The 56,499-nt window shown below is 33.0% G+C and carries 66 protein-coding genes (2 of these 66 running past the window's edge); 44 read left to right on the top strand and 22 right to left on the bottom strand.

Annotation, left to right across the window (positions count from 1 at the left end; genetic code table 11):
* The 33 genes from fusA to eno all read left to right on the top strand — a co-directional run.
* Positions 1-761 carry the 3' portion of an elongation factor G gene (gene fusA, locus QMA06_RS08050; protein ID WP_290206353.1) on the top strand. The gene continues 1,366 nt to the left of window position 1, outside the view, so the window shows 761 of its 2,127 coding nt (coding positions 1,367-2,127); its start codon lies off the left edge, out of view; the stop codon is at positions 759-761.
* A gap of 11 nt (positions 762-772) precedes the next feature.
* Positions 773-1,078, top strand: coding sequence for a 30S ribosomal protein S10 (rpsJ, locus tag QMA06_RS08045; protein ID WP_007650482.1), 306 nt, complete (start codon positions 773-775; stop codon positions 1,076-1,078).
* 188 nt (positions 1,079-1,266) lie between these two features.
* Positions 1,267-1,884: a 50S ribosomal protein L3 gene (gene rplC / locus QMA06_RS08040; RefSeq protein WP_290206352.1), complete on the top strand. Its 618-nt coding sequence runs from the start codon at positions 1,267-1,269 to the stop codon at positions 1,882-1,884.
* Positions 1,884-2,513 (top strand): 50S ribosomal protein L4, encoded by a 630-nt coding sequence (gene rplD, locus QMA06_RS08035; RefSeq protein WP_290206351.1) that lies wholly within the window; start codon positions 1,884-1,886, stop codon positions 2,511-2,513. The genes rplC and rplD overlap by 1 nt, the downstream gene beginning before the upstream one ends.
* A 5-nt stretch (positions 2,514-2,518) precedes the next feature.
* Positions 2,519-2,809, top strand: coding sequence for a 50S ribosomal protein L23 (rplW, locus tag QMA06_RS08030; RefSeq protein WP_157364596.1), 291 nt, complete (start codon positions 2,519-2,521; stop codon positions 2,807-2,809).
* Between the two features lie 9 nt (positions 2,810-2,818).
* The gene (gene rplB, locus QMA06_RS08025; protein WP_290206350.1) at positions 2,819-3,646 is read left to right on the top strand and encodes a 50S ribosomal protein L2; all 828 of its coding nucleotides are present in this window, start codon (positions 2,819-2,821) and stop codon (positions 3,644-3,646) included.
* Between the two features lie 10 nt (positions 3,647-3,656).
* The gene (rpsS, locus tag QMA06_RS08020; protein WP_114310878.1) at positions 3,657-3,935 is read left to right on the top strand and encodes a 30S ribosomal protein S19; all 279 of its coding nucleotides are present in this window, start codon (positions 3,657-3,659) and stop codon (positions 3,933-3,935) included.
* 5 nt (positions 3,936-3,940) lie between these two features.
* Positions 3,941-4,348, top strand: a complete 408-nt coding sequence (gene rplV, locus QMA06_RS08015; RefSeq protein WP_290206349.1) for a 50S ribosomal protein L22 — start codon at positions 3,941-3,943, stop codon at positions 4,346-4,348.
* Between the two features lie 9 nt (positions 4,349-4,357).
* Positions 4,358-5,074: a 30S ribosomal protein S3 gene (gene rpsC, locus QMA06_RS08010; RefSeq protein WP_290206348.1), complete on the top strand. Its 717-nt coding sequence runs from the start codon at positions 4,358-4,360 to the stop codon at positions 5,072-5,074.
* A gap of 20 nt (positions 5,075-5,094) precedes the next feature.
* Positions 5,095-5,514, top strand: a complete 420-nt coding sequence (rplP, locus tag QMA06_RS08005; protein ID WP_178987603.1) for a 50S ribosomal protein L16 — start codon at positions 5,095-5,097, stop codon at positions 5,512-5,514.
* Positions 5,515-5,526: 12 nt separating this feature from the next.
* Positions 5,527-5,718 carry a 50S ribosomal protein L29 gene (rpmC, locus tag QMA06_RS08000; RefSeq protein ID WP_290206347.1) on the top strand — a complete coding sequence of 64 codons (192 nt, stop codon included), beginning with the start codon at positions 5,527-5,529 and terminating at the stop codon, positions 5,716-5,718.
* Positions 5,719-5,735: 17 nt separating this feature from the next.
* Positions 5,736-5,993 (top strand): 30S ribosomal protein S17, encoded by a 258-nt coding sequence (gene rpsQ, locus QMA06_RS07995; protein WP_092469501.1) that lies wholly within the window; start codon positions 5,736-5,738, stop codon positions 5,991-5,993.
* A 2-nt stretch (positions 5,994-5,995) separates the two neighbouring features.
* The gene (gene rplN / locus QMA06_RS07990; protein ID WP_092446808.1) at positions 5,996-6,364 is read left to right on the top strand and encodes a 50S ribosomal protein L14; all 369 of its coding nucleotides are present in this window, start codon (positions 5,996-5,998) and stop codon (positions 6,362-6,364) included.
* A gap of 12 nt (positions 6,365-6,376) precedes the next feature.
* Positions 6,377-6,688, top strand: coding sequence for a 50S ribosomal protein L24 (gene rplX, locus QMA06_RS07985; RefSeq protein WP_290206346.1), 312 nt, complete (start codon positions 6,377-6,379; stop codon positions 6,686-6,688).
* Between the two features lie 2 nt (positions 6,689-6,690).
* Positions 6,691-7,242 (top strand): 50S ribosomal protein L5, encoded by a 552-nt coding sequence (rplE, locus tag QMA06_RS07980; RefSeq protein ID WP_290206345.1) that lies wholly within the window; start codon positions 6,691-6,693, stop codon positions 7,240-7,242.
* Positions 7,243-7,244: 2 nt separating this feature from the next.
* A complete protein-coding gene (gene rpsN, locus QMA06_RS07975) occupies positions 7,245-7,514 on the top strand; it encodes a 30S ribosomal protein S14 (RefSeq protein ID WP_178987607.1) in 270 nt (89 codons plus the stop codon).
* Between the two features lie 102 nt (positions 7,515-7,616).
* Complete coding sequence (gene rpsH, locus QMA06_RS07970) at positions 7,617-8,015, top strand: 30S ribosomal protein S8 (RefSeq protein ID WP_290206344.1); 399 nt, start codon at positions 7,617-7,619, stop codon at positions 8,013-8,015.
* Positions 8,016-8,027: 12 nt separating this feature from the next.
* Positions 8,028-8,570: a 50S ribosomal protein L6 gene (gene rplF / locus QMA06_RS07965; protein WP_290206343.1), complete on the top strand. Its 543-nt coding sequence runs from the start codon at positions 8,028-8,030 to the stop codon at positions 8,568-8,570.
* 10 nt (positions 8,571-8,580) lie between these two features.
* A complete protein-coding gene (gene rplR / locus QMA06_RS07960; protein WP_290206342.1) occupies positions 8,581-8,937 on the top strand; it encodes a 50S ribosomal protein L18 in 357 nt (118 codons plus the stop codon).
* A 6-nt stretch (positions 8,938-8,943) separates the two neighbouring features.
* Positions 8,944-9,468 carry a 30S ribosomal protein S5 gene (rpsE, locus tag QMA06_RS07955; RefSeq protein WP_290206341.1) on the top strand — a complete coding sequence of 175 codons (525 nt, stop codon included), beginning with the start codon at positions 8,944-8,946 and terminating at the stop codon, positions 9,466-9,468.
* Positions 9,469-9,479: 11 nt separating this feature from the next.
* Positions 9,480-9,659 carry a 50S ribosomal protein L30 gene (gene rpmD / locus QMA06_RS07950; RefSeq protein ID WP_092446815.1) on the top strand — a complete coding sequence of 60 codons (180 nt, stop codon included), beginning with the start codon at positions 9,480-9,482 and terminating at the stop codon, positions 9,657-9,659.
* Positions 9,660-9,674: 15 nt separating this feature from the next.
* Positions 9,675-10,127, top strand: a complete 453-nt coding sequence (gene rplO / locus QMA06_RS07945; RefSeq protein WP_290206340.1) for a 50S ribosomal protein L15 — start codon at positions 9,675-9,677, stop codon at positions 10,125-10,127.
* A gap of 9 nt (positions 10,128-10,136) precedes the next feature.
* Entirely contained in the window at positions 10,137-11,501 is a 1,365-nt protein-coding gene (secY, locus tag QMA06_RS07940; RefSeq protein ID WP_290206339.1) for a preprotein translocase subunit SecY, read from the top strand.
* A gap of 79 nt (positions 11,502-11,580) precedes the next feature.
* Positions 11,581-11,796 (top strand): translation initiation factor IF-1, encoded by a 216-nt coding sequence (gene infA, locus QMA06_RS07935; RefSeq protein ID WP_007094967.1) that lies wholly within the window; start codon positions 11,581-11,583, stop codon positions 11,794-11,796.
* A 69-nt stretch (positions 11,797-11,865) separates the two neighbouring features.
* Entirely contained in the window at positions 11,866-11,982 is a 117-nt protein-coding gene (ykgO, locus tag QMA06_RS07930; protein WP_008269159.1) for a type B 50S ribosomal protein L36, read from the top strand.
* A 3-nt stretch (positions 11,983-11,985) separates the two neighbouring features.
* The gene (rpsM, locus tag QMA06_RS07925) at positions 11,986-12,360 is read left to right on the top strand and encodes a 30S ribosomal protein S13 (RefSeq protein WP_290206338.1); all 375 of its coding nucleotides are present in this window, start codon (positions 11,986-11,988) and stop codon (positions 12,358-12,360) included.
* A gap of 102 nt (positions 12,361-12,462) precedes the next feature.
* Positions 12,463-12,846, top strand: a complete 384-nt coding sequence (gene rpsK / locus QMA06_RS07920) for a 30S ribosomal protein S11 (RefSeq protein WP_290206337.1) — start codon at positions 12,463-12,465, stop codon at positions 12,844-12,846.
* Positions 12,847-13,088: 242 nt separating this feature from the next.
* A complete protein-coding gene (rpsD, locus tag QMA06_RS07915; RefSeq protein ID WP_290206336.1) occupies positions 13,089-13,694 on the top strand; it encodes a 30S ribosomal protein S4 in 606 nt (201 codons plus the stop codon).
* A gap of 94 nt (positions 13,695-13,788) precedes the next feature.
* On the top strand, positions 13,789-14,781 hold the full coding sequence (locus tag QMA06_RS07910) for a DNA-directed RNA polymerase subunit alpha (protein ID WP_290206335.1): 993 nt from the start codon (positions 13,789-13,791) through the stop codon (positions 14,779-14,781).
* 116 nt (positions 14,782-14,897) lie between these two features.
* Positions 14,898-15,374 carry a 50S ribosomal protein L17 gene (gene rplQ, locus QMA06_RS07905; protein ID WP_290206334.1) on the top strand — a complete coding sequence of 159 codons (477 nt, stop codon included), beginning with the start codon at positions 14,898-14,900 and terminating at the stop codon, positions 15,372-15,374.
* A 147-nt stretch (positions 15,375-15,521) separates the two neighbouring features.
* Positions 15,522-16,175 carry a hypothetical protein gene (locus QMA06_RS07900; RefSeq protein WP_290206333.1) on the top strand — a complete coding sequence of 218 codons (654 nt, stop codon included), beginning with the start codon at positions 15,522-15,524 and terminating at the stop codon, positions 16,173-16,175.
* 121 nt (positions 16,176-16,296) lie between these two features.
* Positions 16,297-17,400, top strand: coding sequence for a glutamine-hydrolyzing carbamoyl-phosphate synthase small subunit (gene carA / locus QMA06_RS07895; protein WP_290206332.1), 1,104 nt, complete (start codon positions 16,297-16,299; stop codon positions 17,398-17,400).
* Between the two features lie 216 nt (positions 17,401-17,616).
* Complete coding sequence (gene eno / locus QMA06_RS07890) at positions 17,617-18,909, top strand: phosphopyruvate hydratase (RefSeq protein ID WP_290206331.1); 1,293 nt, start codon at positions 17,617-17,619, stop codon at positions 18,907-18,909.
* Positions 18,910-18,970: 61 nt separating this feature from the next.
* Here the strand turns inward: eno and QMA06_RS07885 are convergent, their stop codons facing one another.
* Positions 18,971-19,726 (bottom strand): DUF481 domain-containing protein, encoded by a 756-nt coding sequence (locus QMA06_RS07885; RefSeq protein WP_290206330.1) that lies wholly within the window; start codon positions 19,724-19,726, stop codon positions 18,971-18,973.
* A 170-nt stretch (positions 19,727-19,896) separates the two neighbouring features.
* Between QMA06_RS07885 and QMA06_RS07880 the strand changes: the two genes are divergently transcribed.
* Together QMA06_RS07880 and QMA06_RS07875 are read left to right on the top strand one after the other, a co-directional pair.
* Positions 19,897-21,183 (top strand): citrate synthase, encoded by a 1,287-nt coding sequence (locus QMA06_RS07880; RefSeq protein WP_290206329.1) that lies wholly within the window; start codon positions 19,897-19,899, stop codon positions 21,181-21,183.
* A 178-nt stretch (positions 21,184-21,361) separates the two neighbouring features.
* Positions 21,362-22,273: a dimethylarginine dimethylaminohydrolase family protein gene (locus tag QMA06_RS07875; RefSeq protein ID WP_290206328.1), complete on the top strand. Its 912-nt coding sequence runs from the start codon at positions 21,362-21,364 to the stop codon at positions 22,271-22,273.
* A gap of 192 nt (positions 22,274-22,465) precedes the next feature.
* Here QMA06_RS07875 and QMA06_RS07870 read toward each other — a convergent pair whose 3' ends face one another.
* The 6 genes from QMA06_RS07870 to rsfS all read right to left on the bottom strand — a co-directional run bounded on the left by QMA06_RS07870 (position 22,466) and on the right by rsfS (position 27,239).
* Positions 22,466-22,732 (bottom strand): acyl-CoA-binding protein, encoded by a 267-nt coding sequence (locus tag QMA06_RS07870; RefSeq protein ID WP_290206327.1) that lies wholly within the window; start codon positions 22,730-22,732, stop codon positions 22,466-22,468.
* The gene (locus QMA06_RS07865; protein WP_290206326.1) at positions 22,729-23,382 is read right to left on the bottom strand and encodes a phosphatidylserine decarboxylase family protein; all 654 of its coding nucleotides are present in this window, start codon (positions 23,380-23,382) and stop codon (positions 22,729-22,731) included. Before QMA06_RS07865 ends, QMA06_RS07870 begins: the two co-directional genes overlap by 4 nt.
* On the bottom strand, positions 23,372-24,193 hold the full coding sequence (locus QMA06_RS07860; RefSeq protein ID WP_290206325.1) for a phosphatidate cytidylyltransferase: 822 nt from the start codon (positions 24,191-24,193) through the stop codon (positions 23,372-23,374). The genes QMA06_RS07865 and QMA06_RS07860 overlap by 11 nt, the downstream gene beginning before the upstream one ends.
* Positions 24,193-24,801, bottom strand: coding sequence for an LUD domain-containing protein (locus QMA06_RS07855; RefSeq protein WP_290206324.1), 609 nt, complete (start codon positions 24,799-24,801; stop codon positions 24,193-24,195). Before QMA06_RS07855 ends, QMA06_RS07860 begins: the two co-directional genes overlap by 1 nt.
* A 104-nt stretch (positions 24,802-24,905) precedes the next feature.
* Positions 24,906-26,849 (bottom strand): ATP-dependent zinc metalloprotease FtsH, encoded by a 1,944-nt coding sequence (gene ftsH, locus QMA06_RS07850; RefSeq protein WP_290206323.1) that lies wholly within the window; start codon positions 26,847-26,849, stop codon positions 24,906-24,908.
* An 18-nt stretch (positions 26,850-26,867) separates the two neighbouring features.
* Positions 26,868-27,239, bottom strand: a complete 372-nt coding sequence (gene rsfS / locus QMA06_RS07845) for a ribosome silencing factor (RefSeq protein ID WP_290206322.1) — start codon at positions 27,237-27,239, stop codon at positions 26,868-26,870.
* 107 nt (positions 27,240-27,346) lie between these two features.
* Here rsfS and QMA06_RS07840 point away from each other — a divergent pair, with 107 nt between their 5' ends.
* Entirely contained in the window at positions 27,347-28,078 is a 732-nt protein-coding gene (locus tag QMA06_RS07840) for a biotin--[acetyl-CoA-carboxylase] ligase (RefSeq protein ID WP_290206321.1), read from the top strand.
* Here the strand turns inward: QMA06_RS07840 and QMA06_RS07835 are convergent.
* Together QMA06_RS07835 and pyrE are read right to left on the bottom strand one after the other, a co-directional pair.
* The gene (locus QMA06_RS07835) at positions 28,075-28,470 is read right to left on the bottom strand and encodes an SRPBCC family protein (RefSeq protein ID WP_290206320.1); all 396 of its coding nucleotides are present in this window, start codon (positions 28,468-28,470) and stop codon (positions 28,075-28,077) included. The genes QMA06_RS07840 and QMA06_RS07835 overlap by 4 nt on opposite strands.
* A gap of 103 nt (positions 28,471-28,573) precedes the next feature.
* On the bottom strand, positions 28,574-29,218 hold the full coding sequence (gene pyrE / locus QMA06_RS07830; RefSeq protein WP_290206319.1) for an orotate phosphoribosyltransferase: 645 nt from the start codon (positions 29,216-29,218) through the stop codon (positions 28,574-28,576).
* Positions 29,219-29,495: 277 nt separating this feature from the next.
* Between pyrE and QMA06_RS07825 the strand changes: the two genes are divergently transcribed.
* On the top strand, positions 29,496-30,077 hold the full coding sequence (locus QMA06_RS07825; protein ID WP_290206318.1) for an NUDIX hydrolase: 582 nt from the start codon (positions 29,496-29,498) through the stop codon (positions 30,075-30,077).
* Positions 30,078-30,215: 138 nt separating this feature from the next.
* Here the strand turns inward: QMA06_RS07825 and QMA06_RS07820 are convergent, their stop codons facing one another.
* The 4 genes from QMA06_RS07820 to QMA06_RS07805 form a co-directional block, all read right to left on the bottom strand.
* Entirely contained in the window at positions 30,216-30,920 is a 705-nt protein-coding gene (locus tag QMA06_RS07820; protein WP_290206317.1) for an N-formylglutamate amidohydrolase, read from the bottom strand.
* Between the two features lie 92 nt (positions 30,921-31,012).
* Positions 31,013-32,254: a glutamate-cysteine ligase family protein gene (locus QMA06_RS07815; protein WP_290206316.1), complete on the bottom strand. Its 1,242-nt coding sequence runs from the start codon at positions 32,252-32,254 to the stop codon at positions 31,013-31,015.
* Positions 32,255-32,257: 3 nt separating this feature from the next.
* On the bottom strand, positions 32,258-33,703 hold the full coding sequence (locus QMA06_RS07810) for a RimK family protein (protein ID WP_290206315.1): 1,446 nt from the start codon (positions 33,701-33,703) through the stop codon (positions 32,258-32,260).
* Between the two features lie 176 nt (positions 33,704-33,879).
* Positions 33,880-35,637, bottom strand: a complete 1,758-nt coding sequence (locus tag QMA06_RS07805; protein ID WP_290206313.1) for a M14 family metallopeptidase — start codon at positions 35,635-35,637, stop codon at positions 33,880-33,882.
* A 122-nt stretch (positions 35,638-35,759) separates the two neighbouring features.
* Between QMA06_RS07805 and ctlX the strand changes: the two genes are divergently transcribed.
* Positions 35,760-36,692, top strand: coding sequence for a citrulline utilization hydrolase CtlX (gene ctlX, locus QMA06_RS07800; protein ID WP_290206312.1), 933 nt, complete (start codon positions 35,760-35,762; stop codon positions 36,690-36,692).
* Positions 36,693-36,853: 161 nt separating this feature from the next.
* On the opposite strand, the gene QMA06_RS07795 is transcribed toward ctlX, so the two are convergent.
* Together QMA06_RS07795 and QMA06_RS07790 are read right to left on the bottom strand one after the other, a co-directional pair.
* Positions 36,854-38,908, bottom strand: coding sequence for a tetratricopeptide repeat-containing sensor histidine kinase (locus tag QMA06_RS07795; protein WP_290206311.1), 2,055 nt, complete (start codon positions 38,906-38,908; stop codon positions 36,854-36,856).
* Between the two features lie 365 nt (positions 38,909-39,273).
* Positions 39,274-40,377, bottom strand: coding sequence for a glycoside hydrolase family 53 protein (locus QMA06_RS07790; protein WP_290206310.1), 1,104 nt, complete (start codon positions 40,375-40,377; stop codon positions 39,274-39,276).
* 166 nt (positions 40,378-40,543) lie between these two features.
* Here QMA06_RS07790 and argS point away from each other — a divergent pair, with 166 nt between their 5' ends.
* A complete protein-coding gene (gene argS / locus QMA06_RS07785; RefSeq protein ID WP_290206309.1) occupies positions 40,544-42,325 on the top strand; it encodes an arginine--tRNA ligase in 1,782 nt (593 codons plus the stop codon).
* A 114-nt stretch (positions 42,326-42,439) separates the two neighbouring features.
* The gene (locus QMA06_RS07780; RefSeq protein WP_290206308.1) at positions 42,440-43,750 is read left to right on the top strand and encodes a carboxypeptidase-like regulatory domain-containing protein; all 1,311 of its coding nucleotides are present in this window, start codon (positions 42,440-42,442) and stop codon (positions 43,748-43,750) included.
* Positions 43,751-44,036: 286 nt separating this feature from the next.
* Here QMA06_RS07780 and QMA06_RS07775 read toward each other — a convergent pair whose 3' ends face one another.
* From QMA06_RS07775 to QMA06_RS07750, 6 genes are all read right to left on the bottom strand, one after another.
* Positions 44,037-46,349, bottom strand: a complete 2,313-nt coding sequence (locus tag QMA06_RS07775) for a FecR domain-containing protein (RefSeq protein WP_290206307.1) — start codon at positions 46,347-46,349, stop codon at positions 44,037-44,039.
* Positions 46,342-47,244, bottom strand: coding sequence for a FecR family protein (locus tag QMA06_RS07770; RefSeq protein ID WP_290206306.1), 903 nt, complete (start codon positions 47,242-47,244; stop codon positions 46,342-46,344). Before QMA06_RS07770 ends, QMA06_RS07775 begins: the two co-directional genes overlap by 8 nt.
* A 161-nt stretch (positions 47,245-47,405) precedes the next feature.
* The gene (locus tag QMA06_RS07765; protein WP_290206305.1) at positions 47,406-47,921 is read right to left on the bottom strand and encodes an RNA polymerase sigma factor; all 516 of its coding nucleotides are present in this window, start codon (positions 47,919-47,921) and stop codon (positions 47,406-47,408) included.
* Between the two features lie 389 nt (positions 47,922-48,310).
* Positions 48,311-48,784 (bottom strand): GNAT family N-acetyltransferase, encoded by a 474-nt coding sequence (locus QMA06_RS07760; protein WP_290206304.1) that lies wholly within the window; start codon positions 48,782-48,784, stop codon positions 48,311-48,313.
* A 16-nt stretch (positions 48,785-48,800) separates the two neighbouring features.
* Positions 48,801-49,619: a 3-deoxy-8-phosphooctulonate synthase gene (gene kdsA / locus QMA06_RS07755; protein WP_290206303.1), complete on the bottom strand. Its 819-nt coding sequence runs from the start codon at positions 49,617-49,619 to the stop codon at positions 48,801-48,803.
* Between the two features lie 359 nt (positions 49,620-49,978).
* The gene (locus QMA06_RS07750) at positions 49,979-50,338 is read right to left on the bottom strand and encodes a hypothetical protein (protein ID WP_290206302.1); all 360 of its coding nucleotides are present in this window, start codon (positions 50,336-50,338) and stop codon (positions 49,979-49,981) included.
* A 209-nt stretch (positions 50,339-50,547) separates the two neighbouring features.
* Here QMA06_RS07750 and typA point away from each other — a divergent pair, with 209 nt between their 5' ends.
* Positions 50,548-52,347 (top strand): translational GTPase TypA, encoded by a 1,800-nt coding sequence (gene typA / locus QMA06_RS07745; protein ID WP_290206301.1) that lies wholly within the window; start codon positions 50,548-50,550, stop codon positions 52,345-52,347.
* Between the two features lie 82 nt (positions 52,348-52,429).
* Here the strand turns inward: typA and QMA06_RS07740 are convergent, their stop codons facing one another.
* The gene (locus QMA06_RS07740) at positions 52,430-53,047 is read right to left on the bottom strand and encodes a class I SAM-dependent methyltransferase (RefSeq protein ID WP_290206300.1); all 618 of its coding nucleotides are present in this window, start codon (positions 53,045-53,047) and stop codon (positions 52,430-52,432) included.
* A 110-nt stretch (positions 53,048-53,157) separates the two neighbouring features.
* On the opposite strand from QMA06_RS07740, the gene QMA06_RS07735 reads away from it, so the two are divergent.
* The 3 genes from QMA06_RS07735 to QMA06_RS07725 all read left to right on the top strand — a co-directional run.
* Positions 53,158-54,933, top strand: coding sequence for a hypothetical protein (locus QMA06_RS07735; protein ID WP_290206299.1), 1,776 nt, complete (start codon positions 53,158-53,160; stop codon positions 54,931-54,933).
* A gap of 35 nt (positions 54,934-54,968) precedes the next feature.
* Positions 54,969-55,922 (top strand): glycosyltransferase family 2 protein, encoded by a 954-nt coding sequence (locus QMA06_RS07730; protein ID WP_290206298.1) that lies wholly within the window; start codon positions 54,969-54,971, stop codon positions 55,920-55,922.
* Positions 55,923-55,986: 64 nt separating this feature from the next.
* Positions 55,987-56,499, top strand: the 5' portion of a protein-coding gene (locus QMA06_RS07725) for a GNAT family N-acetyltransferase (protein ID WP_290206297.1). The gene runs 465 nt beyond the window's last position; the window shows 513 of its 978 coding nt (coding positions 1-513); the start codon lies at positions 55,987-55,989; its stop codon lies off the right edge, out of view.

The following is a 56,499-nucleotide window of genomic DNA, read 5'->3' as shown; positions in this document are numbered from 1 at the left end:
CTTCAGGACAGACAATTATATCTGGTATGGGTGAGCTTCACTTAGATATTATTGTAGACCGTTTAAAAAGAGAATTTAAAGTTGAGGTTAACCAAGGTCAACCACAAGTTGAATATAAAGAAGCTATTACCCAAGCTGCAGATCACAGAGAAGTTTATAAGAAACAATCTGGTGGTCGTGGTAAATTTGCTGATATCGTATTTACGATTGAGCCAGCAGATGAAGGTGTTGTAGGATTACAATTTGAATCTGTAATTAAAGGTGGTAACGTTCCTAAAGAATTTATTCCTTCAATTGAAAAAGGATTTAAAATGGCAATGGTCAATGGACCTTTAGCAGGATTCGAAGTAGATTCTATGAAAGTAACATTGAAAGATGGATCTTATCACGATGTCGATTCTGATCAATTATCTTTCGAATTAGCAGCTAAACTTGGGTTTAAGAATTCAGCAAAAGCAGCTAAAGCGGTTATAATGGAGCCTATTATGAAACTTGAGGTAATTACACCTGAAGAAAATATGGGTGACATAGTTGGTGATTTAAATAGAAGAAGAGGACAAATGAGTAGCATGGGAGATAGAGCTGGTGCAAAAACTGTAAAAGCTACTGTGCCATTATCAGAAATGTTTGGTTATGTAACTACTCTAAGAACCTTATCTTCTGGTAGAGCAACATCAACAATGGAATTTTCTCACTATGAGCAAACACCTCAGAATGTATCAGAAGAAGTAATCAAAGCAGCTAAAGGCGTTGAATCGTAAATCTTAAGAAAATGAGTCAAAAAATCAGAATAAAATTAAAATCTTACGATCACAACTTAGTAGACAAGTCTGCTGATAAGATTGTAAAAACAGTTAAAAGTACAGGTGCAGTAGTAACAGGTCCAATTCCGTTACCAACGCACAAGAAAATTTTCACTGTATTACGTTCACCTCACGTAAATAAGAAGTCTAGAGAACAATTTCAATTAAGCTCTTATAAGCGTTTATTAGATATTTATTCTTCATCTTCTAAAACAATTGATGCTTTAATGAAACTTGAATTGCCAAGTGGAGTTGAAGTTGAGATTAAGGTGTAACAACTGATTTGCGATTAATTGCAAATCAACATGTCCTAAGCTGCGAGCGAAGGAAAAACGGTAAAAATACAATTCAAGGCTGAAACGTATTTTTCAGCCTTGAATATTTATAAGGACAAATCGCGAGTTGTCCACCAAAAATAAACAATCGGTTAAGTCGCGACTTAATCATATAAAAAAATAAAAACATGTCTGGGTTAATTGGAAAAAAAATCGGTATGACCAGCATTTTCGACGAAAACGGGAAGAATATTCCCTGTACAGTAATTGAAGCTGGACCATGTATCGTTACCCAAGTCAGAACTGAAGAAGTGGATGGTTATTCAGCCCTTCAATTAGGTTTCGATGACGCGACAGAAAAGAGCGCTACTAAAGCAGACTTAGGTCATGCTAAAAAAGCGGGTACTTCTGTAAAACGCAAAGTTGTTGAATTCAAAGGTTTTGATGCGGAGTACAAATTAGGTGATGCAATCACTGTAGAGCAATTTACTGAAGGAGAATTTGTGGATATCGCAGGTACTTCTAAAGGTAAAGGTTTTCAAGGTGTTGTAAAACGTCACGGATTTGGTGGTGTAGGTCAAGCTACGCATGGTCAACATAACCGTTTAAGAGCTCCAGGTTCTATTGGTGCAGCTTCTTATCCTGCGAGAGTATTTAAAGGAATGAAGATGGCCGGAAGAATGGGCGGTGAAACAGTAAAAGTTCAAAATTTAAGAGTTTATAAAGTAGTTCCAGAAAAGAACTTACTTGTTGTAAAGGGATGTGTTCCTGGCCACAAAAATTCTTATGTAATCATTGAGAAGTAATGAAGGTAGCAGTTTTAGATATAAACGGAAAAGATACGGGTAGACAAGCTGAGCTTTCTAAAGACGTATTCGCTATAGAGCCTAATAATCACGCTGTCTATTTAGATGTTAAGCAATACTTAGCAAACCAAAGACAGGGAACACATAAGGCGAAAGAAAGAGCAGAAATTGCTGGTAGTACACGTAAGATTAAGAAGCAAAAAGGAACAGGTACAGCACGTGCTGGTTCTATTAAGTCTGGTGTATTTAAAGGTGGTGGTCGTATGTTTGGTCCTAGACCAAGAAACTATGGTTTTAAATTAAATAAAAGCCTAAAACGATTAGCACGTAAATCTGCATTAAGTATTAAAGCAAATGACAAATCAATTTTAGTTATGGAAGACTTCAATTTTGAAGCTCCAAAGACTAAGAATTTTGTCGATGTTTTAAAGGCTTTAGAGGTTGAAAACAAAAAATCTCTTATTGTGTTGGGTGGGACAAATAATAATGTATATTTGTCATCACGCAATTTTAAAGGTTCAGAAGTTATAACAGCTTCAGAATTAAGTACTTATAAAATTATGAATGCTAATAAAGTTATTCTAATTGAGAGTGCGTTAGAAGGAATTGAATCGAATTTAAGTAAATAGAACAGATGAGTATCTTAATAAAACCTATAATCACAGAAAAAGCAACCATGCAAAGTGAGTTGTTGAATGCTTATGCATTTGAAGTGAATACAAAGGCGAACAAGGTAGAAATCAAAAAAGCGGTTGAAGCTGCTTATGGAGTTTCTGTAGAAAAAGTTCGTACAATTAATGTCCGTCCAGATAGAAGAACACGTCATACAAAGACGGGTATTCAACATGGTAAAACAAATGCTGTTAAAAAAGCAATTGTACAACTGGCGGAAGGTGAAGTAATAGATTTATACACTAACATGTAATTTTAAACAATGTCAGTAAGAAAATTAAAACCGATCACATCAGGTCAGCGATTTAGAGTAGTTAATGGTTTTGACGCTATTACTACTGATAAGCCGGAGAAAAGCTTGCTTGCTCCGAAAAAACGATCAGGTGGTAGAAACAGTCAAGGAAAAATGACGATACGCCAAGTAGGTGGAGGTCATAAGAAACGTTATCGTATTATCGATTTCAAACGTAACAAAGCAGGTATTCCAGCGGAAGTTAAGTCAATTGAGTACGATCCAAACAGAACAGCATTTATTGCGCTATTAAATTACCAAGATGGTGAGAAACGTTATGTTATCGCTCAAAATGGTTTGCAAGTAGGGCAAAAAATAGTGTCAGGAGAAACAGGAATTGCTCCAGAAATTGGAAATGCAATGCCTTTAAGTGAAATACCTTTAGGTACAATTATTTCATGTATTGAGTTACGTCCAGGTCAAGGTGCTGTTATGGCGCGTAGTGCTGGTGCATTTGCTCAGTTAATGGCAAGAGGAGATAAATTTGCTTCAATAAAATTACCATCTGGTGAAACAAGATTGATTTTAATCACTTGTATGGCTACAATAGGAGCGGTTTCAAATTCAGATCATCAATTGTTAGTATCTGGTAAAGCAGGTAGAAGTCGATGGTTAGGAAGACGTCCAAGAGTAAGACCAGTTGTTATGAACCCTGTTGATCATCCAATGGGTGGTGGTGAAGGTAAATCTGCTGGTGGACATCCAAGAAACAGAAACGGTGTTCCAGCTAAAGGATTTAGAACACGTTCTAAGACAAAAGCGAGTAATAAGTATATTGTAGAACGTAGAAAGAAATAATTAAGATAGTATGGCACGTTCATTAAAAAAAGGACCTTATATCCACTATAAATTGGAAAAGAAAGTTGCAGAAAATGTAGCTTCAAATAAGAAGACGGTTATTAAAACTTGGTCTAGAGCATCAATGATATCTCCGGATTTCGTTGGGCAAACTATAGCAGTTCATAACGGTCGTCAGTTTGTTCCAGTATTTGTTACTGAAAACATGGTAGGACATAAGTTAGGAGAATTTTCACCAACACGATCTTTTAGAGGTCATGCAGGTGCTAAGAATAAAGGTAAAAAATAAGAATCATGGGAAGTCGTAAAAAACAAATGGCGGAAGCTATTAAGGCTGAGAAAAAGCAGGTTGCTTTTGCAAAGCTAAATAACTGTCCTACATCACCACGAAAAATGCGTTTAGTTGCGGATTTAGTAAGAGGTGAAAAGGCAGAGAAAGCTCTTCAGATTCTTAGATTTAGTCAGAAAGAGGCCTCACGTCGTTTAGAAAAGTTAGTCATGTCTGCAATTGCAAACTGGCAAGCAAAAAACGAAGATGCTGATGTTGAAGAAGCTAAATTGTTTATCAAAGAAATTAGAGTAGATGGTGGAACAATGTTAAAGCGTTTGCGTCCAGCACCTCAAGGTAGAGCACATAGAATAAGAAAGCGTTCTAATCACGTAACCGTGGTAGTAGACGCAATAAATAAAACACAAAGCTAAGATAGAGATATGGGACAAAAGACAAATCCAATCGGAAATCGCTTAGGAATTATCAGAGGATGGGAATCTAACTGGTACGGAGGAAACGATTATGGTGATAAACTTGCCGAAGACGATAAGATTAGAAAGTATATTCATGCTCGTCTATCTAAAGCTAGTGTAAGTAGAGTAATTATTGAGCGTACGCTTAAACTTGTAACCGTTACTATCACTACTGCTAGACCTGGTATTATTATCGGAAAAGGTGGCCAAGAGGTAGATAAGTTAAAAGAAGAGCTTAAGAAAATTACTGGCAAAGAAGTTCAATTGAACATCTTTGAAATTAAAAGACCTGAACTAGATGCATTTTTAGTAGCAGCAAGTGTGGCTCGTCAAATTGAAAGTAGAATTTCTTACAGACGTGCTATAAAAATGGCAATCGCAGCTGCTATGCGTATGAATGCAGAAGGAATTAAGATTCAGATTAGTGGTCGTTTAAATGGTGCTGAAATGGCACGATCAGAACACTATAAAGAAGGTCGTATTCCTTTATCTACATTTAGAGCTGATATTGATTATGCTCTAGTAGAAGCACATACTACTTATGGTAGATTGGGCATCAAAGTTTGGATAATGAAAGGCGAAGTATATGGAAAAAGAGAGTTGTCTCCATTAGTTGGCTTATCTAAACAAAAAGGTAAAGGTGGACGTGGTGGAAACAAGAACCAATCTCGTCGTAGAAAGTAATTTTTTAAAGAAAAGAAAAAATGTTACAGCCTAAAAGAACAAAATTTCGTAAGCAGCAAAAAGGACGTATGAAAGGAAATGCGGGAAGAGGTCATTTGTTATCAAATGGTACTTTCGGTATTAAATCATTAGAGTCTACTTTTATAACTGCACGTCAAATAGAAGCAGCACGTATTGCCGCTACTCGTTACATGAAAAGAGAAGGATCGTTATGGATTAAAATATTTCCAGACAAGCCTATTACAAAGAAACCTCTTGAAGTACGTATGGGTAAAGGTAAAGGTGGCGTAGAATATTGGGCAGCTGTTGTAAAGCCAGGACGTATGTTATTTGAAATAAGTGGTGTGCCATTAGAAACAGCTCAAGAAGCACTTCGATTAGCCGCACAAAAACTTCCTGTAAAAACTAAGTTTATCATAGCTAGAGATTACGAAGCTTAATAGAAAGATATTATGAAGCAATCAGAAATTAAACAGCTTTCAACAGCTGAGTTACAAGAGAAACTTAGTGAATCTAAAAAGAGTTATACGGACCTAAAAATGGCTCATACTATTTCTCCTTTAGATAACCCAATTCAGTTACGAGATGCACGTCGCACAGTAGCTAGAGTGGCAACAGAATTAACTAAAAGAGACGTACAATAATTGTATTCTGCTGAAAGATGGAAAAAAGAAACTTAAGAAAAGAACGTATAGGGATCGTAACAAGTAACAAAATGGAGAAATCTATTGTAGTTGCTGAAGTAAAAAAGGTAAAACACCCTATGTATGGAAAATTCGTGTTAAAGACAAAGAAATATGTCGCGCACGATGAGACAAATGACTGCAACGAAGGAGATACAGTAAAGATCATGGAAACACGACCTTTAAGTAAATCTAAATGTTGGAGATTAGTAGAAATAATTGAAAGAGCGAAGTAATTATGTTACAACAAGAATCAAGATTAAAAGTAGCTGATAATACTGGTGCAAAGGAAGTTTTAACTATCCGTGTACTAGGAGGAACTAAAAGAAGATATGCTTCTGTAGGAGATAAAATTGTAGTATCTGTTAAAGATGCCACTCCAAACGGACAAATCAAAAAAGGTGCTGTATCTACAGCAGTTGTGGTTCGTACAGCTAAAGAAGTAAGACGTCCAGATGGCTCTTATATTAGATTTGACGATAACGCTTGTGTACTTTTAAATCCTCAAGGGGAAATGAGAGGAACTCGTGTTTTTGGACCTGTAGCTAGAGAACTTCGTGATAAACAATTCATGAAAATTGTATCATTGGCACCAGAGGTGCTTTAATTGATAAATAAGATGACAAAGCTTAAAATAAAATCAGGAGATACGGTAAAAGTAATTGCTGGAGACCACAAAGGTTCGGAAGGTAAAGTACTTAAAGTATTAATAGATAAGAACAAGGCCATCGTAGAAGGCGTAAACATGGTGAAGAAACATACTAAGCCAAGTGCACAAAGTCCTCAAGGTGGTATTGTAGAGAAAGAAGCCTCTATTCATATTTCAAACTTATCGTTGTTAACTTCTAAAGGAGAAACAACGAGAGCGGGTTATAAAATGGATGGCGATAATAAAGTAAGATTTTCAAAAAAATCTAATGAAGTAATTTAATTATGGCTTACGTTGCAAGATTAAAACAAGAGTATAAGGACAAAGTAGTTCCAGCTCTTACGGAAGAATTTGGATATAAAAATGTAATGCAAGTACCTAAACTTAAAAAGATAGTTATATCTAAAGGTGTTGGTGCTGCTGTTGCGGATAAGAAATTAATCGATCACGCAGTAGATGAACTTACAAAGATATCTGGACAGAAAGCTATACACACAATGTCTAAGAAAGATGTTGCTTCATTTAAGTTACGTAAAGGTATGCCAATTGGTGCCAAAGTAACTTTAAGAGGAGAGCAAATGTATGAATTCTTAGATCGTTTGGTAACTTCAGCTTTACCACGAGTTAGAGATTTTAACGGTATCAAAGCTACTGGTTTTGATGGTCGTGGGAATTATAATTTAGGTGTTGTAGAACAAATCATATTTCCAGAAATTGATATTGATAAAATCAATAAGATTTCAGGAATGGATATTACATTTGTGACTTCTGCTGATACAGATAAAGAAGCGAAGTCTTTATTAACAGAATTAGGATTACCATTTAAAAAGAATTAATTATGGCTAAAGAATCAATGAAAGCTCGTGAGGTGAAGCGTGCTAAAACGGTGGCTAAATATGCTGAAAAAAGGAAAGCTTTGAAAGAAGCTGGAGATTACGAAGCATTACAAAAGTTACCAAAAAATGCATCACCTATACGTCAGCACAACCGTTGTAAACTTACTGGAAGGCCTAAAGGTTATATGAGACAATTCGGAATTTCTCGTGTAATGTTTAGACAAATGGCTAACCAAGGTTTAATACCAGGTGTTAAGAAGGCAAGTTGGTAAAACATGATAATTGTAATGTATTTTATTACGTTATAAAAGAGATTATAAATTGGTTTTAGGTTTGGCAATAGTGCCGAAAACCACTACCGCAAATTAATAACTATGTATACAGATCCAATAGCGGATTATTTAACGCGAGTTAGAAATGCAGTTAAGGCAAATCACAGAGTGGTTGAAATCCCTGCATCTAACTTAAAAAAAGAAATAACTAAGATCTTATTCGACCAAGGATATATCTTAAGTTATAAGTTCGACGATTCTTCGGTACAAGGTACTATCAAAATTGCTTTGAAGTACAGCAAAGAGACTAAAGAGTCAGTCATCAAAAAAATTCAAAGAATCAGTAAACCAGGTTTACGTAAGTATGCTTCTTCTAACGAAATGCCAAGAATCCTAAATGGATTGGGTATTGCAATTGTTTCTACATCTCATGGAGTAATGACAGGAAAACAAGCGCAAAGAGAAAATGTTGGTGGTGAAGTTTTATGTTACGTATACTAAAAACAGGAAATTATGTCAAGAATAGGTAAAAACCCAATAACAGTTCCTGAAGGTGTTACAGTTGAGATTAAAGATAACGTAATTACCGCTAAAGGTAAATTAGGTGAATTAACTCAAGAGTATTCAGAAGTTGAAATTAAACAAGAAGACGGTATTATTACATTGGAGCGTGCTTCTGACAAGAAAAATTTAAGAGCAAAACATGGTCTTTATAGAGCATTAATTGCTAATATGATAGAAGGTGTTTCTCAAGGTTGGACCAAACAACTAGAATTAGTTGGTGTAGGTTATAGAGCATCAAATCAAGGACAAAAATTAGATTTAGCCGTTGGATTTTCTCATAACATTGTTTTGGATATTGCTCCAGAAGTAACAGTAGAGACTATTTCAGAAAAAGGTAAAAATCCAATAGTGAAATTAACGTCTTATGACAAACAATTGGTAGGACAAGTTGCTGCAAAAATCCGTGGCTTCAGAAGACCAGAACCTTACAAAGGAAAAGGTATTAAGTTTGTTGGTGAAGAAATTAGAAGAAAAGCAGGTAAATCAGCTTAATAATTAAGTTATGGCATTGACAAAGAACGAAAGAAGATTAAGAATTAAAAACAGAATCCGTAAGGTAGTATCTGGTACAGAAACAAAACCGAGATTGGCTGTTTTTAGAAGTAATAAAGAGATTTATGCTCAACTCGTAGATGATGTAACTGGTAAAACTTTAGTTGCTGCATCTTCAAGAGATAAAGAGATTACAAAGTCTAAAGGAAACAAAACAGAAATTGCTGCTTTAGTAGGAAAATCTGTAGCAGAAAAAGCTGTGAAAGCTGGTGTTGAAACTATTTCTTTTGATAGAGGTGGTTACTTGTATCATGGAAGAGTAAAATCATTAGCAGAAGGTGCTAGAGAAGCAGGACTTAAATTTTAAGACATTATGTATCAAAAATATAAAAACGCAGAGCTTGTTAAACCAGGCGGATTAGAATTAAAAGATCGCTTAGTTGGCGTTCAGCGTGTAACTAAAGTAACAAAAGGTGGTAGAGCATTCGGTTTTTCTGCAATTGTTGTTGTAGGTGACGAAACAAATGTAGTAGGACAAGGTTTAGGTAAGTCTAAAGATGTTGCTACTGCAATTGCTAAAGGTGTTGAAGATGCTAAGAAAAACTTAGTAAGAATTCCTATTCTAAAAGGTACTATTCCACACGAGCAAAAAGGTAAGTATGGAGGAGCTAGAGTTAACATTATTCCAGCTGCACCTGGTACAGGAGTAATTGCAGGTGGTGCGGTAAGAATTGTTCTTGAAGCAGTGGGTGTACACGATGTATTATCTAAGTCTCAAGGATCTTCTAACCCTCATAATGTAGTAAAAGCAACTTTTGATGCTTTATTACAATTAAGAGATGCTAAATCTGTAGCTAAGGAGCGTGGAATATCACTTGAAAAAGTATTTAACGGATAATCAAGGACAAGATGGCAAAGATTAAAGTAACTAAAGTAAAAAGTGCAATCAATCGTACTAAAAGACAAAAGCAGACATTAGAAGCTTTAGGTCTTAACAAGATTGGGCAAGTAAAGGAGCACGAAGCTACATCAAGTATTCTTGGTATGGTTAAGAAAGTTGAACATTTAGTTTCTGTAGAAGAAGCTTAAAAATATAACTTAACAATGGATTTAAGTAATTTAAAACCTGCAGAAGGTTCAGTAAAAAATCAAGGAAAGCGTATTGGTCGTGGACAAGGATCTGGTAAAGGTGGTACCGCAACTCGTGGACACAAAGGAGCTAAGTCGCGTTCAGGTTATTCTAAGAAATTAGGATTTGAAGGTGGTCAAATGCCATTACAAAGACGTGTGCCTAAATTTGGATTTACAAATATTAACAGAGTGGAGTACCAAGGTGTAAACTTAGATACTTTACAGCAGTTAGTAGATGAAAAGAAAATAAACGATAGTGTTGATTTCGAATCTTTAGTATCTATGGGACTAGCTGGCAAAAATGAGCTGGTAAAAATCTTAGGTAGAGGTGAGTTAAAAACAAAATTAACCGTAACTGCTCATAAATTTACTGCTACGGCAAAGGCTGCTATTGAAGCTGCTGGTGGTGAAGCTGTAACTTTATAAGATTATAGGATGAAAATAATAGAAACATTAAAAAACGTTTGGAAAATCACAGAACTTAAGGATAGAATTATTCTAACCTTAGGTTTGCTTTTGGTTTATCGTTTTGGTGCTCAGGTTGTTTTACCTGGTATTAATATCGATGCCTTAGGTGGTTTACAAGCTGGTATGGATGGTGGAATCCTAGGATTATTAAATGCTTTTACAGGGGGAGCGTTTGCTAATGCCTCAGTGTTTGCCTTAGGTATTATGCCATATATTTCTGCTTCAATTGTGGTTCAGTTAATGGGGATAGCTATTCCTTATTTACAGAAACTTCAAAAAGAAGGTGCTAGTGGCCAAAAGAAAATCACGCAGATTACGCGTTGGTTAACAATAGGTATTTGTTTGGTGCAAGCACCAGGTTATTTAGCAAGCATTCCAGCATTATCTGGAGCCTCTTCAATGGGGTCTTTGTTAGTGCCAGGCTTTAGTGAAAACGTTTTCTACTTCTCATCAGTAATTATTCTTGTAACAGGTTGTGTATTTGCAATGTGGTTAGGTGAAAAAATTACAGATAAAGGAATTGGTAATGGTATTTCATTATTAATTATGGTTGGTATTATTGCTACATTACCTCAATCATTTTTACAAAATGCGGCTTCGAGATTAGAAGGTGGTAATGGTGGTTTTATGATGATATTAATTGAGATGGTTATTTGGTTCTTAATCATATTGGCTTCTGTATTCTTAGTTATGGCGGTTAGAAAGATAGCTGTACAATATGCAAGAAGAACAGCATCTGGTGGATATGAAAAGAATGCCTTTGGATCTCGTCAATTTTTACCATTAAAATTAAATGCTTCTGGTGTAATGCCTATTATCTTTGCTCAAGCTATTATGTTTGTGCCTGGTTTAATTGGCGGCTCATCATGGTTAAAAGATACTAGCGCAGGGGTTTGGATGCAATCTAATTTTTCAGACATGTTTGGTTTTTGGTATAATCTAGTATTTGCTTTATTGATTATAATATTCACATATTTCTATACGGCTATAACTGTACCAACGAATAAAATGGCTGACGATTTAAAACGTAGTGGTGGTTTTATTCCAGGTATCCGTCCAGGTTCAGAAACTTCTGAGTATTTAGATAAAATAATGTCTCAGATTACATTGCCAGGATCTATATTTTTAGCTTTAGTAGCTATTTTTCCAGCATTTGTTATGAAATTAATGAATGTGCAAGCAGGTTGGGCGTTATTCTTTGGAGGTACATCACTATTAATTATGGTTGGTGTAGCTATTGATACTATGCAACAGATTAATTCTTATTTATTGAATAAGCATTATGATGGATTGATGAAAACGGGTAAGAATAGAAAAGCGGTTGCGCAATAGGTAAAACGTGTTTAGATGTCAGTCTAAAAATTTTAGGCAAGGTATTTGCAATTTGAAGACTGAAAACTAAAAATATATTATGGCAAAACAAGCAGCAATAGAACAAGACGGGACAATAATAGAAGCATTATCAAATGCTATGTTTCGTGTTGAATTAGAAAATGGTCATATTGTGACCGCACATATCTCTGGTAAAATGCGTATGCATTATATAAAATTGTTACCTGGAGACAAGGTAAAATTAGAAATGAGTCCTTACGATTTAACGAAGGCTCGTATAACTTATAGATACTAAAAAAGTTCAAAGTTCAAAGTTTAAAGTTTAATTGAACCTTGAATTAAGAATCTTGAATATTGAATTATTATGAAAGTAAGAGCATCAGTAAAGAAAAGAAGCGCAGACTGTAAATTAGTGCGCAGAAAAGGTAGACTTTACGTCATTAACAAAAAGAATCCTAGATTCAAACAAAGACAAGGGTAAATTATGGCAAGAATTGCAGGTGTAGACATACCAAAAAACAAAAGAGGAGTGATCTCTTTAACTTATATCTACGGAGTAGGTAGAAGTAGAGCGAAAGAAATTTTAGCTGAAGCTAAAGTTGACGAAAGCACTAAAGTACAAGATTGGTCTGACGACGAAATCGGAGCAATCCGTGAAGCTGTTGGAACATTTACTATCGAAGGTGAGTTACGTTCTGAAACTAAAAATAACATTAAGCGATTAATGGATATTGGATGTTACAGAGGTATTCGTCATAGATCAGGTCTTCCATTAAGAGGGCAACGTACAAAGAATAACTCTCGTACTAGAAAAGGTAGAAGAAAAACGGTTGCTAACAAGAAGAAAGTAACTAAATAATAAAATAGTCTTTGGTCTTTAGACGTTGGAAAGAATCTGTTTGAAATTTAACGGTTTAGGATTCTAGCGACTTTATACTAATACTAAAAACTAAAAGTAAACATGGCAAAGGCAAGTACTAAAAAACGTAAAGTTATAGTTGATGCAGTAGGTGAAGCGCATATCACAGCGTCTTTTAACAACATCATTATTTCTTTAACAAACAAAAAAGGTGACGTTATTTCTTGGTCATCAGCAGGTAAAATGGGTTTTAGAGGTTCTAAAAAGAACACACCATACGCTGCACAATTAGCGGCGGAAGATGCTGCAGGTGTAGCAAAGGAAGCTGGATTAAAGAAAGTAAAAGCTTACGTAAAAGGACCTGGTAACGGTAGAGAATCTGCTATCAGATCTATACATAATGCAGGTATTGAAGTTTCAGAAATTATTGATGTAACTCCAATGCCACATAACGGTTGTCGTCCTCCTAAAAGACGTAGAGTTTAATCTGAATTTATTTCAGTTTCTACTTAATTAGAGGTTAGAAACCCTTCCTAAAAATTATAAGTAAACTAATATCATTCATTTATGTTTGATATTAGTTTATTTTGCATAAATTTGCAAACTGAAAAAAATGAATTTATATAAAGTATATAAGTTCTTAAACAAGTATCAATCGAGAGATTAACGGTTTTAGAAGGATAAGATTAAGACCTTAATTCTATAATCACTCTCAAAACAAATTTAAAATGGCAAGATATACTGGTCCTAAAACTAAAATCGCCCGTAAATTCGGACAAGCGATCTTCGGAGATGACAAAGCCTTCGAAAAAAGAAATTACCCTCCAGGGCAACACGGAAATAACCGTCGTCGTGGAAAGAAATCTGAATATGCAATCCAATTAATGGAAAAGCAAAAAGCAAAATATACTTACGGTATATTAGAGAAGCAATTCAGGAACATGTTTAAAAGAGCAACTGCTGCTAAAGGAATTACAGGTGAAGTTTTACTTCAATTATGTGAATCACGTTTAGATAATGTTGTTTACAGAATGGGTATCTCACCTTCTAGAAGTGGAGCTAGACAATTAGTATCTCACAGACATATCACAGTAAATGGTGAAAAGGTAAACATACCTTCATACCAATTAAAAGCTGGTGATGTTGTTGGTGTTAGAGAAAAATCAAAATCTTTAGAAGCAATTCAAAACTCATTAGCTAACTCTAGCAATGTGTTTGAGTGGATTACATGGAATACAGGTTCTATGGAAGGAACTTATGTGTCTGTTCCAGAAAGAATCCAGATACCAGAACAAATCAACGAACAATTTATCGTTGAACTTTACTCTAAATAATAACTAATTATATTGGTATTTGGCCAAAGGATTTATTAGTCTTCTTCATACTTTTAAATCGCGCAACCAAATAACAATTAAAACGAAGAACAATATGGCAATATTAAATTTTCAGAAACCAGACAAAGTAATCATGATTGATTCTACTGATTTCGAAGGTAAATTCGAATTCAGACCGTTAGAACCAGGATATGGATTAACAGTTGGTAATGCTTTACGACGTGTATTATTATCTTCTTTAGAGGGTTTTGCAATCACTTCGGTAAGAATAGAAAGTGTAGATCACGAATTTTCTACAATTTCTGGTGTTGTTGAAGATGTTACTGAAATGATTTTGAACTTGAAGCAAGTAAACTTTAAGCGTCAAATTGATGAAATAGATAATGAAACAGTTACTATTTCTATCTCAGGACAAAATCAGATTACGGCTGGTGATTTTCAGAAGTTTATTTCTGGCTTCCAAGTTTTAAATACAGATTTAGTAATCTGTAACTTAGATCCGAAAGTGAATATCAATATGGAATTGACTATTGAAAAGGGAAGAGGTTACGTACCTGCTGAAGAAAACAAAAAAGCTTCAGCACCAATCGGAACTATATTTACTGATTCTATTTTTACACCTATAAAAAATGTAAAATATAGTATAGAAAACTTCCGTGTAGAGCAAAAAACGGATTACGAAAAATTAGTTTTTGAAATTCAAACTGACGGATCTATCAATCCAAAAGATGCTTTAACTGAAGCGGCTAAAATATTAATTCACCACTTCATGTTATTCTCAGATGAGCGTATCACTTTAGAAGCGGATGAAATTGCACAGACTGAAACTTATGATGAAGAATCGCTTCACATGAGACAACTATTGAAAACTAAATTAGTTGATATGGATCTTTCTGTACGTGCACTTAACTGTTTAAAAGCCGCAGAAGTAGATACATTAGGTGACTTAGTATCATTCAATAAAAATGACTTAATGAAATTCAGGAATTTTGGTAAAAAATCTTTAACTGAGCTAGAAGAATTAGTGAATGTAAAAGGTCTAAATTTCGGAATGGATTTAAGCAAATATAAATTAGATAAAGACTAAATAGAGTTTGCCATTTCGGTTTCTACTGAAATGGCATTCATATTTAAAACAATTAATAATAATCATATTTTGCTCCTCAAAAAAGAGTTTGGTAGCAAGATGATAAACCAAAAGTCATGAGACACGGAAAAAAATTCAACCATTTAGGAAGACAAACAGCACATAGAAAAGCCATGTTGGCTAATATGGCATGTTCTTTAATTGAACACAAACGTATTAACACAACAGTAGCTAAGGCTAAAGCTTTAAAGCAGTTTGTAGAACCGATGATTACAAAATCTAAAGCAGATACTACACACAATAGACGTATCGTTATGTCTAAATTAAGACAAAAAGATGCTGTTGCAGAATTATTTAGAGATGTAGCACCAAAAATTGGTGATCGTCCAGGTGGATATACACGTATTATCAAATTAGGAAACCGATTAGGTGATAATGCTGATATGGCAATGATTGAGTTGGTTGATTATAACGAACTTTACTCTGCTGCTAAGCCAGAAAAGAAAACTCGTAGAAGTAGAAGAGGAGGAAGCAAAGCTAAAGAGACTGCACCTGCAGCTACTGAAACAAAAGCTTCTAACGAAGAAGAATAGATGATATAGAATTTGTCTCCTAAATAGGAGGGTATTCTATTATATTTTTTACTAGACAATAAATTATCATCTGATAATTAGAAATAAAAGGATAAACTGTACAGTTTATCCTTTTTTTGTATCTTAACGCTTTAACAATTTTATATAATGAGAGTTTCAATCATTTTTAGTTTTATGTCTGTGTTTTGTTTTCTTGCTCAAGCGCAAACAAATGTGAGTTATTCACCAGCTTCAGGCTTAACAGGTACATCTACTTTAAACACCACAATTATGAGTGACAACTCAGTTAGTGGTAGTGTTTATTTGTTTAAAAATTGGGAGAATCTAGCTAGACTATATACAGATAATGATAAAGTCTTCAGCGTAAAGAATATTAATTTTAATATGGATATTGCTGAGTTCTCCGTAGAATTATCAAAAGATTCAATTTTTACATTTCAGAATATTGATAAAGTGGAGGTAAATGGCAAACGTTTTAAGAAAGTACAGAATAAATTTTATGAAGTGTTATACACTTTTAAAGATAACAAGATGTTTTTAAAAGAATATATAGTCAAAATAGAACCGGAATTACATTTAATAACAAATACGGTTATTGGCCCTGGTAAATATGTTACAGAAGAACATTTATATCTTTATAAAAACGATGCAATAGAAAAATTTTGGCCAAATAAAAAAAATGTACTGAATGTCTTAAATTCAGAAAAATCAGCTGTTGTTAAGTATAAGAAAAATCGAAAACTATCTTATACTAAAGAAGAAGATCTTGTTCAAATGTTTCAATATTACGATACATTATAAAAATAGAAATTATAAAAAAGGATAAACACTTTAGTTTATCCTTTTTTTTATGCAATTTTGCAAAACTTTTAGGCAACCTGCGAGGTTTTCATATCCTTACAGATCTGAATAACAAGAAGTAATGAAATACACTAAAAGACAAAAAGCCATTGTATTACTCTCAGATGGTACTATTTTCCACGGGAAATCAATAGGTAAAGAAGGTTCCGCTTTTGGAGAAGTTTGTTTTAATACCGGTACTACCGGCTATCAAGAGATATTTACAGACCCTTCATATTATGGCCAACTCATGGTTACTACCAATGCACATATCGGAAATTATGGCACAAAGGAAGATGAAGTAGAATCCGATAATGTTAAAATTGCAGGATTAATTTGTAAGAATTTTAGCTTCAATCATTCTAGGCCAGCAGCAGATGCATCATTAGAAGAATTTTTCGAAAAACACAATTCTTTAGCTATTTCAGATGTTGATACGAGAGCGTTGGTGAGCTACATAAGAGATAATGGAGCGATGAATGCTGTAATTACAACTGAAGTTCATAAAATAGATGAGCTTAAAAAGCAATTAGCAGAATTTCCTTCTATGAAGGGATTAGAGTTAGCCTCTAAAGTGTCAACTAAAGTGCCTTATTTTGTTGGTGATGAAAATGCAACCTACAAAATTGCAGCCTTAGATATTGGAATTAAAAAGAATATATTAAGTAACTTAGCTAAGCGCGATGTTTATATAAAAGTCTTTCCTTACAATGCTAAGTTTGAAGACCTCGAGGCATTTAATCCAGATGGTTATTTCTTATCTAATGGTCCTGGTGATCCGGAACCGTTATCAGAGGCAATAGCTTTAACTAAAGAAATTCTTTCGAAAAATAAACCACTATTTGGAATTTGTTTGGGACATCAAGTCATCGCATTAGCAAATGGAATTTCAACCTACAAAATGCATAATGGACACAGAGGAATAAATCATCCTGTGAAAAATTTGGTGACAGGTAAAGGTGAAATTACATCCCAAAATCATGGTTTCGCTATAAACAGAGAAGAAACTGAGGCGAATGCTAATGTTGAAATCACACACGTGCATTTAAACGACAATACTGTTGCTGGCATTAAGATAAAAGATAAGAACTGTTTTTCGGTTCAATATCATCCGGAAGCGAGTCCGGGGCCAAATGATTCCTTATATCTGTTCGATCAGTTTTTAGAAAACATTAAAGATAGTTAAGTTTATAAATACGAAAAACGCAATAAAACTCAAATTTTATTGCGTTTTTTTAGTTACGAAAACATTATAGTAAATACTATTCATAAATATAAATAATGATCTGTTTTAAGCTTTAGATTTTCGTAAATTTGAGTAACCTGAAAGGGAATGAACGCTAAGTTCAGACATCCTTTTAGATTGTTAAATGAAAATAAAGTAAAATAAAATCCAACAATAATGAGCATTATTATAAATGTACACGCAAGACAAATTTTAGATTCCAGAGGAAATCCAACCGTAGAAGTAGATGTTATTACAGAAAACGGCATTATGGGTAGAGCAGCAGTGCCTTCTGGAGCTTCAACAGGTGAACATGAAGCTGTTGAATTAAGAGATGGTGGCGACACCTATATGGGTAAAGGGGTGTTGAAAGCCGTTGATAATGTAAATTCTGCTATTGCTCAAGAACTTTTGGGCGTTTCAGTTTTCGAACAAAATGCAATCGATCAGATGATGATTGATCTCGATGGGACAAAAAACAAATCAAAATTAGGTGCTAATGCAATTTTAGGTGTTTCTTTAGCGGTTGCTAAAGCGGCAGCTAATGAATTGGGAATGCCATTATACAGATATGTTGGTGGAGTTTCTGCAAATACGTTACCGTTACCAATGATGAATATTATAAATGGTGGTTCTCATAGTGATGCGCCAATCGCATTTCAAGAGTTTATGGTAATGCCAGTGAAAGCTAAAAACTTTACACATGCCATGCAAATGGGAACAGAGATTTTCCATAATCTTAAAAAAGTATTGCACGATAGAGATTTAAGTACGGCCGTTGGAGATGAAGGTGGTTTTGCACCGAATTTACCAGGAGGTACAGAAGATGCATTAGATACCATTGCAAAAGCAGTAGAAATCGCTGGATACAAATTCGGGGATGAAGTAAAAATCGCATTAGATTGTGCAGCAGCAGAATTTTTTGTAGATGGAAAGTACGATTACCAAAAATTTGAAGGCGATTCTGGTGTGATCAGAACAAGTAAAGAGCAAGCTGAATATTTAGCTGAGTTAGCCGGCAAATATCCTATTATTTCTATTGAAGATGGTATGGACGAAAACGATTGGGACGGCTTTAAATATTTAACTGAATTAATCGGAGACAAAGTACAATTAGTCGGCGATGATTTATTTGTAACTAATGTAGAGCGTTTAGAAAGAGGTATTAATGAAGGAATTGCCAACTCTATTTTAATTAAAGTGAATCAAATTGGTACCCTAACAGAAACGATTGCAGCGGTGAACATGGCACACAATGCAGGTTACACTTCGGTGATGTCTCACCGATCTGGTGAAACAGAAGATAATACCATTGCAGATTTAGCAGTAGCATTAAACACAGGACAGATTAAAACGGGTTCTGCTTCTCGTAGTGACCGTATGGCAAAATACAACCAGTTATTACGTATTGAAGAGGAATTAGGTGATGTGGCTTATTTTCCAGGTGAAAATGCTTTTAAGCTGAAGTAAAACTTTCTATACATAAATAAAAGCCATTTAAAAATTTATTTTAAGTGGCTTTTTTATGCGTTTAATTAAACGAATAAACAATTCCGTTTGTTAATTCGTACTGTGTATTTGGAATACCTATAACAGGATTAGCATCATAATTATATGTAAATGAAATTTTAAACAATAAATTCTCTAATATCTTAATTCCGAGAGATGTTTCGTTAGAAATTCTGTAGTCCGAAAATTGTTTTAATAGCGGCTGGTAATAGGTGGTGCTCACTATCGATATATTTGTTAAGGGATATAAACTGCAAGAAACGTAGGCACTCCCTCTAAAATCTCGTAATATGGGTATGGTTTCATCTGAGGATTCCTCATGCTCAAACATAAACAGGGTACCCAAATAAAAGCGATAATCTTTGCTCTTAGATAATTTGTAACGAGGTCCAGCACCTAACAAGCCTCTAAATTTAATATCAGAAACGGCATCATACTGACTTTGCGCAAATATTTCAAACTTTAAGCGTTCGGCGAGTTTTCTGTTATATCTTAAATGCTGAATACCTTTGTTTACAAAAGAATTATCTTCAATTTGTTCGAGCTTTAAATCATTAATAAAAAGATATAGATTCTTGTCCGTATTATATTGAAGTCTAATTTTATTAGTAATCTTAAAAATGGATTGTGTATTTTTTATTAATCCAATATCGAGGTTTGCCGCACCAGACCATTTAGAGGTATCTGAAATACGTCTCAATGATTCTACATTAATAATTTGGGCAAAGCTGAAACTAAATGCGAAAATTGAAATAATAAGGATGATTAATTTTTTCATAAGGGCATAAAAGGCAAAAATAATTGGATTTTTTTGAGTTTAAGTTGTAAATTAAAAACCATAAAATTGTTCTATTCCGAAATGTTAAAAGCATTGTAAATCTCCTTTCGAAATCGTTTGATATTTCGTAAATTTACGATTCTAATAATTATAAAATCCGAAGAGAAGCTATGTCAGATAAAGCAACCCTAGAAATTAATGATCAAAAGTATGAATTTCCTATTAAAAGAGGGACCGAAAATGAAGTCGCTATAGATATTAAAAAGTTGAGAGGTGCGACCGATGGAGTAATTACCATAGATCCAGGTTATAAAAATACAGGTAGTTGTGAAAGTGCTATTACGTTTTTAGATGGTGAGAAAGGAATTTTGAGATATAGAGGTTATTCAATAGAAGAACTAGCAGAAAAAGCTGATTTTTTAGAAGTTGCATATTTATTAATCTTTGGGGAATTACCAACACAACAACAATTAGATAAATTTGATCAAGATATAAAGTCGCATTCTGTTGTAGATGATGATATTAAAAAGATTTTAGATGCTTTTCCAAAGTCTGCGCATCCAATGGGTGTTTTATCTTCTTTAACTAGCGCTCTTACCGCGTTTTATCCGTCTTCTGTAGATGTGAGCTCAGAAGAAGAAATGTATAAAGCAATTGTTAGAATTTTAGCTAAATTTCCTGTTTTAGTGGCATGGACATTACGTAAAAAGAATGGGTTGCCTCTAGATTACGGAGATAACAAATTGGGTTATGTTGAGAATTTGTTAAAGATGATGTTTAAAAACCCAAGTGGAGATTATGAACAGAATCCAATTTTAGTAAATGCCTTAGATAAGCTTCTTATTTTACATGCTGATCACGAACAAAATTGTTCTACGTCGACTGTTAGAATTGCAGGCTCATCTCATGCTGGTTTATTTGTGTCACTAGCCTCTGGTATCTCTGCACTTTGGGGACCACTTCATGGTGGTGCCAATCAAGCGGTTTTAGAAATGCTTGAAGCTATAAAAGAAGATGGTGGTGATACTAAGAAATACATGGCAAAAGCTAAAGATAAAAATGATCCATTCCGTTTAATGGGCTTTGGTCATCGAGTGTATAAGAATTTTGACCCAAGAGCAAAGATTATAAAGATTGCTGCAGATGAAGTATTGGCAGATTTAGGTGTGGACGATCCTATTTTAGATATTGCTAAAGCATTAGAAAAAGAAGCTTTGGAAGACCCTTATTTTGTTGAACGTAAATTATATCCGAATGTAGATTTCTACTCCGGGATTATATACAGAGCCATGGGAATACCATTAGAAATGTTTACGGTAATGTTTGCTATGGGACGTCTACCAGGTTGGATTTCTCAATGGAGAGAAATGCGTATGCGAAATGAGCCTATTGGTCGTCCAAGACAGTTGTATATTGGTGAAACACACAGACCTTTTAAGGCCATCGACAAAAGATAATTTATAATAAAATTTTTATATAAGCTTCATATTTTGTTATGAAGCTTTTTTTATTTTCAACATTAAGATGTGTTAACATCCTGAATTTTAAGTTGACAACCAATGGAATTTCTTTAATTCAAGTCCTCTTAAGAGCGATTGAGTAATGATTGATTAAAAAGATAAATAGTTAAATAGTATGAATTTAAATATTCAAAATGAAACCTCAAGGCTCAAGGCCGTAATTCTAGGGACAACTAAAAGTATTGGTGCAATTCCATCTATTGCAGAAGCTTATGATCCTAAATCTATACAGCATATAAAGGCGGGTACTTATCCAAACGAGGAAGATATGGAAAAGGAAATAGAAGCAGTGGCAGCAATTTTTAATAAGTATGATGTTACGGTTTATAGGCCGAAAGTCATTCTAGATTATAATCAAATATTTTCAAGAGATATTGCGTTTGTTATAGAGGATAAACTAATTAAAGCAAACATTTTACCAGACCGCGAGCGGGAATATGAAGCTATTCAACATATTTTGGATAAAATAGAAAAGGCAAATATTATCGAACTGCCCGAAGAATGTCATGTAGAAGGTGGTGATGTTATGCCATGGAATGATTTTATATTTATTGGCACTTATTCAGGGGAGGATTATAAAGATTATATTACGGCACGTACTAATATGGATGCGGTAATCGCCATACAAGAATTGTTTCCTCATAAAACTGTAAAGGCCTTCGAATTGCGTAAGTCTAACACAGATCCTAAAGAGAATGCTTTGCATTTAGACTGTTGTTTTCAACCTATAGGAAAGGATAAAGCTATTCTACATAAAAACGGTTTTTTAATTGAAAAAGAATATCAGTGGTTATTAGATTTCTTTGGGAAAGACAATGTTTTCGAAATTACAAAAGAAGAAATGTATAACATGAATAGTAATGTCTTTTCAATCTCTGAAGAGGTTATTATTTCTGAGAAAAATTTCACAAGATTAAATAATTGGCTACGAGAAAAAGGTTTTATAGTTGAAGAAGTTCCGTATGCAGAAATTGCAAAACAAGAGGGGTTATTACGCTGTTCTACTCTGCCATTAATAAGAGATTAAAGTATTATTTACTTACGGTAAGAAACAAGAAGTAGAAAGCGGGACTGATGGAATATACTTAGTTCTAAACGACATGTGGAGTCCTATATAAGTAGCTTAAATTATTATATTCAGGTATCAAAATTAAGCCACTCCTTTCAGTTCAATTTAGTTATAATTTCAAATCTAACAATGGACTGACTTACATCTGTTTTATTTTCTGTATAGAAAATAATTGGTCACGAGATTGATATATTCTTGTTTAGCCTCATCCTCGGTAATATCTTTTATTTGAAATAAAGCATTGGTTTTAAACGCGTTGATTATAGGTTTACGACTACTAGGACGACTGTAATTATTTGTTGCTTTTTTATAATACGCATAAAGACGCAATAAAAAATCAGCAGGAAAGGGTTCTGTATGCTCGTTTACACGATCAACAGCCGCAATAAATTCTATATCTAGTTCTTTAGAGGTCATTTCATCTCAGCAATGACACTTTCGCCACCACGAACTTTTTGATTAAGTTCTACTTTAATATCTGCATCTAATGGTAAGAATAAATCGACGCGTGAGCCAAACTTTATAAATCCAGAATCAGTACCTTGATTTACTTTGGTATCCACTATAGCGTAGTTAACGATACGTTTCGCTAGTGCTCCTGCAATCTGTCGATGTAGAACCTTACCAAAACTCTCATTTTCTACAACTACTGTTGTGCGTTCGTTTTCTAAACTAGCTTTCGGGTGCCATGCAACTAAATATTTGCCTGGGTGATATTTGCTATAAGTAACATTGCCTGAAATCGGATAACGAGTAACATGTACATTTACTGGAGACATAAAGACAGAAACCTGTATGCGTTTATCTTTAAACACTTCATTCTCTTCTACTTCTTCGATAACGACTACTTTACCATCTACAGGCGATAATGCTTGCTTATCATTAGAGAGCGTACTTCGTTTCGGGTTTCTAAAAAATTGTAAAATTAAAAGAAAAACAACTAGAATTGTTAGCATTAAACCTTTTCTAATCCACTCGTTTGTGATATAACCGTCGATTAAAAAAAATGAACCTACAACAATAACAAGTGTTGTAAAAATAATTTTATGACCTTCTTTATGAAACATGACCTGAAATTCTTAAAAATAAATAAATAAATGGTGCAGCAAATATAAGACTATCTAATCGATCGAGCAGTCCACCATGCCCTGGCATTATAACTCCACTATCTTTTACACCCGCTTGGCGTTTAAATTTCGATTCAATCAAGTCTCCTAGCGTACCAAAAACACTGATAACGATTGCTAATATTAACCATGAATTAAAATTTAGAGTATCCGTATATTCAGCAATGAAATAACTAGACACACAGGCAAAAAATAGGCCGCCTAAGAAACCTTCAACTGTTTTTTTAGGAGATATACTCGGAAATAATTTTTGCTTTCCAAAATTCTTACCTACTAAATATGCCGCACTATCGTTGATCCACATTAAAATTAAAGCGCCTAATAGTAACAATGGAGTAAATGAATTGTGATAATTAGCAACAAGTAAAATAAAAACAAAACCACTAGTTAAATAAAAGGTGGAAACGATATAGCGTTTAGATTCAAAAAGTGGAATTCGTTTCGAAGTAAATAAATCCTTAATTAAAATTAAATTTACGAATATAGTTATGACCGTTAAAATTTGAATCGCCTTATCACTTTCTATTACATCTAAATTCTGTAAACAGAAATACCAAAATCCACCATAAATAAGAATAAAAACAGCATAATGAATGTATCCTTTTAACTTTATTAGATTGCTAAGTTCTGATAAAGAAATAATACCAAATATTCCAATTAAAATAATTGAGGCGTCTTGTAAAAAGAGGGAGCCAATTAATAGTGAGGCATAAATAGCACCGGAAAAGGCTCTTATAGCTAATTCTTTCATTATAAGTCTTCTAGTAGAAGTAAATATAGGTTTTTAGAACTACTTCCGTACGTTAAAAAGTCTTTATCATCGGCCGTCTTAAAATGCTTTATGGTAGTAATGTTTGTAGGTATCGCAGATTTACTTTTTGCTTTAATACCCTTAAGACCTTCTCCTATGGTCTCTACAAATTGACTAGTAGTGGCGTAAATAATAAAATGATCTGGTAATTCTATTAATTTTTTTTCTGCAATTTGATTTGATGATATTAATAACGAACCATCATCAGAGATTAAATATTCACAAGTCGATAAAAAATAAGCACTATCCGTTAATTGCTTTGTCGTTTTGAGATTAAAATCATTGAATACTTCCGATAAACGTTTGTCTATTAGAAAAACGTTTTCGTTATGCCAATTGTTTTCGTGTAAAATAGCATTAAAACTATCTTTTACCTCTTCAATATTTTCACAATATAAAAATTTTCCGCCATTAGCCTTAAAGTTAATGGTAAAACGTTCATCTACAGGTAGCTTAACTTCAGGCATATATTTGCCACGCTCTTGATTTGGTATGTTTTCTTCAGTCTGTTCAGACTTTTTGCCGAAGAATTTACGAAATAAGCTCATTCAATTGTTGCTATTAATCCTGATATATCTGTGATTCCCAAATATAAAAAAACTTAAATTAACAATAGGTCAATTTAAGTTTTTTATAAGAATGTCTAAAAGATTTACGCTTCCTCTTCTTTATGGATAACCGGTTTTTCAAACGCACGCTTTCCAAATATTTTTTCGAGATTATCTTTAAAAATTACTTCTTTATCTAATAATACTTCCGCTAATTCTGTGAGCTTATCTTTATTGTTTTTCAATAATTCAATAGCACGTTGATACTGCTCTTCGATAATATTCGAAATTTCTTTATCAATAAGTTCTGCTGTCTTTTCACTATAAGGTTTTGTAAAACCATATTCAGACTGTCCAGAAGAATCATAATACGTTAAGTTACCAACTTTATCACTTAAGCCATAAACAGTAACCATAGCTCTTGCTTGTTTAGTTACCTTTTCTAAATCACTCAAAGCTCCTGTAGAAATTTTATCAAAAATCACTTTCTCTGCAGCTCTACCTCCTAAAGCAGCACACATTTCATCTAGCATTTGCTCAGGATGAACGATTAAGCGTTCTTCAGGTAAATACCAAGCCGCACCCAAAGATCGACCTCTTGGTACAATAGTTACTTTTACTAATGGTGCAGCATGTTCAAGCATCCAGCTTACTGTAGCATGACCGGCTTCGTGGAAAGCAACTGCGCGTTTTTCCTCTGGAGTGATTATTTTATTTTTCTTTTCTAAACCACCAATGATTCTATCAACAGCATCTAAGAAATCTTGTTTGTTAACAGCTTTCTTACCTTTTCTAGCAGCGATTAATGCAGCTTCATTACAAACATTGGCGATATCAGCACCAGAAAACCCAGGAGTTTGCTTGGCTAAGAAATCAATATCTAAAGTTTCTTCTTTCTTAAGCGGACGTAAATGCACTTCAAAAATTTCCTTACGCTCTCTCACATCAGGCAAATCAACATAAATCTGACGATCAAAACGACCAGCTCTCATTAATGCGCTGTCTAAAACATCAGCTCTGTTGGTTGCTGCCAATACAATAACATTTGTATTGGTCCCAAATCCATCCATCTCAGTTAACAGTTGGTTCAAGGTGTTTTCTCGTTCGTCATTAGAACCCGACATGTTATTTTTTCCTCTCGCTCTACCAATGGCATCAATTTCATCAATGAAAATAATTGACGGGGATTTTTCCTTAGCTTGCTTAAACAAATCTCTAACTCTTGAAGCTCCGACACCCACAAACATTTCAACAAAATCCGATCCGGATAGAGAGAAAAATGGTACCTGTGCTTCACCTGCAACAGCTTTAGCTAGTAACGTTTTACCTGTTCCCGGAGGGCCAACTAATAAGGCTCCTTTAGGAATTTTACCACCTAAAGCGGTATATTTTTCAGGGAATTTCAAGAAATCTACAATCTCTTGAACTTCTTCTTTCGCGCCTTCTAAACCAGCAACATCTTTGAAAGACGTTTTTGTGTCGATTTTTTCATCGAAAAGTTTGGCTTTAGATTTTCCGATATTGAAAATCTGTCCGCCAGCTCCGCCGCCACCGCCTCCAGACATACGTCGCATAATGAAAATCCAAACACCAATAATTAAAATAAATGGCAATAATGTCAGTAGGAAATCTCCCCAAACATTTTGTTCAGTTTCGTAGACTAATTCGGTATCAAGATTATTCGTTTTAATTACTTCATTAACTTCCTTTTCAAAATTTTGAAGATCTCCAAATTCAAATTTATAATTTGGAGTAGGTGTTACAGAAGGAATTATAGAATTAGGTTTTGTTTTTTTGTGTGGAGCTTGCTCTTTGGCTTCTGTAGTTAAATAAACTCTCGCCTCTCTTTTATTAACAATTTCAATCTTTGCAACATCCCCTTTATTTAAATATTCTAAAAATTGTGCTGGAGTGGTTTGTGTACCAGTTGAACCTCCAAATCCTCCAGAAAATATCTGGATAGATAGAAATACCGCGATGATAATTCCGTAAATCCAATATGGACTTAGTTTTGGTTTTTTGTTTGAATTTTTATTGTCTTTAGCCATTAGTAGCGTTTCTCGTTGTTAGTAACTTGTTTCTATTTGGGTTGTTTTAGCATCTCCCCAAAGACTTTCAATATCGTAGTATTCTCTTATATGTTTTTGAAAAACATGTACTACCACATTCACATAGTCCATCAATACCCATTCAGCATTGTCGGTACCTTCAACATGCCAAGGTTTGTCTTTAAGTGTTTTACTAACTTGTTTTTGTATGGAATTGACGATTGCGTTTACTTGCGTGTTGGAAGAACCTTCGCAAACAATAAAATAATCACAAACTGTATTTTCTATTTCTCTTAAATCTAAAATTGTAATTTCTTTTCCTTTTACTTCTTCTATACCACCAATTATGGTTGTAATGAGTTGGTCTGCATTAGTATTTTCTTTCGTCATTAAATTGAATTAATTTTGTGCAAAGTTATTATTTTTTTAGTTCTTGTAACTCTTAAATTGTCATAAGAAAACTATAAAATATATTTGCTTATAAAATTGTTTATTAAATGTATATAATCAAACTTGATGCCATTGACTCAACAAATACCTACCTAAAGGATATGGTAAACGTTGCTTTGCCTAAAGATTATACCGTAATAGTTGCAGAAACCCAAAATGAAGGAAGGGGACAGATGGGAGCAATATGGCAAGCTGAAAATGGTAAAAACCTTACAGTAAGTGTGTTTAAGCGACTAAAGCATTTTGATATTAATAGACAGTTTTATATTAGTATGGCCGTCTCTTTGGCAATTTTTAAAGCATTAAGTACTTTTAAAATACCTCAATTACGGATAAAATGGCCTAACGACATTTTGTCAGCAGACACAAAATTGTGTGGTATTTTAATTGAAAATGTCATAAAGAACAGCAATTTGTTAGGTTCCATAATTGGTTTTGGAATAAATGTGAATCAGAAATTTTACAACAACTTGCCACATGCAACTTCTATGAGTTTGTTAACCGGTGTTATTTATAATAAAGATGAAGTGCTTTCTGAAGTTTTAAAACAGTTAAAAATTTATTTGGGTATTTTAGATTCCAAGAAGTTTACGACCATTAAATCGGAATACGAAAATCTACTATTCCGAAAAGATAAACCTTCTACTTTCAGAAATTCAAACAATGAACATTTTGTTGGAATTATAAAAGGTGTCACTGAAAACGGACAATTACAAATCTGGACAGAAGATGAAATTATTAAATCCTTCGATTTAAAAGAAGTAAAGTTATTATATTAAACCTCTGTTTTCATATTGGTAGCTAAAGTCTCAATAAATTTCTTGATTGGATTTTTAATCATCATTGCTATCATGGTATTAAATTCTCCTTCAAAATTTAATTTAACCTCAGATGTATTGTCATTAATTTCTGTGATATGGGCAATTAAAGCAAAGTCTAATTTTCCACCTGCAGCTCCTAAAACAATTTTATTATTTGGTATAGCTTCTTTTTTCTTCAAGACAATTTCTGGCATACCTTTTAATGCAAACAGAAATTTGTCATTATCTAAAACTTCAAATTTGCTAATGTTTTCAGGCATTAATTTTTCAAAATTTTTAATGTCAGAAAGAAAATTAAACGTTTCTGCTGCAGATTTATCTAAAGTGACTTTAGGTGATTCTAATTTCATGTGTGTTATATTAAGTAGTTTATAGTTTAGTCGTTAAGAAATAGTTTTTAAAAAAATGATTTTTATAATCTAAATTAACCACTAATAGTATTTTATAAATATATCAATCTGTATTCCAATTACTAGGATTAGCATTCCATTGTGCTAAAATATTTTGTTCATCTTTAGTAATGTAATAATTTTCAACAGCTTGTTCTAATAAATTTTGATAATTACCTAAGGTATGTAACTCTATCTCTGCTTCTTCAAAATTCTTTTTAGCCACATCAAAACCATAAGAAAAAATCGCCACCATTCCTTTTACATTAACATCAGCGTCTTTAAGAGCTCTTACAGCATTTAAGCTACTCATTCCTGTACTAATTAAATCTTCAACAACCACCACAGTTTGTCCTTTTTCAATATAACCTTCAATTTGGTTTTGACGGCCGTGTTTTTTTGCTTCTGGTCTTACATAAATAAACGGAAGGTTTAAGTAGTCTGCTACCAAAGCTCCTATGCCAATAGCACCTGTTGCTACACCTGCAATAACATCTGGCTTTCCATAAAGATCTTCAATGTTTTTAGCAATGGTTTCTCTTATATAATTTCTAATTAGTGGAAATGAAAGTACTATTCTATTGTCACAATATATTGGAGATTTCCAACCAGAAGCCCAAGTAAAAGGGGAGTTAGGTTGTAGTTTTATAGCATTAATTTGCAGTAAAACCTCGGCGGTCTGTTTAGCGGTTTCTTTATTAAAAATCATGATACAAAAATAATGATTTTTACAAGTTGGTAAATTTTAATTCAATATAAATTTTATTTCAAACGTATTATTCAATAGTAAAAATCTTTTAGATGTTAGTATAACATAATTTTATTCTTAGCCTTAAAATTAAAGCCATGGTTTCGATTATATTACAAAATATGACGGCATAGAATATGAAATTTATAAGCTTAATTTTATCAAAAATTTATTTCCTTAAGAAAATGTCATAAAAAATAATAAATTTACAAAAGGAAAGTCGAAACAAACCTCAAGGATGTACACTATTTATGTAGGTGATAAACCTATAATTTTAACTACGGAAATAAAAAAAGAAACTGATTTTAAATCATTTCTCTTAAAATCGGTGAATATTGGTAAAGTTATAAAGACCTTAAATAATACAGATTTACAGGCTGTATATTTAATTCATAAAAACGAAGATAAGCTCCTTAAAAAATTTCTAAAACTCTTACCTAACGTTATTGCGGGCGGAGGAAAAGCCTATAATTCAAAAAAAGAAATTTTGTTTATTTATCGTAATGATAAATGGGATTTACCAAAAGGAAAGGCGGAAAAAAAAGAATCTATTGAAGAAACTGCCATTAGAGAAGTTGAAGAGGAAACAGGTGTACGAGGTTTAAAAATCACAAAGCCATTACCAACGACCTATCATATATTTAAGCGTAATGGTAAACATAAAATTAAAGTAACGTATTGGTTTGAAATGAAAACTGATTTTGATGGTAAACTTTCGCCTGAAGAAAATGAAGGTATTACCAAAGTAGAATGGTTAGATGATCAAGCATCTAAAGACGCTTTAGAGAACAGTTATGCTAACATCCGGGTATTGGTTTAGATTGGGGAATTTATGAGATCTGCATTAAACTTCAAACAATTTCGCATGTAAATGCTTTAACGGCTTTTGTTTATACTGTTACGACTGAGAATGTTCGATGCGAATATTTAACAGAAAGTTTTTGGAAGAATCATCAATTTAATGTTTTAGAAAAGAAGAGCTCATAGTGGTTAGTCGTTCCATTGTTTTGAAGAACGTCTGTTTCATCGAAAGGTTTAAAACACCATTCACTACAAATTTCTGATTAACCTCTATCTCAATACCTAAATAATTATTCGGAAATTGTTTTCGCAAATACGTTGTAAAACCATCTGCTTTTCCTAAATAGGGAAAATTAAATCTTACATTGAGGTCTGAATCTTGTTTTAAAAGTTCAGTCTTAAACAATTTACAAAATTGCTTTTCTTTCTTTTTAGTAGAATCATAAAGTAGTCCAATATCACAGTTTCTAATTTTTCCTTGTAATTTCGGAGTGAAACTATGCATGGATAAATGAAGAACCGCTTCGCCATTTTCAATATGATTACGGATTTTATGTTCTACCTGAGTTCTATAAGGTAAATAGTGATGCTTTATAATTTCACTTCTATCCTCTTTGGGCAGATGCTTTGTAAATTCAGAAAACAGTTGTTTGTGGTACAAAGAACGATTTAGCTCTATTAATAAACGGCTTGTAGTACTAAAATAGGCGTCATCTGATAATGATTTTACGTACTGAAACAAATTTAAAGCACCCAAATCATAACCTCGATGTGTTTTTAAAACCGTCTGATTTTTAAAATGTTTTTCGTAAGCGTCAGGAATAGTATTACCACCATGTTCACAAGTTAAAATAAGTTTCATATATTTTATCTATCGAATTTCAAACTTCAAACCTTAACTGCGCTCAGCACGAGTGCGGCGCAGTTATATGAGTATCTCTTAGATTTCGAATTTTAGTTATCGTCGTTTTTTACTTGAAACAGCGTATTAGTCTTTAAACAATCCTGAAGTTGACGATATACTGAAACGATATGTTTTTCTGAAGTGTCATTGCCTACGGCTTTCAATAACCGTGTAGCGAGGGTACCTTCTTTTAGGATTAATTCAATCGGTTGATGATGAGATTTGTGCAATTTCGATTTTACAGCTTCGTACATTTGTTTCCAAATATGATTGATTGTTGCAGATATATTCAAACCGAATAATTTTAAAAACTCTATATTTTCTATCATAGAGTTTTCACCATGTCTAATAGCGTCATCTAAAATAATGAACAAATCTTCTTTGGTCCATTGTTTTTGAACTTGAAGCGTACAGAACTCTTTATTGACCAATGCTTTTAAAACTTCGATGACCAAAGCACAAATAGCAATGTCCGCTTTAGGACATTCTTGAATATCCATTAAACGAATTTCTATAGCATTACGGTCAAAACGGGCAATTGCACCGCGAGAATTTAGAAAATGTTGGTCCAAAATCTTGTTTTTATCGTAAGGTTTAATTGCGTGTTTTATAGGTTCGAAAACGGTTGCATAATAGTCTAACTTGGAGAATGTGCGCTCAGGAATTACCAATCCGGTTAATTCAGGAATTTCTTTTTGGTTCGTCTTATAAAACTCTAAACGCGTATCTTTAAAGCCTGTGATTTGCCCTTCTAAAATTGGGGAGCTAGCACATAGGCCAGGTAATAATGGTAAGATAATACGAATGGCCGCATGTAGTTTTTCAAATTCCTTATCGTTATAAAATGGTAAGTTGATATGCGTACTTTGCACATTGCTCCATCCATGACCTTTACAATTAAAAATAGTGTTGTAAAGCGCATAGACTTCACTATAGCTATGTTTCCAAAGTTGTGTGTCAGTGTTAGGATTCATTAACGGATGCGATGCTGTACCTAAAAGTCCTATTCTTAACGGTTGCAATAGAGTGTTAATCTCCAAAATATTGGCATGAAATTTATCAGAGAGATTGTCTATGCTTTCGGCTGGGCCATTTGTTTTTAGTTCAAGAACATGCGCCACTAATTCGTTACTCCAGGCTATGTCACCATTTTCTATATCGGCTTTTAAATGTCCCGCTTTTCGAGTTAGTAATTCATCTACTTGTGGTGCAACTTTAAGCGTATCGTTTTTAACGAGCATATATTCAAGTTCAATCCCGTAAACTTCGAATAAGTGATATTTTTTAGCCATGTTTTAATCTAATCGTTTTTTTAAAGCGGAAAGAATTTCCATATATACCAAATCCCCATAATGTGCATCTTCCACGCCAAAATCAATATTTGGGTTATCGTTGATTTCTATAACCATAAGTTTGTCGTCCACCACTTTTATGTCAATACCATAAAGTCCCAACCCCATTAGTTTGGCAGATTTTAAAGCGATATCAATAACATTTTTTGGAACATCTTCCATTGGTAAACAATCTGCATTACCATCTTGATCGTTCTTATCTTTAGCCTTCCAATTATATATCTGCCAATGGCCTTTGGCCATATAATATTTACAAGCATAAAACGGTTTGTTGTCAATTATGCCAATGCGCCAATCGTAATCTGAAGGACAAAATTCTTGGGCAATGATTAAATCTGATTCTTTTAGCATCTCAGTAACCAATGCATCATATTCTTCTTTATTTTTTGCTTTTTTAACACCAAAAGAAAAGGTAGAATCGGGTGCTTTTAAAACACAAGGTAACCCTGTTTGATCTAGTACCGAATTTCTATTATTGCTATGTACAATAACAGTTTTTGGTGTACTTATATTAGCGTTATTCATCGCTTCTGCCATATACACCTTATTGCAACATCTTAAAATCGCATTTGGATAATCAATAATGGCAATCCCTTCTTGTTGTGCTTTTCTAGCGAACATGTAAGCTTCGTTATTCACTTCTGTGCTTTGTCTTAAAAAAAGCGCATCAAAAGAAGATAGCCGAGTTAAATCTTTGGGTTCAATAATTTCGGTGTAAATATTCATCTTCTCTGCAATTTCCACAAACTTTTTTAAGGCTTTGGAATTGCTCGGAGGTGCTGGGTCGTTAGGGTTGACCAAAATAGCCAAATCAAAATCGTAATTTGCCACCTTCGCCGTATCGTAACGTTTTTTTGAAAAGTACTGATTAGCAAATAAGTGTACACTAGATATATGTTCTTCTGGAATTTCAGATTCTGAAATCGCTTTTATACTTTGAATGTTCCATTTTGTGGTATGATTAAAATTAACCCGTAAAAATGGCACTTGAAAATGCTTGTAAAACAACGCACTCAAGTTTTTATATTTCTGAGCGACGTTTTGACCAAAATAAATACTTAAAGTAAAATCTTGCGATTTTATATTTTTTAAGCTTTGCTGAATGACATCATCAAACTCATCTGATACGATTCTAACGAGTTTTAAAGTTTTAAGGTCCACTATATTTTTTGTGGTCGGTATTGGTAAATGACCTCTGGCCTCTGCCAAAAGTGACACGTAATATCCTTTTGATTGGTATGAGTAATCCTTGCACAAATTGAAAATTCGTGCATTTTTTAATAAGGAATACTTTGGGTTAGTAAGATAATCTTGTGAGGAAATTACGGTGATGTTATCAATTGAAAAATTCCATTTTTCAGGCTGATTTACAACAATGTATTTGTTCATTTAGAGCGCGTTACGCTATTTATATTTTATACAAATGTATATTATTTTTTGATTGGTTTTACAAGCATTAAAAAATGTTTATATAAATTTTGAACCACTGTTTTATTAGTAGTTTTATGATTTCTACGAAAAAATGATAAGCTTATGTTTACTAAAATGCTGTTAACTATAATTGTCTATTTTAATCTATAAACAGGATATTGCATATGAGCAGTTTCATAATATTCACTTTGTTTATGCAACCAATCTAACTGCGCATACCAGTTATTAGCAAAATCTTCGTCGTAGCTAATTTTTACGTTAAATTCCATTTGAAGTTTTGGGTTGTTCTTTAACAATTGTTCAGCTTTATCTTCCCAAACATACGGTGAAAATCCTTCTTTTTGTTGAAGAATAGTATCGAAAAAATTCCAGTTAAAAAACGAATCTGTCGCGCTCGGTTCTAAAGTTTCTAATAAGTAGCGAATAGCGTTTTGGTTGGTATAGATTAAATAATCTCCGCTTCTAAATTTCATATTCTTACTCGAAGAATTTACAGTAGTGTTATAATGTGCATAATGACCTTCATATGGAGATGTTCGGGTTTGAAAAGCTCCAATTTTATAGGCTTCAACTGTTAATGTCGTATCCGTTTTAAATTGTTTGAATTCCACATTATTCAACTTCAATAAATTAATAACCTCGTGCCAACCTTGAGGAATGATATAGGCTTTTGGGATGCTAATAGAATCCGTTGCCCTAAAATAATTGTTATAAATAATGTCTCTTGTAAAAGGTTTTGTTCGGTCGTATTTTAAACGTTTTGCACCGGTGAATTCACTAGGTGTCATTTCACCTTCGTAACCTTTAAATAGTAATGTTGAGGTTTTAGTAGTATCAACAGACCAAGCAATTGGATATGATTTTCCATAGGACCAAAGTTGACTTTGATTATTTCTAAGTTCCGAAATTTCAGCTCCGTGCTCATCTGTAATTTCAATCATACTTTTCATTAATTCGTAAGTGCCTTCTACACGTTGTTTGTAAGGTTTAAGCATGTGCGTTTCTATCATCATACCTAAAGTATTAAACAGGGTGGTGTACCCTGTTGAATACCGTGGAGAATCCATAAATTGCGTAAATCCAGAATCTGGTGTGCGATTGAATACGTTAACATAAGGTGTAATATCCCATGATTTGGCTTTTAATTTTTGTTCTAATGTTGGCATCATTTCAGAATGTATAAAGTGGCCAAGTGGCCCGCCCAATTTGTTGTGTTGTGTAAACAAATGAGTTAGGGTATACTGATAGTCTGCCCCGTTACTAACATGATTATCGATAAAAACATCAGGTTGTACCAAATGAAAAATTTGAGCAAAAGTTCTAGCGTTTTTGGTATCCGATTTTATAAAATCGCGATTGAGATCATAATTTTTAGCATTACCTCTAAACCCGTATGATTTCGGACCGTTTTGATTTGTTCTTGTGGTAGAATTTCGGTTTAAACTTCCACCAACATTGTATATCGGAATCGTAACAATAACCGTGTTTTTCGGCGGAATGATTTTACCATTAACCATATCTCTAAACAGCATCATGGTCGCATCTATGCCATCAGATTCTCCAGGATGTATGCCGTTATTTATTAATAAAATGCGGTTGTTCTCTCTTAATTCTTCAAAATTATCACCAGAACCATTCATGTTTAAAGTTACTATATGTAATGGTTTACCAGAATCAGTCTCCCCAATGGTTTGAATTGAAATTTCAGCATAGGACTCTGCTAAATTGTAAAAATAATCGATGGTTTCTTGGTAGGTAGCTGTTTCGAGTCCTTGTGATTTTTCGAATGTGGTTGTAAAATCAACAGTATCGTTTTTAGAAGCTTCATCTTGTTTCTCTGGTTTGTCAGTACAAGAACAAATCATTAAGACTAGAAATAAGAGTTTTTTCATATTAAAATATTGATTTATAGTAGCTTTCAAACTTAATAAATTATAGTTGTTAAAAGGTGTGTTTTATCTGTTTTTCCAACTATAAAAAACGTTAATTTTGCAGCACTTTTAATTTTCTATAAATGCAACAAATAACAAATACTATTCTAATGATTCGTCCTGTAAATTTTAGGATGAACGAGCAAACGGCTGTCAATAATTATTTTCAAGAAGATTTGGATATAAAAAATACTAAAATTAATGCACAAGCGCAAAACGAATTTGATGCATTTGTTGAAAAATTGCGTGCAGTAGGTGTTGATGTGGTCGTGGAAGAAGATGATAAATTAAACGATACTCCAGATTCAATTTTCCCTAATAATTGGGTGAGTTTTCACAGTAATGGGGATGTGGCAAAGTATCCAATGTTTGCAGAAAATAGAAGACGGGAGCGTAGAGATGAGGTTTTTATTAGATTAGAGAAAGAGGGGTTTAAGATTGAAAATATCATCGATTATACATCCGCCGAGCTTGAAGGTGTTTTTTTAGAGGGAACAGGAAGTGTAATCTTAGATCGCATAAATAGAAAAGCCTATTGTGCATTGTCTCCTAGAGCAGATGAAGATTTATTTATAGAGTTTTGCGAAGATTTTGAATATTCCCCTATAATATTTACAGCAAAGCAAAACGTTGAAGGAAATCGTTTACCTATCTATCACACCAACGTAATGATGTGTTTGGCAGAAAAATTTGCTGTGATTTGTTTAGATTCAATCGACGATAAAAAAGAGCGTAAAAATGTTGTAAAACATTTAAAACAAGATGGCAGGGAAATCATTTCTATTTCTGAAGCTCAGATGCACCAGTTTGCAGGAAACATGTTACAGTTACGAGGTGAAAACGAACAGCGCTATTTAGTTATGAGCGAAGCTGCACATAAGAGCCTAACTGACAATCAAATTAAAGCTATTGAAAAGTATTGTCCAATTCTTTCGAGTTCTTTAGACACTATCGAAACTTGTGGTGGTGGAAGTGCACGTTGCATGATGGCAGAGGTGTTCTTGCCTAAAAAATAAAATTAAAACTATAAGTTTTTAGAATTAAGATTGCGCCATGCTTAATCTCAATCTAATTTGTGAACTAAAATAATTCTTAAGTTTAGATCGTTGATTTTTGAAAATTTAATTTTAAATCACACATTAGAAAGCCCAACTTAAATCATTTGAGATAAGATAAATTAAGCTTGAGATTCTGCTTTAGGTATTTCAATATAGAATTTACTACCCACATTTTGTGTGCTTTCTACCCAAATTCTACCATTGTTTAATTCTACTAAATCTTTGGCAATAGATAAGCCAAGACCTGTTCCTTTTTCATTTTTAGTTCCAGCGGTCGTAAAGTTTTTATGTGCAGCAAATAGTTTATCAATATTCTCTTGGGCAATGCCGACACCGGTATCTTCAACACATATCAAAGCTTTACCATTGACATCACTATTAGAAATGGTAATTACGTCTCCAGTTCTGCTAAATTTAACAGCATTAGTGATTAAATTCTGAATTACAATTTCTACCATACTTCGATCTGCAAATACAAAATCGCGCTGAGATTCGTCAATTAATACAATACGCTTGTCTTCTACTTTTTGCTCAACTAAGGCAATTTTAGCATGAAAAACATCTTGAATATTAAACATCTCAGGTTTCGGTTCTAAGTTCTGCATTTGCGATTTAGACCAATTTAGTAAATTGAATAGCAATGATGATGCATTATTAGCATTTTCACTGAGTTCTGGAATTAGTTCAAAGAACTCATCTTTAGAAATGTTATCTTCATTTAACAAATCTAAAAAGGCCTTTATTGAAGAAATTGAATCTTTTAAATCGTGCGATACAATTGAAAAGAGTTTATCCTTTACTTGGTTAACTTCTTCTAAATGATGAGTTTGCTCTAAAATAGCATCGGTTCTAACTTTTTCTTCCGCTAATATGGTTTTTTGTGTTATTAATTCTTGTTTGTGTGATTTCGTTTTTAGTAAACTAATTACTAGGATTGAGAATAAAATTGCGAATGCTGCAAAAGTACTATAACGAAACCCCGGATTGTTAAACCAAGATGAGGTCATGGTTTGATCTTGTGGCACACTAATCGAATTATTTTCGGCCTTTGTATTATCGTCAATTAAATTTAAAGGCTGAATACTTGTTGGAAAAATAGGTTGCTCTATACTGAGCAAAGAATCTTTTAAATTGTAGAATTTTGTTTGCCAGAAAAAAGCATTCTGATAATACCCACGAGTAGAATCTAAGGCAATATGAAGTTTATAGTTTTTTAACAGTTCTGCTTTGTTGTTAGTTTTCTGAGCGATAGCATAAGCTTCATTAAGTTGTCTTTCAGCTAGTTTTATTTTTTTCTTTTGAAGATTTAAATTTCCAATGGCATTTAAAGCTTGTAAAAGTCCTTCTTTATTGTCTTGTTTTCTGTTGTACTTTAAACCTTCTACTAAATATTCAGAAGCCTTATCATACTCTTTAAAACGTAAATATTCACTTCCCAGTTTAGGTAAAATTTCTCCACGCAACACTTGGTCTGTTTTAGGGTCTAAAATACTAAGTGCTTTTTCGTAGTATTCAATAGCTTTTCTGTGTTCTTTTAAGATAGAATAGAGTTCTGCAATATTTTTAGTGGACAATTTTATGCCATCGTTGTCATTAATTTGTGTTCTAACGTCCAAAGCTTTAAAATTAAATTCAATCGCTTTGTCAATCTGATTGGTTTTATAATAAGCTTCGGCCAAATTATTATAAGCCGCACTCAATTCGTCTTTTAAATACTGCTTCTCAAAAATAGAGATTGCGGATAAGGAATTTTGTAAACCTACAGTATAATTTCCGCGTTGAATTTCAATGAGACCAATACTATTACTCACTTTAGCTACACCGAGTGTATCACTTATTTTTAAGTAGAAATCTCGAGATTTGTTATAATTATCAATAGCGTTTAGATAATCGTTTTGTGTGGTGTAAATTAAGGCTCTATAGTAACTGCTTTCTGCTAGGCCTTTGGTGTAATTTAATTCTTTAGAAAGTTTTGAGGTTTGGTTAACATATAGCAAAGCCATTTCATAATCTGCAATATTATACAGCTCGTTTATGAGAACAAGCGACATGTCCACTTTTGTGGAATCTGCGTTTTGATAGGCCAATTGTACCGAAAGTTCATCTATTTTTTCTGATTGTGAAAAAATAGCAAACGATACAAGACAAACAGCTAATGTTAATAACTGTTTCATCTTAAAATAGCGTTAAAACGAATTGCGCTGTTTTGGTGCGAAAAACTTTTAGAGAGGGATGTAAAAAGTAAGTTAACACAAAACAATAACAATGTGGTTAATGTTTGATTATTAAGCCTCATTAATGTTTTGGGACATTGATTAATAGCCTTTCAAAAGTGCTATTATGTAAACGATTAAACTAATTATTTGGTCTTAATACCAATAAATTAGTTGAAACGACAAATAATTTTTTTTTAAAAATGGCCGTTTCGACTAACTGCAAAAATCATGGAAGTACTACTGTCTTCTCGATGAAATACGCGTTTAGAACAGTCAATTGTTTTTTTAGTTCAGATTAAATGCTTCTAAAATAGGTAAAGCTTTTAAGTCGAAATCGAATACGCATTGATTCTCCCAAGATGTACCGTTGGTGGTTGTACTTTCGTTGCCGTTAAAAGCGACCCAGTCTGGGGCCAATAACAAAACCCTATGCCTTTATCATTTGGAATATTCCTTATAGTTGTGATGAGCCACTCCATATAGGCTTTTTGTCCTTGAGGTGTAGGTGCAAATTCTAAAATTGTTTGGTTTGTACTGCCAATATAGTTAGTGAGATTATCATTCCATTCTAATGTAAAAGGGTATGCCACTTCAACCATTAAAATATCTTTGTTAAATCTATTTGCTAAATTATTTAACTTTGAAGCTACTAAATTCAAATCTTTAGTTTGAAACTGTGGATAATAGGATAAACCTATTATATCAAAATCGAGATTGAAGGTTTGAAGATTATAGAAGAAGTAAATGGAATTTTCAACATTACTGTGATGCAGCATAATTTTTATCTCATTTTCAGTATCCATTTCTCTAACGGCTCTAATGGCTTCAGAAACTAAACTAGTATAGTTAACCCAATTACCGTCGAACGCATTCCAAACTTTACCATAGTCCCAAAGAAAACCATTATCAATTTCATTACCAATTTGAATTATATCTGGAAGCGTATGCTGTGATTTTAATTGCCCGATTACGTTTTTAGTATAATTATAAACGGCCACTTTTAAATCTGTTAAAGATAGGTTCTGCCAGGCACTAGGTGGGGTTTGGGTACCAGGATCTGCCCAATAGTCGCTATAATGAAAATTGAGCAAAAAATTCATGTTCTTAGATTTAACGCGTTGCGCATAAGCTTTTATGTCTTCTAAACCATTTTCACCATTTTGTGGGGAGTGCCAAAGTTTCAATCGAACTAAGTTGGTGCCTTTAGACTTCACAAAATCGAGAAGTTCTATAGAATTCCCTTCAGCATCTTTATAATCTATATTGTAATTTTCTAATTCGCTCTGAAAAGATAAATCCATGCCAGCATAGAACGTTTTTTGCTCTTGATCATCATCAACGTCATTATTATGGTCTGAATTATCATTTTTAGAACAAGAGGTTAGCGCTATTAGGGCAATTATAAATATATATTGTAATAATTTCATATAAGTCGTTTGGCTTCTATTGTTTTTTAGAACTATTGGCATTCCTATATTTTTCAAACTTATTAACCTTTATCGAAGTTACGTAATTATGTCTGTACAGAATCCTATTAAAACATTAAAACTACTATCTTTGCAAACGTTTAAAATATTACAATAAAGCAGGACTATGAACCTTCAAGAGACCCTAGAATTACATGTAAAAACCGCTATAAAAGCGTTGTTTCAATCGGAATTAGAATCGGTAGAATTTCAAGCCACTCGTAAGGAGTTTGCAGGTGATATTACGGTGGTGGTGTTTCCTATGTTGCGTGTGGTAAAGGGCAATCCTGTAGTTATTGGCAATCAAATAGGTCAATATTTGGTAGATAATGTGGAAGTAGTGACTGGCTTTAATGTGGTTAAAGGTTTTTTGAATATTGAAATTAGTGATTCTTATTATCTCAATTTTTTTCAAGCTATAAAAGATAAAACTAATTATGGTTTTATAGACCAAAAGGATGACGAAGCTATTATGGTAGAATATTCATCTCCAAACACCAATAAACCATTACACTTAGGGCATGTAAGAAATGTACTTTTAGGCTACAGCGTGTCTGAAATTTTGAAAGCCTCAGGGAAGAAAGTATATAAGACACAAATTATTAACGATAGAGGTATTCATATATGTAAAAGTATGTTAGCTTATCAGAAATTTGGACAAGGTGAAACACCGTCAGAAAATCTAAAAGGCGATAAGTTGGTTGGAAATTACTATGTTAAGTTCGACCAAGAGTATAAGGCTGAAATAGCGGATTTAATTGAAAAGGGCAACACCGAAGAAGAAGCAAAGAAAAATGCTCCGTTGTTATTAGAAGCTCAAGAAATGCTTATTAAATGGGAGGCTGGTGATGAAGAAGTTGTTTCACTTTGGAACGAAATGAACCAATGGGTTTATAAAGGTTTTGAAGAAACCTATAAAAATATCGGAGTCGATTTTGATGCTTATTATTACGAAAGCGATACGTATTTATTAGGAAAAGAATTTATTGCTGAAGGCTTAAAAACTGGTGTCTTTTTCAAAAAAGACGATGGTTCAGTTTGGTGCGATTTAACCGAAGATGGTTTGGATGAAAAAATAGTGCTTCGTAGCGATGGTACAGCGGTTTACATGACTCAAGATATCGGTACCGCAATTCAACGAATTAAAGATTATCCAGATGTAGGCGGTATGGTTTATACCGTTGGAAATGAACAAGATTATCATTTCAAAGTTCTATTTTTAATTTTAAAGAAATTAGGATTCGATTGGGCGAAAAATCTATTTCATTTAAGTTACGGTATGGTTGATTTGCCTAGCGGGAAAATGAAGAGTAGGGAAGGAACGGTTGTAGATGCTGATGATTTAGTTCAGGAAATGGCAGATACAGCTGAAGAGATTTCTAATGAATTAGGTAAACTTGAAGATTATGATGAAAACGAAAAGAAAGCACTCTACAAAACCATAGGATTGGGAGCTTTAAAATATTACATTTTAAAGGTAGACCCTAAAAAGCGAATCTTGTTTGATCCAAAAGAATCTATCGACTTTCAAGGTAATACTGGGCCATTTATTCAGTATACTTATGCGCGGATTCAGTCAATTTTAAGAAAAGCTGATTCTGATAATGTGGCTTCTATATCTACCAATGATGCGGTTGTTATGCACGATAAGGAAAAGGAATTAATCAAGCAATTAGAGTTGTTTCCCGAAGTAATCCAAAATGCGGCAGAGCAACATAGTCCGGCATTGATTGCGAATTATACTTATGATTTGGTTAAAATGTATAATTCATTTTTTCAGAATGTATCTATATTCGGTGCTGATTTAGAGGCGGAAAAATGCTTCAGAATCGATTTATCTAGATTAGTAGGCTATACGGTGAAAAATGCGTTTCAGGTATTAGGGATTGCGGTTCCTGATCGTATGTAGAAATCTAAATTCATAATTTCAGGGTTAAAATGTTTTAACATATTGGTATAGAGGTGTTTTTTTAGTTTTTTTGTATCTTAGGGAAAGCTAAGTCGTTCATTAAAATATACTGTTATGGAAAAATCTCTCAATTTAAAGCGTTTCACAGGTACCATTATTGCCGCATTATTTTTGGCATTTTCGCTTCATGCCCAAACAGATTTTAATGTCTACAACGGCACTATTGTTGATGGCCAAACTAACAAAGCTTTAGAAGCCGTAAGTTTAAATATTAATGGCACTAATATTAGTACAATTACAAACTCTGAAGGGGAATTTACACTTAAAGTTCCTAGTAGTTATACAGATTCAAAAGTAGCCGTTTCACTTCTAGATTACAATACGTATGTTATATCTTTAACAGAACTGCTCAACGAGGATAATACAATAAAGTTATACAGAGCCGTTACAAAATTATCTGCTGTGAGTATTTCGGCTTTTAAAAATGCTGAGCGTTTAGTAAAAAAAGTCTTTAGTGATAAGAATAAAAATTTAGAAGAACAATCCGTGTTTATGACGGCATTTTATAGGGAAACCATAAAACGACGTAATAGAAATGTATCATTAACGGAGGCGGTTGTTAATATTTTAAAACAACCGACAACATCGCAACTCCATGACGCCATTCAATTAGGGAAAGCCCGTAAAAGTACAGACTATAAACGTTTGGATACCGTATCTGTAAAATTGCAAGGTGGCCCATTTTCTACAGTTTATTTGGATGTTATGAAGTATCCTGAATATATTTTTAATGAAGAAAGTATAATGTCGTATAATTTTACTTTTGATAAACCTACTACCATAAATAATAGAACCGTTTATGTTGTTGATTTTAGACCCAAGGATAACGCTTTTAAAATAAATTATTTCGGTAAACTTTTTATCGATGTAGAATCACTAGCGTTGGTAAGTGCAAACTATGCGTTGGACTTAAGTAATAGGAGTAAAACGAAAAACCTTTTGGTAAAAAAGAAACCTACTAATATTGTAGTTTATCCATTGGAGGCTAACTATAAAGTAGATTATAAAGCCAAAGACGGAAAATGGTATTACAGTTATTCTACATTAAGCTTAAAATTTAAAGTCAACAAAAAACGTCAACTTTTCAATAAAGTGTATACGTTATCTAGCGAAATGGCAGTTACCGATTGGGAGGTTAATTTAACAGATAAAAAGATAAGAAATAAAGACAAATTAAGACCAACTGTAATTATTACAGATGCTATTTCTGGATTTTCTGACGCTAATTTTTGGGGGAAATATAACTTCATTGAACCAGATAAATCAATTCAATCAGCAATTGATAAAATCAAAAAAAATATTGAAAAACAAAAACGAAAAGAGAATGGTAAAGGAACTAGTAAAGTAATTGCTGGAATGCCCTAAAAATACCAATTTAATACTTGAAATATTTGTGATCTATGAATTGGATTGTTTTGTTAAACTGAGATTTAAACACCATAGCGTCTCTAATATGTTATTAATTAGTCTTGCTATGCCGCAAACAAATGGGAATAGGGCTGTAAAAAATATTTAATTGTGCTCAGAGTAAACTGAAATTTTATTGCTTGTTGATTGAGAATGCTAAGTTACACTTTGAATTTTTTAAATATTTAGACAAGATTGGATATTGAAGGAATAATTAATTCTCAATAAGAATAACATATCGAATTTAGAAACTTAATCTAAAACTAACATTCGGTGTGAATTTTAAAGAACGGTTGTCGTTTTTAATTAGAGAGTCTTCAGAATCATTAGTATAGTAGCGGTTAACAACATTGGTATGATTAAAAACATTCCAAACGGAAGCCCCAACATTCGCTTTCACTTTATTTGAAATTCTAAAATTATAAATTGCCGATATATCTGTTCTAAAATAATCTGGTAAACGGGAGTGGTTCGGTGAATTATATTCAATTATAGAGTTATTGTTGTCTTGCTGAGAAGTAGGGGTAGTGTATGGTTTTCCGGAATGCCAATTAAATCCTAAACCCAATTTAAAATTACTCAGATTATAAATTAAAGAAGCGTTAACTACATGCTGTAGGTCTAAGGTGTTTGCAAATGAATGTCCTTTATTCAAATTTTCAAAATGATAATCGTTTTTACTAAATGAATAACTCACCCATGTACTGAAATTCTTGATGCGCTTGTTAATTAAAAAATCAAAACCTATTACGGTATAAGATCCAATATCATTCGTAAACTGAAATTGATTTTGAAACCCTTGACTCTGAGCAGTAATATTGCTCACATTTTTGTAATAACTTTCAATTGTAACTAAAAGGTCATTTTGATTATAAATTAATCCAGCCGATACTTGTTGGCTTTTTATTATCGGCAAATTTCTGCCATTTGCCAATTGCCATCTACGTTTTTCTATACCTAAAAAATCTTGTTGTAAATCGATAATTTGGCTAACAGTTTGGCTCTTTAGTTCTCCTAATATTTCCAATCTAAAGGATTCCGATAGCTTTTGGTTAAAAGCAAAACGCGGTTCAATAATCAGTGCTTTAAGTTGATTGAAATAATTAACCCTAGCTCCCAATCGAAAATAGGTATTGCGCGATTTTGAAAAACGAACGACTTCACCAAATAAGGCATGTGTTCTTATAATTTCCTTGGTTATGCTCATAAAATCTGGGTTAATAATATCTTCAGAATTCGTAACCGCTATTTCATTGAATTGATAGCCAAGATTTATTTTTAAACTTGGGCTCACTACTTTCGATATATCTAATCGTGCACCATAATCTTCAACTTTGTTTTCCTGTTTTACAATTTGATTATTCGTTATGTCATTATTACGGGCGTATAAATCATATTTAGAAAAATACAGCTCTGTAGATAGATTAACGTCATTTTTCAAGACGTTCGCGTATGTTGTACTCAAGCCAAAACTCTCTTGATTTAGTTTGCTTTCTGTACTTTGAAAATTATTGTTTGTTGTGGTAAAAACTTGATTATAATTAAGGTTATTATACATGTTAATTAAATTGACTCTCAATTTGGATGAAGCATCAATATCATATAACAATTTAGCATTAAAATCATGAAAAAGAAAGCGTTCGTCAAGTGCTAGTTGAGTTTTGTTATTAGAAGAATTTAATTCAGAATCTTTAAAAATCCGCTCAAAATAAGAATCATAAGTATTAGAAACTAAAAGATCTGTAAACGAACGTCTTGCAGCGAGTTGTAATGCCATTTTTTTGGATAATGGAATAGTTGTATAGCCATCAACACTTAGTAAATTGCTTCCAATACCGACATTTGTTTTTTCTTTTATATCGTTTGAGTTTCTTATGGTTATCGTACTCGATACGGCATTGCCATATTTAGCACTCGTTCCGTTCTTGAAAACCGTAAAATTATCAGACAGATATGGATTAAAAGCAGAGATAAGGCCAAAAAAATGTCCGGTTTGGTACATTCTAATTCCCTCAAACAAAATAAGATTTTGATCGTTGGTGCCACCACGAACGTTGATATTAGAAATACGTTCATCTACACTAATTATTCCTGGCAACTTTTGTGCAATCTGAAGCACATCTGGCGCAATTAATCCGGGTAAAATTTGAAAATCTTTGGTGTCTGCTTCGATGGTTCCATTATTAGTTTTCGAAATACCTTTCGTAAGATAGTTAGTGACTACAACTTCCTCTAATTGTTGAATTGCATTTTCACTATCGGAGTTTGACTTTAATGTAACTGCAATGAAACGTTTGCTTAAAATTTCGAAATTAAGATTTGTAATTAATTTTAATTGATTAATAACTTGATCTAAGTTGAAGTTTGGAGGTAAGGAAGTAATTAAAATACCCTCAATAGTTTTGGTTTCAAAAGAAAATTTAACGTCATATTTATTTTCTATCTCTAAAAGAATCTGAGCAAGTGGTTGTTGTTCTTCTTGCTGCTGACCGTATGTAAGACTGCAAACGAGACTCGTTACTACGTAGAAAATTAAAGACCGTAATTTTTTATTCACGCTTAAGTAAGATCGATTTTCCTAATTTACTGTAGTTTAAATTTAATGGTATTGTAACAGATTTCAAGGCTAAATCTAAATTATTATGTGTAAAACTTCCTGTGAACAAGCGTGAGGTATCAATATCAGCAATATCTATTTTTATATCATATTGATTCTCAAATTCAGCAATCACGTGTTTTAAAGGGATACTATTAAAACTACTTTCACCACCTAACCAATGGGGTTGTATTATGTTTTCTTGTTTATTAACTAGCACTTTTCCATCGATTAGTCTGAAAGTACTCCCTGGTTTTAATTTTAACTGTTTACTATTGTACGTAACGTTCACTAAACCTTCGTAACAAGTCACTTCAAAATAGGCTTCACGTTGTTTCACATTAAATTGTGTGCCTAATACACTAACCATTCCATCTCTTGTAATTACATCAAATATTTGGCCTTTAGCAACCTTAAAAAAGGCTTCACCCTGTAAATTTACGACTCTATTATCGCTCCAATTACTGTCGTTAAAAGATAGTGATGAATTGGCATTTAAATTTACTATAGAAAGATCTGGTAACTCAATCGATATTTGCCGTGCAATTGGTGTTTCGATTTCAGTATTTAAGTTCGACGTATAATAATAAATGCTAAAACCTATTGCTAGAAGTGCAGCAATTTGGAGCAAAGGTTTTAACAACGGTTTTGATTTTTTAGGCTTTAGATTTGGTTTTAATGTTAAGTAAGTTTTGTCAATGGAAAATTCAGGAGCTTTAAAATCTTTTAAAGCCGTATCCATTATAATTAGTTCGTTATAATCATCGAGCTGTTCAAAAGCTTTTTCCTCCTCCGTATTTAGGTTGTTATCTAACCATTTTTTTATAAGTTCTTCTCGTTTCAATTGTTCCGTCACCTTATGATTTCAAGTATATAACAGGTTAGTTTTAAAAATCCCTACCTTGGTAAAATTCAAAATTTCTCAGTAATAGTTCTCAATAAACAATCCATAACCATGAAATTTCCCGTAGTCTAGGGTTCTTTTATGTTACATCTTGTATTATTACTGGCCATTGTCTAAAGTTCTGCGATCTCCGTTCGCAACGTCTTCAAAGCGCCATAAATACGTTTTTCAACGGCTTTTACAGAAATACCTAAAAGCGTAGCAATTTCCTTAAATCGTTTACCTTCAACTCTGTTCATTAAAAATGCGACGCGCTGAGCTTCGGTTAAATTGCTAATGGCTTTTTGCAGTTTTTGATGATATTCTTTTTCCTGTAATACAAATTCGGGATTCTCGTTAGTAGACTGCTTCTGTGGATTTTTACGATATTTTAAAATTACTTTCTGATGGGCTACAGCATTGAGCATTAAATTATTTGCAGTAGTAAATAAATAACTCTTAGCCTTCGGAGGGGCAACTTTACCACAATTTTGCCATAATTTTATAAATGCCTCCTGAACTTTGTCTTGCGGATTTAAATACGCACCAAATTTATAATATAGGAAATCATGCAGATTTTTAGCGTGTTTCTTGTATAACCGTTCAAATAATTGGGATTCGCAAATATTATCTTGTAAAGGCTTACTCATATCTATTAATAAGAGGTACAAATTATAAATAATATTTTTAATAAAATAAGAAAGGATTTTTTAGAAGATAAGCTTTTTATTATAAACCATTAAAGTAGATGTACTATAAAAATTTAAATCAATTTCATCGTGTAGAATGTGCTATTAACCCATTAGTGCTACTAAATGGAAATGATTGTAATGGTGAAATTATTTATATTGAATTGAAAACATAAGCCATTAGAAGTGAGTATTTGAAAGTTAAATTGGCTTATAAGGATGTCACTTGTATTAAAAAACGCTTTTTTAGTATTAAGTTTGTCTCAGTGTTTCGTGAATAGTTTCATATGAAAGATAAACCAAATGTCACTGAAAACTAAACTAAGCGATTGAAGCTTCACAAATAAAATCTAAAGCATTTTTTCAACCAAATAATTTTCAAGAACAACCCCTTTCAAATTTTTCTTTTGCTTTTTAATGACTTCATAATATTTATTATCAAAAAAAGGCAGTGCCGTTTTACTAACATCAGATTTTATAACTTGATAATCATTACTCATCACTTGCGATTCTATAATGCGTAATAATTTTGAACCAATCCCTTGACGTTGATAGTCTTTGTGAACAAAGAGGCCGTCAAAATAATTCCCGTTTTTTAAATATGCAAAACCTACAATATGGTGATCTACTTCGGCAACAATAAAATAGAATTTATCGATGCGTTCTTTCCATTTTTCAAGATCATCTGCTCCAGATGCCCAAATCTTTATTTGTTTTTCTGAATAATCCTTTTTATTAATATGAATTATGGTATTTCTAAATATTGAGGTAATTTCAGGAATATCCTCTAATGTAGCTTGCCTTATTTCAATGGGGTTTTTCAAAATGTGTATTATAATATTATAAACTATTTATAGTTTTTCTAATCTTTACTAAGTTGGTCAAAAGACTTTCTAGATTATTTAAGTGTAACATATTAGCGCCATCACTTTTAGCATTTGCAGGATCAAAATGGGTTTCTATAAATAAACCGTCTACATTATTTACCACTCCAGCTCTGGCAATAGTTTCAATCATATCTGGTCGGCCACCTGTAACCCCAGCACTTTGGTTGGGTTGTTGTAATGAATGCGTTACATCTAAGACTGTAGGTGCAAATTGGCGCATGGTAGGGATGCCTCTAAAATCGACTATCATATCTTGGTAGCCAAACATGGTACCCCGGTCTGTAATCCAGGCTTTTTCATTACCAGCGTCTTTTACTTTTTGAACGGCATGTTTCATAGCTTCAGGGCTCATAAATTGTCCTTTCTTTAGGTTGACCACTTTTCCGGTTTCCGCAGCAGCAACGACCAAATCGGTTTGTCGCACTAAAAACGCAGGAATCTGCAAGACATCTACAAATTCTGCAGCCATAGCCGCGTCAGAAGCTTCATGAATATCTGTTACTGTTGGAATATCAAAAGTCTCAGATACCTTTCTAAGAATTTTGAGTGCTTTTTCGTTGCCTATACCTGTAAAACTATCAATTCTACTGCGATTGGCTTTTTTAAAGCTGCCTTTAAATACGTATGGAATTTCAAGTTTATCTGTGATATTTATGACCTTTTCCGCAATACGTAGAGCCATATCTTCACCTTCAATAGCGCAAGGGCCACAAAGTAGAAAGAAGTTGTCTGAATCAGTGTGTTTTAATTTAGGTATATATTTCAAATCCATATCGATATAAAAGCGTTGATGTTTAGCAAATATACTATATAAGCTCAAATAATATACTCCTATAGGTAACAACCTTTATCATTAAAAAATTTAAGTGGATACCACATATTTAAGGTTATCAAGTATAGAAATACTAAGTGGTGGAATTGACGGGGGCAATGGGGTAAAGCTCTTGGTCAAAGCTTAAACTATTATTTAGAATTAGCTGTAATCGTATAACATGCTGCATTTGGTATATCGAAAAAGAAACTTCAAACCTTTAATTTTGAGTATGACTATACTATTATGATAGATTAAAGCAGGTAAGATTATTTAGAAAATGAATTATTGAATGTTCAATTAATAGTCTAATATCGCAACTAAAACTTCCGCTTTATACTATTTCGTACCATCCAAAGTGACATTATTAAGTTTCCAATAATTAAAATTCCACCATAAAATAATATTTTTTTTGAAGTTTCAAACCAGTTAATAATATTTAGCAAATCGAATAAATAAGCAAAAATTAAATAAGAGGAAAGACAAACAAACACAATACCTAATGAAAAGTTTAGTTTTTTGCTCGGTTTTATCAATTGCCATACAAACGGGATTCCAAAGAGTAAAATGGGATAGGCGTTGATTCCTGTAATTTTATTTAGAGTTGTAAACCAATACACAATTACCGATATAAAATAGAGGTAAGGAATAAATTTCATGTATTTACTAATGGTATGCATTCGTTAATTTTAAGGGTTAAGTTAATTCGCAATGACTAACAATAATAAGTCTTTTGAGGATTCCGATTTAAAATAGGCTTGGCGCTGTTAATCAATTATGTAACGAAAGATACTAATTGGTATTACGTGTGTGTTAAATAATAACATATTATTAACGAAAAGAGAAGAATAAGACGTACATTTGCACGCTTAAAAATTGGCATCAAGTTATGACTAAGATTAAAAATATTGCAATTATTGCACACGTCGATCACGGAAAGACCACATTGGTAGATAAAATCATGTACCACTGTCAATTATTTCGTGAAAATGAAAACACAGGAGATCTAATTCTAGATAACAACGATTTAGAAAGAGAAAGAGGAATTACAATTACCTCTAAAAACGTTTCTGTGGTATATAAAGACACTAAAATAAATGTTATTGATACACCTGGTCACGCCGATTTTGGTGGTGAAGTTGAGCGTGTATTGAACATGGCAGACGGTGTTCTACTTTTAGTAGATGCATTTGAAGGCCCAATGCCACAAACACGTTTTGTATTACAAAAGGCAATCGATTTAGGATTGAAACCATGTGTAGTAGTTAACAAAGTTGATAAAGAAAACTGTACACCAGATGAGGTACACGAGAAAGTTTTTGATCTAATGTTTGAACTTGGAGCAGAAGAATGGCAATTAGATTTCCCAACCGTTTACGGTTCTGCAAAGAACAACTGGATGAGTGACGATTGGAAAAACGAAACAGACAATATTGAGCCATTATTAGATATGGTGATTGAGCATATCCCTGAACCAAAATTTGATGAAGGCACTACACAGATGTTAATTACGTCTTTAGATTTTTCTTCGTTTACAGGTAGAATTGCTATTGGACGTTTAACAAGAGGCAATTTAAAAGTGAACCAACAAATCTCATTGGTAAAAAGAGATGGTTCAATTGTAAAGAGTAAGATTAAAGAATTACATACGTTTGAAGGTGTTGGCCGATTAAAAGTTGACGAAGTTCAAACTGGAGATATTTGTGCGATTGTAGGTTTAGAAGGTTTTGAAATTGGTGATACTGTTGCCGATGCTGAAAACCCTGAAGGTTTAAAAACCATCGCTATCGATGAACCAACCATGAGTATGTTATTTACTATTAACGATTCTCCTTTCTTCGGAAAAGACGGAAAGTTTGTAACGTCTCGTCATATTAAAGATCGTTTAACGAAAGAACTTGAAAAGAATTTAGCCTTACGTGTTGAAGAAACAGATAGTGCGGATAAATTTATGGTGTTTGGCCGTGGTGTATTACACTTATCGGTTTTAATTGAAACGATGCGTCGTGAAGGTTACGAACTTCAAATTGGTCAGCCACAAGTAATCATCAAAGAAATTGATGGAGTTAAATGTGAGCCTTTTGAAGAAATGACTATTGATTTACCAGAAAGTGTTTCGGGTAAAGCGATTGAAATGGTAACCATGCGTAAAGGTGAAATGACTAGTATGGAAGCGAAAGGCGACCGTATGGTATGTGAATTTTTGGTGCCTTCTCGTGGTATTATTGGTTTAAGAAATCAGTTGTTAACCGCTACGGCTGGTGAAGCAATTATGGCACACCGATTCGTAGCTTACAAACCTTTAAAAGGTGGAATCCCAGAGCGTCAGAATGGATCTTTAGTATCTATGGAAAACGGACAAGCAATTCCTTATTCTATTGATAAATTACAAGATAGAGGTAAGTTTTTCGTAGATCCAGGTGAAGATATTTATGAAGGTCAAGTGATTGGTGAAAATTCGCGTGGTGATGATATGACGGTTAACGTAACTAAAACAAAAAAGTTAAGTAACGTACGTTCGTCTGGTGCAGATGATAAAGCTAAGATTATTCCAGCTATTAAGTTTTCTCTAGAAGAAGCATTAGAATATATTCAGAAGGATGAGTATGTTGAGGTGACACCTAATCATTTAAGATTACGTAAGATTTATTTGAAAGAAGTAGATCGTAAGCGTAATAAAAATATGTAATATTCGATATTATTATAAATTTAAAAAGAGAAACATTGAAAAATGTTTCTCTTTTTTTTATGAATATAGTTAAAATAATTAATTACGAATTTTTACAATCCATAATTATTGAGGTATAAGGGATAAAAAAATAAGATTCGTCAATAGTTGACACTACATTAGAAAAATAAGTTTTAGCAAGGCGCTCATACTCGGGCTGCGTTCTTACAAATTGCCCTCTATCTTTTCTTAAAAAATAAGCGGAAATTTTATTTTGATTCGGGATATAACAACCATCAAAAGAAATAAAACGACCATTTGGTTTTAACGCTTTAACTGCTATTTCAAACAAATTGAAACATTGCTCATCGGTTAAATGATGAAGTACTCCAGCAGAAATTACGATATCAAAAGTGTGGTTCTCCTCGAGATCTAATCCATCAACTCCAGCACATTTGAATTGTCCTTTATTTCCATATTTTTTTTTAGCCTGTGCAATGTAATTGGCATCTAAATCAATGCCTGTGTAATCCACTTTTGGTAGAAATTCTAAAATATCGCCTGGGCCACAACCAATATCAAGGATTTTTTGTCCAGGTTTAATTTTTACGTTGTTTTCAACAAATAGTTTACGGGCTCTATAACCACCAACAATTTTTTGATAGCTGGTGTAAACCACAGGGTGGCTTAAGATTTTTCGGGGATCGAAATTTAATGACACTTTTTTTTATTCTATTTTTTATTGCGGCTAAATTAATGGAATAACATTTAAATAAGATGTTATATTTGATTTTTACAAAAATTCTTATAGTCTAAATTGGCTCACTTTATATGAAACGAGCAATCATCTTCATCAAAAATAATTTATTTAAAGTTACTTTGTTAATTGTGGTGCTTTTACAGTTGTTAATCGCCTTTCAAGGCTTTGATGTTTGTGATGATGGTTTTGTTTTAACGTTTTATCAGCAAATTTTTGCTAATCCCGAAAGTGTTGAATATAATTTTTTGTACTGGTTTTCTGGTGTTATAGGAGGATTGTGGTATTTGTTATTTGAAGATGGTGGTATTTTATGGTTTAGAATACTGGGGATAATCGTAAATACTTTAATTTTTTATCTGTCCTATAAATTGTTAAAGCCATATTTAAAACAAGAATTTTTGCTTTTGGCATTAGTCATGGCGCTTTTTGTAAATGATTACGGATTTCTAACCTATTACCATAATCATTTAACTGCACTTATGGCGGTTTTAATAATGTATGTGTTAACTAAGGCCGTTGTAAAAAACAATATGGGATTATACATACTGTCTGGAACTTTACTAAGTATTAACGTCTTTACGCGGATTCCGAACTTGGTGTTGTTTTCTCTAGTTCTAGTGGTGCCTTACGCTTATTATTTACGAAAAGAAGCCGTGTTGAATTCTATAAAACCAGTTCTATTTATTGGAATTGGGTCAGTTCTTGGCTTTTTATTGGTGTTTATTGCTTTGAGCTTGCTTGGCCAATTAGAAATAATGAAAAATGCACTGCTTACAATAAATGATTTAGGTAATACTAAGGATAGTTCACATAACTTTAAATCAGTTTTTAAAGCACCCTATTATAATTACAAAAATATTGGTATTGAATTCATTAAACTTCTCTTTATAGTGGTTTCACTCTATTTTATGAGACGGATTTTACCGCAAAATAAAATTGCGACCGCACTTATTTTTGTATTTGCTGTTATCGTTTTTGCGCTCTGGTTCGATACGCAAAATATTTACCCCATTTATGGCTTATGTTTAATGGGTAGTTTTTCCATTTTATTGATGAAAAAGATAAATGATGAAATAAAACTAATTAGCTTTTTGTCTTTGTTCACACTCATCACCATCACTTTAGGTACCGGAGGAGGTATAAGGAATAGTGGCTATATGGCGATTTATATTGGTCTGCCATTATTTTTTTATATGATAAATAATTTTGATTTATTGGTTCAAAAATCAAAATACTTAAAAATAAACTCTCACCTTACACTATCCAAGCGATCCGTTCATTTATTTCTGTATGCAATTATAGTATCATTTTTATTACTTAAAGCTTATAATATTTCGCAACAATCATATTTTGATGATGGTAATAGATTTGAAAAGACCTATGCCATAAATAGTCCTTTAGCTAAAGGAATTTACACAACCGAAAGACGAGCTGATATTGTCAATAATTTACTAATTAATTTAAATGAATTTGTAGAACCCGATGATTATTTAATGAGTTATGACAACATACCGATGGTACATTTTTTAACAGAAACTAAGCCATATATGTATAATCCTTGGGTCTGGATTTATGACTACAATTCATTTGAAAAAAAACTGCATAAAGCAGAAAGCGAAATACCGGTTTTACCAATTGTTGTGCAGCAAAAATTTGAAACTATACATAGGTTTTCTCAACCAATTCCAGACTATATGTCAACGCGTAAAGACAATAATAACACCCATAGTAATGAACGAAATGCTATTATGAATGCATTTTTAATACGAAATGATTACCAGATAGTATGGAGTAATCCTTACTTTAATATTTATCAATCTCAGAGGGTAAGAAATCAAATGAATTGATTTAGCTATATTAGTAAAGTGATTAAGTTTAGATTATGCAAGAAAATGAAATTTCCGTTATAATACCTGTTTTTAATGAGGCTGAAAATTTACAGTTATTGTATGATAGGTTAATAAGAACGCTTTCTTCAATAACCGAACATTATGAAATTCTATTTGTAAATGATGGGAGCACCGACAATTCTGGATCAAAAATATTTACAATAGCGCAAGCAAATGCAAATGTTTTTTATATCGAATTAAGTAGGAATTTTGGACATCAGATTGCGGTATCTGCAGGTTTGGAATATTGTAACGCTAATTGTGTAGTAATTATTGATTCAGACCTTCAAGATCCACCTGAGTTAATTTCTGAATTATATGCCAAACATAAAGAAGGTTTTGATGTGGTCTATGCAAAACGACAAAAGCGTAAAGGGGAATCTTTTTTAAAAAAGTTGACGGCTAAACTGTACTATAGAGTATTAAAAAACATCGTATCCTTTGATATTCCGTTAGATGCCGGCGATTACAGGTTAATATCTAAAAAAGTGGTTGAGGCCATTATAAGAATGCCTGAGCAGAATAAATTTTTGAGAGGTCAGATTGCATGGTTGGGATTTAAACAAACTTATGTTTTATACAATAGAGATTCGCGGCAACATGGAAAATCTGGTTATACCTATGGAAAAATGTTTCGCCTAGCATTTGACGGAATCACCGGTTTCTCAGACAAACCCTTACTTTTTGTAAGCCGTTTGGGTTTTATTATTTCTATATTTTCATTTTTATTGATCATTTTCGCCATATTTTCCCATTATATTTTAAAACAAACCATTACAGGTTGGACGTCTTTAATAATAAGTGCTGCATTTATAGGGGGTATTCAGCTTCTCTCTATTGGTGTAATCGGTGAATATATTAGTAGGATAAATAATAATGTGAAAGATAGACCGCTCTATATTGTAAATACAACAAATATTGATGCTTCAGTAAAAAAAGAAAAATGATTTTATATTTTTTAATCATTTCGAAAATACATGGACTTAAAAAAAATAAAATTATTTTTGATTGATGTCAGATTATAAAGTCACTATATATAAATCCACAAAGCAGGATACTTGGAATAATTTTGCCCTTAAAAGCAATCAAGATACCTTTTTGTTTCAAAGGGAATTTATGGATTATCATAGCCATACGTTTCGTGATTTTTCATTAATGGTTTATAAAAAAAATAAACTTATAGCATTATTACCAGCTAATTTAGTTGAGAATTCGGTCTTTTCGCATCAAGGATTAACTTATGGAGGACTCATTTACGCTAACGCTTTAAAAACAACTGAATTCATTCAGGTGTTTAAAGTAATTTTGAGATTTTTAAATGAAAACGAGATTACTCATTTTACCATAAAGGAGCTTCCAACAATATATTTACACAATACAACTAACCATTCAATGGCTTATATTTTGTTTAAAATAAAAGCCGAATTATTGAGAACCGATTTACATTCGGTAGTAGATTTAAATTATAAATCGTATTCAAATAGTAGAAAAGAAGGTGTAAAGAGAGGGGTTAAAGCAGGTTTA

It is taken from the genome of Winogradskyella bathintestinalis (assembly GCF_030407435.1).
In the GTDB taxonomy this organism is placed as follows: Bacteria; Bacteroidota; Bacteroidia; order Flavobacteriales; family Flavobacteriaceae; genus Winogradskyella; species Winogradskyella bathintestinalis.
The sequence above is the reverse complement of the archived record's forward strand: the minus strand, read 5'-3'. Positions and strand labels throughout refer to the sequence as shown.

What these genes read in the sequence shown, in the direction of transcription:
- QMA06_RS07875 (WP_290206328.1), top strand. Translation starts at nt 21,362, where the DNA reads ATGAATTTAAATATTCAAAATGAAACCTCAAGGCTCAAGGCCGTAATT.
- rpsH (WP_290206344.1), top strand. Translation starts at nt 7,617, where the DNA reads ATGTATACAGATCCAATAGCGGATTATTTAACGCGAGTTAGAAATGCA.
- rplQ (WP_290206334.1), top strand. Translation starts at nt 14,898, where the DNA reads ATGAGACACGGAAAAAAATTCAACCATTTAGGAAGACAAACAGCACAT.
- rplD (WP_290206351.1), top strand. Translation starts at nt 1,884, where the DNA reads ATGAAGGTAGCAGTTTTAGATATAAACGGAAAAGATACGGGTAGACAA.
- rplW (WP_157364596.1), top strand. Translation starts at nt 2,519, where the DNA reads ATGAGTATCTTAATAAAACCTATAATCACAGAAAAAGCAACCATGCAA.
- rplR (WP_290206342.1), top strand. Translation starts at nt 8,581, where the DNA reads ATGGCATTGACAAAGAACGAAAGAAGATTAAGAATTAAAAACAGAATC.
- QMA06_RS07870 (WP_290206327.1), bottom strand. Translation starts at nt 22,732, where the DNA reads ATGACCTCTAAAGAACTAGATATAGAATTTATTGCGGCTGTTGATCGT.
- secY (WP_290206339.1), top strand. Translation starts at nt 10,137, where the DNA reads ATGAAAATAATAGAAACATTAAAAAACGTTTGGAAAATCACAGAACTT.
- ctlX (WP_290206312.1), top strand. Translation starts at nt 35,760, where the DNA reads ATGCAACAAATAACAAATACTATTCTAATGATTCGTCCTGTAAATTTT.
- QMA06_RS07805 (WP_290206313.1), bottom strand. Translation starts at nt 35,637, where the DNA reads ATGAAAAAACTCTTATTTCTAGTCTTAATGATTTGTTCTTGTACTGAC.
- rplO (WP_290206340.1), top strand. Translation starts at nt 9,675, where the DNA reads ATGGATTTAAGTAATTTAAAACCTGCAGAAGGTTCAGTAAAAAATCAA.
- pyrE (WP_290206319.1), bottom strand. Translation starts at nt 29,218, where the DNA reads ATGATTTTTAATAAAGAAACCGCTAAACAGACCGCCGAGGTTTTACTG.
- QMA06_RS07765 (WP_290206305.1), bottom strand. Translation starts at nt 47,921, where the DNA reads ATGAGTAAGCCTTTACAAGATAATATTTGCGAATCCCAATTATTTGAA.
- QMA06_RS07795 (WP_290206311.1), bottom strand. Translation starts at nt 38,908, where the DNA reads ATGAAACAGTTATTAACATTAGCTGTTTGTCTTGTATCGTTTGCTATT.
- QMA06_RS07820 (WP_290206317.1), bottom strand. Translation starts at nt 30,920, where the DNA reads ATGAAACTTATTTTAACTTGTGAACATGGTGGTAATACTATTCCTGAC.
- rpsE (WP_290206341.1), top strand. Translation starts at nt 8,944, where the DNA reads ATGTATCAAAAATATAAAAACGCAGAGCTTGTTAAACCAGGCGGATTA.
- rsfS (WP_290206322.1), bottom strand. Translation starts at nt 27,239, where the DNA reads ATGACGAAAGAAAATACTAATGCAGACCAACTCATTACAACCATAATT.
- QMA06_RS07840 (WP_290206321.1), top strand. Translation starts at nt 27,347, where the DNA reads ATGTATATAATCAAACTTGATGCCATTGACTCAACAAATACCTACCTA.
- QMA06_RS07885 (WP_290206330.1), bottom strand. Translation starts at nt 19,726, where the DNA reads ATGAAAAAATTAATCATCCTTATTATTTCAATTTTCGCATTTAGTTTC.
- QMA06_RS07860 (WP_290206325.1), bottom strand. Translation starts at nt 24,193, where the DNA reads ATGAAAGAATTAGCTATAAGAGCCTTTTCCGGTGCTATTTATGCCTCA.
- infA (WP_007094967.1), top strand. Translation starts at nt 11,581, where the DNA reads ATGGCAAAACAAGCAGCAATAGAACAAGACGGGACAATAATAGAAGCA.
- rpsQ (WP_092469501.1), top strand. Translation starts at nt 5,736, where the DNA reads ATGGAAAAAAGAAACTTAAGAAAAGAACGTATAGGGATCGTAACAAGT.
- rpsD (WP_290206336.1), top strand. Translation starts at nt 13,089, where the DNA reads ATGGCAAGATATACTGGTCCTAAAACTAAAATCGCCCGTAAATTCGGA.
- QMA06_RS07815 (WP_290206316.1), bottom strand. Translation starts at nt 32,254, where the DNA reads ATGGCTAAAAAATATCACTTATTCGAAGTTTACGGGATTGAACTTGAA.
- rpsS (WP_114310878.1), top strand. Translation starts at nt 3,657, where the DNA reads ATGGCACGTTCATTAAAAAAAGGACCTTATATCCACTATAAATTGGAA.
- rpsC (WP_290206348.1), top strand. Translation starts at nt 4,358, where the DNA reads ATGGGACAAAAGACAAATCCAATCGGAAATCGCTTAGGAATTATCAGA.
- rplE (WP_290206345.1), top strand. Translation starts at nt 6,691, where the DNA reads ATGGCTTACGTTGCAAGATTAAAACAAGAGTATAAGGACAAAGTAGTT.
- rpsM (WP_290206338.1), top strand. Translation starts at nt 11,986, where the DNA reads ATGGCAAGAATTGCAGGTGTAGACATACCAAAAAACAAAAGAGGAGTG.
- rplN (WP_092446808.1), top strand. Translation starts at nt 5,996, where the DNA reads ATGTTACAACAAGAATCAAGATTAAAAGTAGCTGATAATACTGGTGCA.
- QMA06_RS07790 (WP_290206310.1), bottom strand. Translation starts at nt 40,377, where the DNA reads ATGAAATTATTACAATATATATTTATAATTGCCCTAATAGCGCTAACC.
- QMA06_RS07750 (WP_290206302.1), bottom strand. Translation starts at nt 50,338, where the DNA reads ATGCATACCATTAGTAAATACATGAAATTTATTCCTTACCTCTATTTT.
- QMA06_RS07810 (WP_290206315.1), bottom strand. Translation starts at nt 33,703, where the DNA reads ATGAACAAATACATTGTTGTAAATCAGCCTGAAAAATGGAATTTTTCA.
- QMA06_RS07880 (WP_290206329.1), top strand. Translation starts at nt 19,897, where the DNA reads ATGTCAGATAAAGCAACCCTAGAAATTAATGATCAAAAGTATGAATTT.
- QMA06_RS07735 (WP_290206299.1), top strand. Translation starts at nt 53,158, where the DNA reads ATGAAACGAGCAATCATCTTCATCAAAAATAATTTATTTAAAGTTACT.
- argS (WP_290206309.1), top strand. Translation starts at nt 40,544, where the DNA reads ATGAACCTTCAAGAGACCCTAGAATTACATGTAAAAACCGCTATAAAA.
- carA (WP_290206332.1), top strand. Translation starts at nt 16,297, where the DNA reads ATGAAATACACTAAAAGACAAAAAGCCATTGTATTACTCTCAGATGGT.
- QMA06_RS07835 (WP_290206320.1), bottom strand. Translation starts at nt 28,470, where the DNA reads ATGAAATTAGAATCACCTAAAGTCACTTTAGATAAATCTGCAGCAGAA.
- eno (WP_290206331.1), top strand. Translation starts at nt 17,617, where the DNA reads ATGAGCATTATTATAAATGTACACGCAAGACAAATTTTAGATTCCAGA.
- rplP (WP_178987603.1), top strand. Translation starts at nt 5,095, where the DNA reads ATGTTACAGCCTAAAAGAACAAAATTTCGTAAGCAGCAAAAAGGACGT.
- rpsK (WP_290206337.1), top strand. Translation starts at nt 12,463, where the DNA reads ATGGCAAAGGCAAGTACTAAAAAACGTAAAGTTATAGTTGATGCAGTA.
- typA (WP_290206301.1), top strand. Translation starts at nt 50,548, where the DNA reads ATGACTAAGATTAAAAATATTGCAATTATTGCACACGTCGATCACGGA.
- rpsJ (WP_007650482.1), top strand. Translation starts at nt 773, where the DNA reads ATGAGTCAAAAAATCAGAATAAAATTAAAATCTTACGATCACAACTTA.
- QMA06_RS07855 (WP_290206324.1), bottom strand. Translation starts at nt 24,801, where the DNA reads ATGAGCTTATTTCGTAAATTCTTCGGCAAAAAGTCTGAACAGACTGAA.
- rpmD (WP_092446815.1), top strand. Translation starts at nt 9,480, where the DNA reads ATGGCAAAGATTAAAGTAACTAAAGTAAAAAGTGCAATCAATCGTACT.
- QMA06_RS07865 (WP_290206326.1), bottom strand. Translation starts at nt 23,382, where the DNA reads ATGTTTCATAAAGAAGGTCATAAAATTATTTTTACAACACTTGTTATT.
- rplX (WP_290206346.1), top strand. Translation starts at nt 6,377, where the DNA reads ATGACAAAGCTTAAAATAAAATCAGGAGATACGGTAAAAGTAATTGCT.
- kdsA (WP_290206303.1), bottom strand. Translation starts at nt 49,619, where the DNA reads ATGGATTTGAAATATATACCTAAATTAAAACACACTGATTCAGACAAC.
- rpsN (WP_178987607.1), top strand. Translation starts at nt 7,245, where the DNA reads ATGGCTAAAGAATCAATGAAAGCTCGTGAGGTGAAGCGTGCTAAAACG.
- QMA06_RS07900 (WP_290206333.1), top strand. Translation starts at nt 15,522, where the DNA reads ATGAGAGTTTCAATCATTTTTAGTTTTATGTCTGTGTTTTGTTTTCTT.
- ftsH (WP_290206323.1), bottom strand. Translation starts at nt 26,849, where the DNA reads ATGGCTAAAGACAATAAAAATTCAAACAAAAAACCAAAACTAAGTCCA.
- rplV (WP_290206349.1), top strand. Translation starts at nt 3,941, where the DNA reads ATGGGAAGTCGTAAAAAACAAATGGCGGAAGCTATTAAGGCTGAGAAA.
- rplF (WP_290206343.1), top strand. Translation starts at nt 8,028, where the DNA reads ATGTCAAGAATAGGTAAAAACCCAATAACAGTTCCTGAAGGTGTTACA.
- rpmC (WP_290206347.1), top strand. Translation starts at nt 5,527, where the DNA reads ATGAAGCAATCAGAAATTAAACAGCTTTCAACAGCTGAGTTACAAGAG.
- QMA06_RS07730 (WP_290206298.1), top strand. Translation starts at nt 54,969, where the DNA reads ATGCAAGAAAATGAAATTTCCGTTATAATACCTGTTTTTAATGAGGCT.
- QMA06_RS07825 (WP_290206318.1), top strand. Translation starts at nt 29,496, where the DNA reads ATGTACACTATTTATGTAGGTGATAAACCTATAATTTTAACTACGGAA.
- QMA06_RS07780 (WP_290206308.1), top strand. Translation starts at nt 42,440, where the DNA reads ATGGAAAAATCTCTCAATTTAAAGCGTTTCACAGGTACCATTATTGCC.
- rplB (WP_290206350.1), top strand. Translation starts at nt 2,819, where the DNA reads ATGTCAGTAAGAAAATTAAAACCGATCACATCAGGTCAGCGATTTAGA.
- rplC (WP_290206352.1), top strand. Translation starts at nt 1,267, where the DNA reads ATGTCTGGGTTAATTGGAAAAAAAATCGGTATGACCAGCATTTTCGAC.
- ykgO (WP_008269159.1), top strand. Translation starts at nt 11,866, where the DNA reads ATGAAAGTAAGAGCATCAGTAAAGAAAAGAAGCGCAGACTGTAAATTA.
- QMA06_RS07910 (WP_290206335.1), top strand. Translation starts at nt 13,789, where the DNA reads ATGGCAATATTAAATTTTCAGAAACCAGACAAAGTAATCATGATTGAT.